We start from the raw sequence: 56,211 nt of genomic DNA on the forward strand, positions 1-56,211 counted from the left end.
ATTGCCGATCGCGTGCTGCCGCCGCTGGCTGCCATCTACCGGGACAAGGGCGTGGAACTGCGTGGTTGCGAGCGTACCCGTGCGCTGCTCGGCGCGGACGTGATCGAGGCCACGGAACAAGACTGGTACACCGAGTACACGGCGCCGATCCTGTCGATCCGCATCGTCGACGACCTGGACCAGGCCATCGAACACATCAACACATACGGCTCCAAGCACACCGACGCCATTGTTTCCGAGCATTTCAGCGATGCCCGGCGTTTCCTCAACGAAGTGGATTCCGCTTCGGTGATGGTCAACGCCTCGACGCGTTTTGCCGATGGTTTCGAGTATGGCCTGGGAGCGGAGATCGGCATTTCCACCGACAAGCTCCACGCACGCGGCCCGGTTGGCCTGGAAGGGCTGACCAGCGAGAAGTACGTGGTGTTCGGCGACGGTCATGTGCGCACTTGATGGCTAAACGCATCGGGCTGCTTGGCGGCACCTTCGACCCCGTGCACATCGGCCATTTGCGCAGTGCCCTGGAAGTGGCGGATGCCCTCGCGCTGGATGAGCTGCGTGTGATGCCCAACGCGCGGCCGCCGCATCGCGACACGCCGCAGGTGTCAGCACAGCAACGCCTGGAAATGGTGCGCCTGGCGGTAGGTGGCATAGCGCCGCTGGTGGTGGATGATCGCGAGCTCAAGCGCGATAAACCGTCCTACACTGTCGATACCCTGGAGCTGATACGCGCCGAGTTGGGCGCAGATGACCAGTTGTTTCTGCTTTTGGGCTGGGACGCATTTTGCGGCCTGCCCTCTTGGCATCGTTGGGAGGAACTCCTCCAGCATTGCCACATCCTGGTTTTGCAACGCCCGGATGCCGACAGCGAACCGCCGGATGCCTTGCGCAACCTGCTGGCCGCGCGGTCGGTAAGTGACCCCTTGGCCCTGACCGGGCCAAACGGGAATATTGCATTCGTCTGGCAGACCCCGCTTGCGGTGTCCGCCACCCAGATCCGTCAACTGCTGGCCAGCGGGAAGTCGGTACGTTTCCTGGTGCCTGACGCGGTCCTGGCCTACATCGATGCGCACGGGCTTTACCGTGCGTCGAACTGAAAAGGCGCGCTTGTCGCTACGCACAGTCGTGCAGCGAGCGCCCGAACATACGAGCAAAACGAGTTTTATATGACGAACAAAGACGTAAGCAAAGTTAAGCGCAAAGGCACGTTCAAAAGCGCCCCGCTGCCAGTTGAAGCGCACACCGGTCCTGAGCTGGTTGGCGAAGAGCTGGTAAAAGTCGCTGTGGCTGCCCTGGAAGACGTTAAGGCCCAGGACATCCAGGTGCTGGACGTGCGCGACAAGCAGAGCATCACCGACTTCATGATCATCGCCACCGGTACCTCCAACCGCCAGATCGGCGCGATGCTGGACAAGGTTCGCGAAGCTGTCAAAGCCCAAGGCGTGAAGCCGCTGGGTGAAGAAGGTAAGGGCGACAGCGACTGGGTGCTGCTGGACATGGACGACGTGATCGTTCACATGATGACCTCCAACGCCCGTCAGTTCTACGACTTGGAGCGTCTGTGGAAAGGCGCCGAGCAGAGCCGTGCCGCTGATGGCAAGCACCACAGCCCGGAAGTGGGCCACGCGCACTTCGACAAGCTCAACAAAGACCAGGAATAAGGAACGGCTGTGCGCCTGCGTCTGATCGCTGTCGGTTCACGCATGCCCAAGTGGGTAGAAGAAGGCTGGCACGAGTATGCCAAGCGTCTGCCCGCTGAGCTGTCGCTGGAATTGGTGGAAATACCGCTCAATACCCGGGGCAAGAATGCCGACGTGGCGCGCTTTATCCGTCAGGAAGGCGAAGCCATGTTGGCCAAGGTCGGCCCTAACGAGCGCATCGTCACCCTTGAGGTGCACGGCAAACCTTGGAGCACCGAGCAGCTGGCGGTGGAACTGGACCGCTGGCGCCTGGATTCGCGCACCGTCAACTTCATGGTCGGCGGCCCCGAAGGGCTGGCGCCGGAAGTCTGCGCGCGGGCGGACCAGCGCTGGTCATTGTCGGCGCTGACGCTGCCGCACCCGTTGGTAAGGATTCTGATCGGTGAACAGCTGTATCGCGCCTGGACAGTTCTGTCCGGGCACCCTTATCACAAATAATCTGCGCCCCTCCCGATGACCCAGCCGATCCGCATCAAGGACCACGAGAAAGACGCACGTCTGGTGCGCTCGCGGGTCATTTTTGGCGCTTTTCTGGTAGTGGGTTTGATTGCGGTGTTGATTGCGCGCCTGTATTTCCTGCAGGTGATCCAGTACGACTATCACTCCACATTGTCGGAAAATAACCGGGTGCATGTGCAGCCGATTCCGCCGACCCGTGGGCTGATTTTCGACCGCAATGGCGTGGTGGTAGCGGATAACCGGCCCAGCTTCAGCCTGAGCATGACTCGCGAGCGTTCCGGCGACTGGCAGCAGATCCTCGATGTGATCGTCGAGGTGCTGCAGATGACCCCGGAAGACCGGGTGATTTTCGAGAAACGCATGAAGCAGGGGCGTCGGCCGTTCGAGCCGGTGCCGATCCTGTTTGAGCTGACCGAAGAGCAAATTGCGCGCATTGCCGTGAACCAGTTCCGCCTGCCTGGTGTGGAAGTGGTGGCGCAATTAGTGCGGCATTACCCGCAAGGGCCGCACTTTGCCCACTCCGTCGGCTACATGGGGCGCATCAACGAGAAAGAGCTGAAAAGCCTCGATCCGGTGAATTACAGCGGCACTCACCACATTGGTAAAACCGGCATCGAGCGATTCTATGAGCCCGAGCTGCATGGCCAGGTGGGTTACGAGGAAGTCGAAACCAACGCGCGAGGTCGCGTGCTGCGAGTGCTCAAACGTACCGACCCGGTGCCGGGCAAAGACATCGTATTGAGCTTGGACATCAAGCTGCAGGAAGCGGCTGAAATGGCCCTCGGCGGTCGGCGTGGCGCGGTGGTGGCACTGGATCCGAAAACCGGCGAAGTGCTGGCGATGGTCAGTCAGCCGAGTTTCGACCCCAACCTGTTTGTCACCGGGATCAGTTTCAAGGCTTACGCCGAGTTGCGTGATTCCATCGACCGGCCACTGTTCAATCGCGTGCTGCGCGGGCTGTACCCGCCAGGTTCGACCATCAAACCGGCGGTGGCGATTGCCGGTTTGGATTCGGGGGTGATCACCGCGTCGAGCCGTGTGTTCGACCCGGGCTACTACATGCTGCCCAATTACGACCACAAATACCGTAACTGGAACCGCACCGGTGACGGCTATGTCGACCTGGACACCGCGATCATGCGTTCCAACGACACCTATTTTTATGACCTGGCCCACAAGCTGGGCATTGACCGGCTGTCAGCCTACATGGGCAAGTTCGGCCTCGGTCAGAAAGTCTCCCTGGACATGTTCGAAGAATCCCCAGGCTTGATGCCATCGCGGGAGTGGAAACGCGCGACCCGTCGCCAAGCGTGGTTCCCGGGTGAAACCCTGATCCTCGGCATCGGCCAGGGCTATATGCAGGCCACCCCGCTGCAACTGGCCCAGGCCACGGCGCTGGTGGCCAACAAAGGGATCTGGAACCGTCCGCACCTGGCCAAGACCGTCGAAGGCGAGCGGCCTGTGGATGAAAACCCGATCCCCGACATCGTGCTGCGCGACCCGTCCGACTGGGCCAAGGTCAACCACGGCATGCAGCAAGTGATGCACGGCGCCCGTGGTACCGCGCGCAAGGCAGCGGTTGGCGCGCAGTACCGTATCGCCGGCAAGAGCGGTACCGCCCAGGTGGTCGCGATCAAGCAGGGCGAGAAATATGACCGTTCCAAGGTTCAAGAGCGCCACCGTGACCACGCGCTTTTTGTCGGATTTGCCCCGGCCGATGACCCGAAAATCGTCGTGGCGGTGATGGTCGAAAACGGTGAATCCGGTTCCGGCGTTGCAGCGCCCGTCGTGCGTCAAGTGATGGACGCCTGGCTATTGGCCGATGACGGCAGGCTCAAGCCCGAATATGGCGGCCCCCCTTCAAGCAACGAGGTTCCGGCCCGTGAAGAGTAATTTTGACCGCATCCTCTCCAGCGAGGATGTGATGCGTCGCCGCGCGACGTTGTTGCAACGCATGCACATTGATGGCCCGTTGCTGATCCTGCTGCTGACTTTGGCGGCCGGCAGCCTGTTCGTGCTGTATTCGGCCAGTGGCAAGAACTGGGACCTGCTGATCAAGCAGGCCTCCTCGTTCGGCTTGGGCCTGTTGTCGATGGTGGTGATCGCCCAGCTGGAGCCACGATTCATGGCGCGTTGGGTCCCACTGGGGTATATCGCTGGCGTATTGCTGTTGGTGGTGGTGGACGTGATGGGCCACAACGCCATGGGCGCGACGCGCTGGATCAATATTCCAGGGGTGATTCGTTTCCAACCGTCGGAATTCATGAAGATCCTCATGCCGGCGACCATCGCTTGGTACTTGTCCAAGCGCACCTTGCCGCCGCAGCTCAAGCACGTGGGCATCAGCCTGATCCTGATTGGCGTGCCTTTTATCCTGATCGTGCGCCAGCCGGACTTGGGCACGTCGTTGCTGATCCTCGCAGGTGGTGCGTTCGTGCTGTTTATGGGCGGCTTGCGCTGGCGCTGGATCCTCAGCGTGCTGGCTGCGGCGATCCCGGTGGCTGTGGCGATGTGGTTCTTCTTTATGCACGACTACCAGAAGCAGCGGATTCTTACGTTTCTTGACCCGGAGAGCGACCCGTTGGGCACGGGCTGGAACATCATCCAGTCCAAGGCGGCCATCGGTTCTGGCGGCGTATTTGGTAAGGGCTGGTTACTGGGTACACAGTCGCACTTGGACTTTTTGCCTGAGAGCCACACTGACTTCATTATTGCGGTCATGGGCGAAGAGTTCGGCCTGGTGGGCATTTGCGCGCTGTTGCTGATTTATTTGCTGTTGATTGGTCGCGGGCTAGTGATCACCGCGCAGGCGCAGACACTGTTCGGCAAATTGCTCGCCGGCAGCCTGACCATGACTTTTTTTGTTTACGTTTTCGTCAACATCGGTATGGTCAGTGGCTTGTTGCCGGTGGTGGGGGTGCCGTTGCCGTTCATTAGCTACGGTGGAACTTCGCTGGTGACATTGCTGTCAGCGTTTGGGGTTTTGATGTCGATTCATACGCATCGCAAGTGGATCGCTCAGGTTTGAATAAGGTGAAGATGTCAATGCAAGTAATGCGCGGCTGGGCGACTCGGCATGCGTCCTGGATGAGCCTGATTGGGCTGCTGGGCGCGACGCAAGAGGCGCAGGCCGGTGACTACGATGGCTCACCCCAGGTCGCCGAATTTGTCGGTGAAATGACCCGCGACTATGGTTTCGCCGGTGAACAGCTGATGGGCGTGTTCCGCGAAGCCCAGCGCAAGCAGGCGATCCTCGACGCGATCTCGCGTCCCGCCGAGCGCGTTAAACAGTGGAAAGAATACCGCCCGATGTTCCTAACCGACGCCCGCGTGGCGCGCGGTGTGGACTTCTGGCGCCAGCATGAAGCCGTGTTGGACCGCGCCGAGCAGGAATACGGCGTGCCAGCCCAGGTCATCGTCGCGATCATCGGCATTGAAACCTTCTATGGACGTAATACCGGCAGTTACCGGGTGATCGACGCCTTGTCGACCCTGGGCTTCGATTACCCGCCGCGCGCGGAGTTCTTCCGTAAGGAGCTGCGCGAGTTTCTGCTGCTGGCCCGCGAAGAACAGGTCGACCCGCTGACCCTCAAAGGCTCCTACGCCGGTGCGATGGGCTTGCCGCAGTTCATGCCGAGCAGCTTTCGCGCCTACGCGGTGGATTTCGACGGCGACGGCCACATCAATATCTGGAGCAACCCGGACGATGCCATCGGCAGCGTGGCCAGCTACTTCAAGCGCCACGGTTGGGTCGGCGGTGAGCCGGTGGTGATTCGTGCCAATGTGACCGGTGATCGTGCCGATGAAGGCCTGACCCAGGGAATCGAGCCGGTCAAGACCGTCGGGGAGTTGCGAGCGCTGGGCTGGTCGGGTCAGAATGCGCCACGCGATGATATGCCGGTGACGGCGTTCCGCCTGGAAGGCGAAAACGGCCCGGAATACTGGATGGGCCTGAAGAATTTTTACGCAATCACGCGTTATAACCGCAGTGTGATGTACGCCATGGCCGTGCATCAGCTGTCTGACATGCTAGTACAAGCACGGGGCAACAAGTAATGCGGGCATCGCCGTTCAATAAACCGCTCAAGCTGGTGGCGTTTGCCGCGTTGTCCTTGTTGGTTGTCAGTTGTTCCTCCACCACCAGTCGCGCGCCTGCGCAGAAGGGCGGTGTGGTCCGTGCCCAGCCGGGCCTGGACATCAATCGCGCGCACAAAGACGGCGCGCCGTGGTGGGACGTCGACGTGTCGAAAATCCCGGATGCCACGCCCACCCTGCACACCGGGCCGTATAAGGCCAACCCGTACACCGTGCTGGGCAAGAACTACTTCCCGCTGCAGGATTCCAAGAGCTACGTGCAGTCGGGCACCGCGTCCTGGTACGGCACCAAATTCCATGGCCAGAACACCGCCAACGGCGAGGTGTATGACCTGTATGGCATGAGCGCGGCCCACAAGACCCTGCCACTGCCCAGCTACGTTCGTGTGACCAACCTGGACAACAATCGCACGGTGATCCTGCGGGTCAACGACCGTGGGCCGTTCTATTCGGACCGGATCATCGACTTGTCTTACGCGGCTGCGAAGAAACTCGGTTATGCCGAAATCGGCACCGCGCGGGTGAAAGTTGAAGGTATCGACCCGGCGCAGTATTGGGCTCAGCGCGGCAAACCCGCGCCGTTGATGCTCAACGAGCCGCAAACGCGGCAGCCGCAGGTAACTGCGTCAACCGGCAAGATCGAGCAGTGGACGCCGCCTCCAGCACAGCACGCGCCAGACACGGTGGTGGTGCCTCACGCGGCACCGGGTGCCTCTACTGTGGGCGGCCAGTACCTGCAAGTGGGTGCTTTCGCCAACCCGGATGCGGCAGAACTGTTAAGGTCCAAGCTCAGCGGCATGGTCAATGCGCCGGTTTTCATCAGCTCCATCGTGCGTAACCAGCAGACCTTGCACCGTGTGCGCATGGGGCCGATTGGGTCGCCAAGCGAAGTGGCGCAAGTGCAGAACAGCGTGCGCCTGGCCAACCTGGGGCAACCCAGCGTGGTCACCGCCGAATAATAAAGGTTGAAGGTTGAGGCTCGTACGCGAGCCTGAACCCTGGTTGTTGGCTCGTTGAAGAATAAAAACCCAGGGGCAAGGGGTGAGCGGGCAACCGAACACGCGACAGTCTGGCAGCGGGCTGTCTGAATAGTTTTGCCCGCGAGGGCAAGTTTCCATAAGCAATTTCGAGAGACGGATGAACATCACCACCTTAGCCAAACGCACGTGCCTGCTTCTTTCGCTGATCATCACCCCGGCCGCCTGGGCGGTTGAAATGGTGCCGGCTTCCCCGCAACTGGCCGCCAAGGCCTGGGTGCTCATGGATGCCGCCAGCGGCAATGTGCTGGTCGAAAACAACGGTGACCAGCGGCTGCCACCCGCCAGCCTGACCAAGCTGATGACGGCTTACATCGCGACCCTGGAAATCCGTCGCGGCCAGATCGGCGAGAACGACCCAGTCACCGTCAGCGAAAACGCCTGGCGCACCGGCGGTTCGCGGATGTTCATCAAGGTCGGCTCGCAAGTCACCGTGAGCGACTTGCTGCACGGCATCATCATTCAGTCCGGTAACGACGCCAGCGTGGCCCTGGCCGAGCACATCGCCGGCAGTGAAGACGCCTTCGCCGACATGATGAACAAGACTGCCGGCGACCTGGGCATGACCAACAGCCACTTCATGAACCCGACTGGCCTGCCGAACCCAGAGCACTACTCGTCGGCTCACGACATGGCAGTGCTGGCTCGCGCGATCATCCGTGTTGACCCGGTGCACTACGCGATCTACTCCCAGAAGGAATTCTTCTGGAACAACATCAAGCAACCAAACCGCAACCTGCTGCTGTGGCGCGACAAGACCGTCGACGGCCTGAAAACCGGCCACACCGACGAAGCCGGCTACTGCATGGTGTCGTCCGCTGTACGTGACGGCCAACGCCTGATCGCGGTGGTCTTCGGCACTAACAGCGAGCAGGCCCGTGCGGCCGAGACGCAAAAACTGCTGACCTACGGTTTCCGCTTCTTCGAAACCCAGACCTTCTACCAGAAGGGTGCCGAGCTGGCTCAAGCGCCGGTGTGGAAAGGCGCGACCCACCAAGTCAAGGCTGGCCTGGCTGAAGACCTGACCTTGACCATGCCTAAAGGCCAGCTGAAAAAGCTCGTTGCCAGCATGACCATGAACCCACAACTGGTTGCGCCAATTGCCAAGGGTGACGTCATCGGCAAAGTCGAAGTGAAGCTGGACGACAAAGTGGTGCACAGCGCCGACCTGATCGCTCTGGAAACCGTCGACGAAGGTGGCATCTTCCGCCGCGTGTGGGATAGCATCCGTCTATTCTTCTACGGCTTGTTCAACTGATTGTGTGCACCTGCAAAGCCCTGCGTTGATCCGACGCGGGGCTTTGCCCGTCGCCACGGCTTACCGCTTACGAGGCCGTTCTGCCATGACCGATAAAGAAGTAGAAGTAAAGGCGCCAAAGATCGAATTCCCGGTGACCGATTACCCTATCAAGGTGATCAGCGACACGGGTGTGGGCCGCAAAGACAGGATTATCGAGATCGTGCGTGTACACGCGACGATCAACGACAACCGAGTGGACGAGCGTTTGAGCACCAACGGTAAGTACACCACGATCCAGTTGCACATCGTTGCGACCGGTCAAGACCAGCTCTACGACATCAACAGTGAACTGCGGGCCACCGGCTTCGTGCACATGGTGTTGTGATGTCACAGGTCGTGGGCTTTCGCGAGCTCGGCCAGATGGCCTACGAGCCCGTTTGGCACGCCATGCAGCGGTTCACTAATGAACGCGGCAGCTCGGCGCCGGATGAGATTTGGCTGGTGGAACACCCACCGGTCTTTACTCAAGGCCAGGCCGGCAAGGCCGAGCATCTGCTGCTGCCTGGGGATATTCCGGTGGTGCAGGTCGACCGAGGGGGTCAAGTGACTTACCATGGACCGGGTCAGCTTGTAGCGTATCTATTGCTGGACGTGCGCAAGCTTGGGTTTGGCGTACGTGACTTGGTAAGCCGCATGGAGGCTTGCCTGATCGAGCTGTTGGCCAGTTACGGCGTGAGCGCCGCGGCCAAGCCCGATGCACCCGGTGTGTATGTGGGCGGCGCGAAAATCGCCTCCCTCGGTTTGCGGATTCGCCATGGCTGTTCCTTTCATGGCCTGGCCCTGAACGTGGACATGGACCTGGCGCCGTTCGGGCGCATCAACCCGTGCGGTTACGCAGGGTTGGCGATGACCCAGCTGAGTGAACACGCCGCACCGATTAAATTTGCCGAGGTAAGTGCCCGGCTGCGTGCGCAGCTCGTCAAACACCTCGACTATGCTGAGCAGACGACCCTTACGGGCGGAATCGACTGATTATGACTACTGATGCAGTGCAAACCATGATCCCGACGCTGGACATCACCGAGCGTCCGGCCCCGCGTGCCAAGGTGGAAGCCGGCGTCAAGCTGCGCGGCGCCGAGAAGGTTGCACGCATCCCGGTCAAGATCATCCCGACTACCGAACTGCCGAAAAAACCGGACTGGATTCGCGTGCGTATCCCGGTTTCGCCGGAAGTCGACCGTATCAAGGCCCTGCTGCGCAAACACAAGCTGCACAGCGTGTGCGAAGAAGCGTCATGCCCGAACCTGGGTGAGTGCTTCTCCGGCGGCACTGCCACCTTCATGATCATGGGGGACATCTGCACGCGTCGTTGCCCGTTCTGCGACGTTGGCCATGGCCGGCCGAAACCACTGGACGTTAACGAGCCGCAAAGCCTGGCCATCGCCATCGCCGACCTGAAACTCAAATACGTAGTGATTACTTCGGTAGACCGCGACGACCTGCGTGACGGCGGTGCCCAGCACTTTGCTGACTGCATCCGCGAAATCCGCAAGCTGTCGCCAAACGTGATGCTCGAAACCCTGGTGCCCGATTACCGTGGCCGCATGGACGTCGCGCTGGAAATCACCGCCGCCGAGCCACCGGATGTGTTCAACCACAACCTGGAAACCGTGCCTCGCCTGTACAAGGCCGCGCGCCCAGGTTCGGATTACCAGTGGTCGCTGACCCTGCTGCAACGATTCAAGCAGATGATGCCGCACATCCCGACCAAATCCGGCCTGATGCTGGGCTTGGGTGAAACTGACGAAGAAGTGATCGAAGTCATGAAGCGCATGCGCGAACACGACATCGATATGCTGACCCTGGGCCAGTACCTGCAGCCGTCGCGTAGCCATTTGCCGGTGCAGCGCTTCGTGCACCCGGACACCTTTGTCTGGTTTGCCGAGGAAGGTTACAAGATGGGCTTCAAGAACGTGGCGTCAGGCCCGTTGGTACGCTCCTCGTACCACGCCGATGAGCAGGCCAAGCTGGTCAAGGCCAGCCTGGTTTCGTAAAAAGGTCTGCGCAACGCTGCAGATCCAATGTGGGAGGGGGCTTGCCCCCGATTGCGGTATATCAGTCGCTACCTGTGCTGGCTGGTTCAACGCTCTCGGGAGGCAAGCCCCCTCCCACATTTCGTTCCGCGTTATAAATGGAGACTTATGGATGAGTATTGAACGTGCAACTGCCGTACCCGCCCTTCGTGCCGGAGGCGTAGTTGGCCTGATTGCCCCTGCCGGCCCGGCCGCCCTCGACGTTGAAAAAGCCGGGCAATGGATGCGCGCCCGTGGACACGAGTTACGGATCTTCTCGGGTGTATACGAACGCGACGGTTACCTCGCAGGCAGCGACGAGGTGCGTCTGCGCGACCTGCATGCTGCCTTTGCCGACCCCGAAATCGATGCCATCTTCTGCCTGCGCGGCGGCTACGGTACGCCACGCTTGCTGGATCGCCTGGACTTCGACCTGCTGCGCGCCAACCCCAAGCCATTTGTGGGTTACAGCGATATCACCGCGTTGCACCTGGCGATCAACCGTTACGCAGGCTTCGTGACCTTTCACGGGCCGATGCTTAATGCTGATTTGCTTGGCGACAAACAGCAACCTACTGAGTCATCGCTGTTCAGCCTGCTGCGCGGTCAACTGGAGGCTGGCAGCGTGCTGGCGCACCCGATGGCCTACCCATTGACCACGATCGAGCCTGGTACCGCCTGTGGGCGTTTGCTGGGTGGCAACCTGTCGATGATCGCGGCGGTGATGGGTACGGCTTATGAGATCGACGCCGAAGGCATCATTCTGTTTATTGAAGAGGTCAACGAGCCCATCTACCGCATCGACCGCCTGCTGACGCATCTGCGCCTGGCGGGCAAGCTTGCGCAGGTCGCCGGCGTGCTGGTGGGGGATGTGTCGGGTGTGGATAAGGCTGCGTTGGAACGGCTGCTCAAGCAGACCTTCGAACCGTTGCGCATTCCGGTGTTGTCCGGCTGGCGCAGCGGGCATTGCGATCCGAACCTGACGCTGCCGATGGGCGCGCTGGTGCGCTTGGACGCGGGGGAGCAGCGGCTGGTGTTGGAGCAGGATGTAGTGTTCAAGCCCTGACGTGGTGATAAAGCCGCCGTGCGGTTTTTTGTGGCGAGCGGGGCAAGCCCGCTCGCCACAATCGCAGGTCTATCGGTTCTGCAACGACTCCAACAGCTTCACCGTCGGATACCCATCCGCCGGCCAACCCAACGACTGTTGCGCCGCGCGAATCGCTTTGCGCGTATTGGCGCCAATAATCCCATCCGCGTTGCCCGCGTCATAGCCATTGGCGCTGAGTACCCTCTGCAAATCAATACGCTGGGAGCGACTCAGCGGCAGCTCATCTTTTGGCCAAGCGCCACGAATCACACCGCCGCCACCAAACCGCTCCGACAGCAGACCAACCGCCAGCGCGTAGGACGACGAGTTGTTGTACTTGAGGATTGCGCGGAAGTTGTCCAGCACCAGGAACGCCGGGCCGCGATAGCCCGCCGGCAGTAGCAGGGCAGCAGAGAGTTGATCGACGTTAGGTGGCATGCTCGCGCCAGACGGCAGTTGGATACCGAGTTTCAGCCACTCGCTAACGGTTTTGCGCACGCCGCCATCTGCCAGGGCGTAATCGAAGTTCACTGGCAGTTGCTTGACTTCAAAGCCCCAGGGCTGGCCTTTCTGCCAGCCGGAGCTTTGCAGGTAGTGTGCGGTGGAGGCCAGGGCGTCGGCCGGGCTGTTCCAGATGTCGCGTCGACCGTCGCCATCGAAGTCGACGGCGTGGGTGTTGTAAGTGGTCGGGATAAATTGGGTCTGGCCCATCGCACCGGCCCAGGAGCCTTTCATCTGGTCGGCTTGGATATCGCCATGCTGGATGATCTGCAGTGCCGCCAGCAGCTGCGCCTGTGCGAACGCCGGACGACGGCCTTCGTAGGCCAGAGTCGCCAGGGAGCGAATCACCGAGTTGTTGCCTTGGAACTGGCCAAAGTTGCTTTCCATGCCCCACACCGACACCAGTGCTTGGCGGTCAACGCCGTAGCGCTGTTCGATGCTTTGCAGGATGTCGGCATACTTGATCAGCAAGGCCTGGCCGTTGCGCACGCGCACTGGCGATAGGGCGCCGTCGAGGTATTCCCAAACTGGGCGGGAGAACTCCGGTTGGCTGCGGTCAGCGCGAATCACTGCCATATCGGGAGTCACACCGGCAAACGCGTTATCAAAGACAGCGGGTGTGATCCCGACCTTCAGAGCCTCCACGCGAAAGCCCGCCTGCCATTCGGCAAAGGTCTGGGGCGGTTGGATATCAAGGTTGTCTACCGCCAGCGGGGCGACCACAGCAGGCGCAACGGCTGGCACAGTCTGCAGCGTTGGCAGGGGTTGAGCGTCTGCGGCGGTGGGTTTCTCGGCGCAGGCGACAAGCAGAATGAGGCTGGAGGCAGCGATCAATTGGCGAAGGTGCCAACGACGGGAAAGGCTAGAGGGCATGCACAGGTCCAGGGATTACAAATCAGGTGCAGACCTTATCATGCCAGAGGGGCGCTTGCCTTCAGGCAGCCAGAAAGTAAGAAGCCTCCCAGCTATTAGACTGGAAGGCTTCGCGGCGGTAGCTGCCTTTGCCCTTGCCGGCGCGTTCTTGGCGGCTGCGGAACAGTGGCTGGGCGATGATGGATTTGGCCTTGTTGGGGCCATGCTTGGATGGCTTTTTGCTCATGTTCAGTACTCTCTAAAGATGGGGGCTCGCGGTGCGAATCATCTGCCGAAGTGACGCGGCTGTAAAGCCCGGCGCCGTGTAGGCGGTTTCACACTATCAAGTGGGCATGGTTAATGTGGGAGCTGGCTTGCCTGCGATATCGGTGTATCAGTGCCAGAAATGCAAGCGGACTCACCGCCATCGCAGGCAAGCCAACTCCGACAGGAAAACATCGGGTGTTTGGAGGGGGTTATTCAGCCGGCAATGACAGGCGCTGCCCAGACATCAAAAGTGACAAACGACTCAGGCTCATCCACGGTGAGCCCGCCGCCTGGCCTTTGATTTGCGCGTCGATGCGCTGCGCTTCCAGCAACAGCTGCGCCCAGCGTTGCGCTGAGTGGCGTTGCAGCGCTTTGCTCATCAGCGGTTTGCGTTTGTCCCACACCGGTGGCCGCGCCTGACTGAAGCACTTGTCCAGCGCAGTGCCCTGGCTGTATTGCAGGGAAATATTGGCCAGCACCCGCAGTTCCCGGGCCAGGGCCCACAGAATCACCGGTGGCTCCACGCCTTCGCCGCGCAGCCCTTCGAGCATACGCAGGGCGTGGGCGGGTTCGCCGTTAAGAATCGCATCCACCAGCCCGAACACGTCAAAGCGCGCGCTGTCGGCCACCGCGCCTTGCACGGTTTCGACGGTGATTTGCCCGTCTTCGGCCATCAGCTTGAGCTTTTCGATCTCTTGGGCGGCGGCCAGCAAGTTGCCTTCGACCCGGGCGGCAATAAGCTCCACAGCGTCTTGCGTCGCCGACAGCCCCGATTGGGACAGGCGCTGACGAATCCACTGCGGCAACTGGTTGCTGTCCACTGGCCAGATCTGGATGAACTGGGTCTGTGGGCCTTCTACCAGCGCCTTGCCCCACTTGGTTTTTTGCGCGCTGGCGTCAAGCTTGGGCAGGCTGATCAGCAACACCGTGTCTTCGGCGGGCCGCGAGCAGTATTCCATCAAGGCTGCCGCGCCCTTGTCCCCAGGCTTGCCCGAAGGCAGGCGCAGTTCCAACAGGCGTTTTTCGGCGAACAGCGACATGCTCGCGCCGGCTTGCAGCAGCGTGCCCCAGTCGAAACTGGCGTCGGCGCTGAATACCTGGCGTTCATCGAAGCCTTGCTGGCGTGCGGCGGTGCGAATCGCGTCTGCGGCTTCCTGGCATAGCAGCGGGTCATCACCGCTGACGATATAGACAGGCGCGAGGCCACCTTGCAGGTGTTTGGCGAGTTGGGCAGGGGCGAGTTTCATAGGCGGGCGGAACGGGGCGCCAGGGGCGCCCCGCCTGGCTTACTCGACAGGGACTTCAACAGGTGATTGTTTCGGCGTGTTGTCTTCGTACTCTTGCGCAGCTTTCAGGGCGTCGGCGTCAGCCTTGGCCTTGTTGTCGGCGGTGAGTTGCAGGGCTGCCAGTTTTTCCGGGGTCAGCTGTTGCAAACGAACCATGATGCGCTGGATCAGCTCACGACGCATTTCCTTGCGAACCTGGATAATTTCCGAGTCCGAACCCACCAGGTTGTTGCCATCGTGGCTGACGACCTTCTGCACTTCGATCTTGTCGCCCATCAGTGGCAGGTGGTCGCGGCCTTGTACTTCGAAGTTGAGCGCGGTGCTCAGCTCGATGTCCGACGCACGACCAGCACTCGCGTAGCTGAGGTTACGCTGTGTTTCTCGCTCGTCTACCAGGTTCAGTTTGTAGGTCGCGCCGGTGTAGACACGCACGCCGCTGTTTTCCAGGGTCTGGCGCAGCTGAGTCACGGTGTCGCCATAGGCATTGCGGGCGCTGAGGTCCAGTTCCTTGAGCGACAGTTCATTGGTGCCGGTGCCGCGCAGCTGGAAGCCGCAAGCGCTCAGCAGCACAGCGAGGCCCATCACCAGCAAATTGCGTTTGATCATTTTGTTGCTCCCCTTGAAACCGTGTGGGCCTTATCGAGGCCTTAAAGGTTTAGTTCGGCGCAGGGCTCAAGCCCTGCGCCCGATCCGATTAGCTAGCGACGATGTTGACCAGTTTGCCGGGCACCACGATCACTTTGCGGATCGTCAGGCCTTCGGTAAAGCGCAGCACGTTCTCGTTGACGCGGGCAGCCGCTTCAACGTCTTCGCGGCTGGCGCTGGCTGGCATATCAATCTGGCCGCGCAGTTTGCCGTTGACCTGGATGACCAGTTGCAGCGTGTCCTGTACCAGGGCGCTGTCATCCTGAACCGGCCAGCGGGCATCGATCACCGCGCCGTTGTGGCCCAAACGGCTCCACAGTTCGTGGCTGATGTGCGGCGTGATCGGGGCCAGCAGCAGAACTACCGCTTCCAGACCTTCCTGTACCAGCGCGCGGTCTTGTTCCGTAGTGTGCGGTGCTTTTTCCAGCACGTTCATCAGCGTCATCACTTGGGCGATGGCGGTGTTGAATTTGTGGTTCTGCCCCACGTCCTGGCTGGCTTGGCGAATGGCCAGGTGGGTGCTGCGGCGAATGGCTTTCTGTTCATCGCTCAAGGACGCCACGTCCAGTTTGCCCGGCAAGCCCTGGCTGACATGGGCGTGCGCCAGGCGCCAGACGCGCTTGAGGAAGCGGTGCGAACCTTCGACGCCGGAGTCGGACCATTCGGCGCTCATGTCGGGCGGCGAAGCGAACATCATGAACAGGCGGCAGGTGTCGGCGCCGAACTGGTCGATCATCGACTGCGGGTCGACGCCGTTGTTCTTCGACTTGGCCATCTTCTCAGTGCCGCCGATTTCCACCGGCAGGCCGTCGGCTTTCAACGTGGCGCTGATCACCTTGGCTTTGCTGTCGCGCTCAAGCTCGACGTCTGCCGGGTTGAACCAGGTGTAGGCGCCATTGGCTTCGCGGCGATAGTAGGTGTCGGCGATCACCATGCCCTGGGTCAGCAGGTTCTTGAACGGCTCATCAGAGCTGACCAAACCTTCGTCACGCATCAACTTGTGGAAGAAGCGCGCGTAGAGCAGGTGCAGAATGGCGTGTTCGATACCGCCGATGTACTGATCCACCGGCAACCAATGGTCGGCCGCGGATTTTTCTACCAGACCGCCTTCATAGTGCGGCGAGGCGTAGCGGGCGTAGTACCACGAGGACTCGACGAAGGTGTCCATGGTGTCGGTTTCACGCTTGGCCGGTGCGCCGCATTTCGGGCACGCGCACGCGTAGAACTCGGGCATGCGTGCCAACGGCGAACCTGCACCATCCGGCACCACGTCTTCCGGCAGTACTACCGGCAATTGATCTTCCGGCACCGGCACGTCACCGCAGGTTTGGCAGTGGATGATCGGGATCGGGCAGCCCCAGTAGCGCTGGCGGCTGATGCCCCAGTCGCGCAGGCGGAACTGGGTGCGCGAGGCGCCGAGGTTTTTCTTGATCAGTGCGACTTCGATGGCGTCGAAAGCACCCTGGAAATCCAGGCCGTCGAACTCGCCGGAGTTGATCAGCTCGCCGTGCTCACCGTAGGCGTCTTGCCATGGGGCCGGGTTGGTGTCACCCACGCTTGTACGCACCACGGACTTGATCGGCAGACTGTACTTGGTGGCGAATTCGAAATCGCGCTCGTCGTGGGCCGGCACAGCCATTACTGCGCCATCGCCGTAGTGCATTAGCACGTAGTTGGCGACCCAGACTGGCAACTTTTCACCGGTCAGCGGATGCTCGACGAACAGCCCGGTCGGCAGGCCTTTTTTCTCTTGGGTGGCGACGTCGGCTTCGGCCACGCTGCCGCCTTTGCATTCGGCGATGAAGGCTTGCAGCTCAGGGTTGTTCTGCGCAGCTTGGGTGGCCAGCGGGTGTTCAGCGGCCACGGCGACGTAGGTCGCGCCCATCAACGTGTCTGGGCGGGTGGTGAAGACTTTGAGTGCGCCCGCTGCGCCGATGGAGTCGACGTTGTAGGGGAATTGCACTTCCATGCCTTTGGATTTTCCGATCCAGTTGCGCTGCATGGTCTTGACCTGTTCAGGCCAGCCCGGCAGGTCGTCGAGGCTCGACAAGAGTTCATCGGCGTAGGCGGTGATCTTGAAGTAGTACATCGGGATTTCGCGCTTTTCGATCAGCGCGCCGGAACGCCAGCCGCGACCGTCGATGACCTGTTCGTTGGCCAGTACGGTCTGGTCGATCGGGTCCCAGTTCACGGTGCCGCTTTTTTTGTAGATCACCCCTTTTTCGAACAGGCGAGTGAACAGCCATTGTTCCCAACGGTAGTAATCCGGCTTGCAGGTGGTCACCTCGCGGGACCAGTCCACCGCCAAGCCCAGGCTGCGCAGCTGGGTCTTCATGTAGGCGATGTTTTCGTAGGTCCACTTGGCGGGCGCCACGTTGTTTTTCATCGCGGCGTTTTCCGCCGGCATGCCGAAGGCGTCCCAACCCATAGGCTGCAGGACGTTCTTGCCGAGCATGCGCTGGTAGCGCGAAATCACGTCACCGATGGTGTAGTTGCGCACGTGCCCCATGTGTAGCTTGCCGCTGGGGTAAGGGAACATCGATAGGCAGTAGTAAGTCTCCTTGCCTGGCTGTTCACTGACTTCAAAGGACTTTTGCTCGTCCCAGAAGGTTTGGGCGGCATTTTCTATTTCACGGGGCTGATAGTGTTCGTGCATGGCTACTTTTGAACTGAATAGGGGTGGCCTAATCCTCTTCGGTGCAACGTTCAGGTTGATCGACACCAAAAAGCGGCGCGTCCGTGCCCAAACCCTGCGGGAAGTGGAGTTACAGGAAGCGCCGTAGCATACATGACCCCACTCTATCGAGGGAAACCCTGATTGCGCAGGCGAGGCCGTCTGTCGCGGCGCCAGGCAGGCATAGCCATGAGGACTACGCTGTTTATTGGGGAGTGAGTCTTATCTTCAATGAGGTGAGGGGATGGTTGAATCGCAGCGAACTTTAACGAAACCGCAGTTGTACGAAGGACTGATCGACCGTTTGGGTCGGGCATTGGATGCCGCAAGGACCGCAGGCCGATTGTGTGATGAAAGGCCTCTGGAGCTGGAGTTGCGAGGCTTGAGCCAGGCAGAGCTTGAACTGATCAAGGTTTACCTGGAATTGAATCACCACCGTGCCTCTCAGGGGCAGGCTTCCCCGCCTGCCCAGTTGCCCTCGCGTTCAGCCAAGGTGGTCTGGCTGAAGGACGTGGCCGCCGGTCGCGGCTCCGAAAAAATTCGGGCCGTTCGGTGCAAGTGAAACACCGTGTTATTCAGTAGCCTTCTCGAAAGTGCTGGTAAAGATTGTCGCTAAACCCCGTTGCATCTAGGCTTCGGGCATCTTTGGAGATGCCCGATGCCTTTTCGTTATTTCATTAAACAATTGCTGTTGCCGCCCGGCATTTTTTTGCTGTTGCTTGCGGTTGCCTGGTGGTTTCGCAAAAGCCGCCCGCGCCTGGCGGGAGTCTGCTTTGCCCTGGGGTTGGGCGGGATGTGGTTGATCAGCCTGCCGGTGATGGTGCAATGGGGCGCGCATGCGCTGGAGACCGAGCCACCGTTGGCCCGTGAAGAGTGGGCAACACTGGCCCAGCGGGCAGACGCGATCGTGGTGCTGGGCTCCGGGCGTGAACGGGGTGACCCGGCGTGGGGCTCCGATCAGCCCACCGGCATTGGCCTTGAGCGCCAGCGTTATGCTGCGCGACTGGCCAAGGCGTCCGGGCTGCCGGTGTTGACCAGCGGCGGCCTGCATTACGGCACGCCGCCGAGTGAGGCCGAACTGATGGCGGTGTCGATGCAGGATGACTTCGGCGTGGCGGTGCGCTGGAAGGAAGAGCGCAGCCGTACCACTTGGGAAAACGCACAGATGAGCGCCGAGATACTGCTGCCTCAAGGCATCAAGCGGGTGGTGGTGGTGACCCAGGCCTGGCACATGCCGCGTGCGGTCTGGAGCTTTGAGAAGGCCGGCTTCAGCGTGGTGCCGGGGCCGGTGGGCTTTTTGGGCGTGGACAATGCCCGGCCATTGGGTGGCTGGATGCCCGAGTTTGTGTCGGTGTGGCGCAGCGGGCAGTTGATCAATGAGGCGGTGGGGCAGGTGGGGTATCGGGTGTTGTACCGATAAGTCGAAACACAGCAGATTAAGTGTGGGAGCTGGCTTGCCTGCGACGGTGTCGAGTCAGTTGGCCGGTTTTTGGCTGGCCCACCGCTATCGCAGGCAAGCCAGCCCCCACATTGTTTTGTGTTTAGCCTTTAGACCGTTTTGGACATCCGCCCCGCCAGCAGCGCCCAGCCGAACAACCCCAGGCACACAATGATCAACGGCCACGAACGCCATTGCAGGTACGGCGTGAGGTTGTGCATCGGCACCACCTCGCCGTACAGAATGCCGCGCTCGAACTGCGGGATCTGCGCAGTAATCTGCCCAAACGGGTTGATCAGGCCAGTCACACCATTGTTAGTGGCACGGATCATCCAGCGGCCGGCCTCCAGCGCACGCATTTGCGCCATTTGCAGGTGCTGCAGCGGGCCAATCGAGCGGCCAAACCAAGTGTCATTGCTGATGGTCAGCAACAAATCGCTTTGGGCCGACAGGCCAGCGGCGAATTCTGGGTACACCACTTCATAGCAAATGAACGGCGCAATCTGATAGCCCTTGGCCTGCAGCATCGCCTGGTCAGACGGGCCGCGGGCAAAGTCCGACATGGGCAGGTCGAAGAAGGCGATCAGCCCGCGCAGCATGTCTTGCAGCGGCACGTATTCGCCAAAGGGCACCAGCTTCTGCTTCAGATAAGTGCCTTCGCCCTCGCCGACCACGGTGATGCCGTTGAAGTAGCGCTTCTGGTGGTGCACTTCCTGGCGGATCGGCACGCCGGTAATCAGCGCCGTGTGCCGGTCGGCGGCAAACTTGCCCATCATCCCGAGGTAGCCTTCGACAGACTCCTTGAGCACTGGCACAGCCGTTTCCGGCCACACCAGCAGGTCGACGGGCTTGGAGCTGAAGCTCATGTCACGGTACAACGCCAACTGCGCATTAAGCTGCTCGGGGTCCCACTTCATGCTTTGTTCGACGTTGCCCTGGATCGCTGCCACCGTCAGTGGGTCGCCCGAAGGCGAGGTCCAAGCGTGGTGTTTGAGTGCCAAGCCGATGGCCCACGGCGCTACCAGCAGCACCAAGCCCGCGCCGATAAAACCGTTGCGCTTGCTCGCCAGCAGGCGCGGCAGGTTGCACAGCACCGCCGCGGTCAGCGCCAGGGCGAAGGAAATCAGCCACATCCCACCCAACGGCGCGAGGCCGGTGAGTGGGCCGTCGAGTTGGCTGTAACCGGAGTACAGCCAGGGGAAACCGGTGAGGAACCAGCCGCGAAACGCTTCCTGGCCGACCCATAGCGCAGCAAACGTCAGCGCGTCGGCCAGCGGTGCTTCATTACGGCGCAACCAGCGCGCCCATAGCCAGGCGGGCAGGGCGAAGAACCAGGCAATGGCAGCGGTAAACAGCAGCATCAAGAAGCCAGCCAGCAGCACCGAAGCGCCGCCGAAGTGGTGGATGCTGTAGTAGATCCAGCTGGTGCCGGCGCCAAACAGGCCGAAACCAAAACACCAGCCACGGCCCAAGGCTTGGCGTGGCGTCAGCTCGCGCAGGCCGATATAGAAAAATCCGACCGCAACCAGTGCAAACGGCCACAAATCGAACGGCGCCAGCGCCAGGGTGGTGATGGCGCCGGCCACCACGGCCAGCAAGTTACCGGGCCAGCCGGGGCGGGTTAGGCGCTGCATGTCATTCCTTAGCGGGCAATAGGTGTCAGGCGAATCAGGTGAATACGGCGGCTGTCGGCATTCAGAATGCGGAAGCGATAGGCGCCGATCTCGGTGGTCTCGTTACGTTTAGGCAGATGCCCGAACGCACTCATTACCAAGCCGCCAACGGTGTCGAATTCATCGTCGGAGAATTCGCTGTCGAAGAACTCGTTGAAGTTCTCGATCGGCGTGAGTGCCTTGACCAGGAAGTCACCGCTGGGCAGCGGCTTGATGTAGCTGTCTTCTTCGACGTCGTGCTCGTCTTCGATGTCGCCGACGATTTGCTCAAGCACGTCTTCGATGGTCACAAGACCGGCCACACCGCCGTATTCGTCGATCACAATGGCCATGTGATTGTGGTTGGCGCGGAACTCGCGCAGCAGCACATTCAGGCGCTTGGATTCAGGTACGAAGGTGGCCGGACGCAGCAGGTCCTTGATGTTGAAGTTGTCGCCGTTCTCCTTGAGGATCAACGGCAGCAAGTCCTTGGCCAGCAGGACACCCATGACGTCGTCATGGCTTTCACCGATCACCGGGTAGCGCGAGTGCGCCGAGTCGATCACGGCCGGGAGGAATTCCCGTGGGGTCTGGGTCGCCTTGATGCTGATCATCTGCGAACGCGGGACCATAATGTCCCGGACTTGCAGGTCAGCCACCTGGATGGCGCCTTCGACGATGGCCAGCGCTTCGCTGTCCAGCAACTTGTTCTGATGGGCCTCGCGCAGCAGCTCAAGCAGCTCCTGGCGGTTTTTCGGCTCGTGGGCAAAAGCCTGGGTCAGTTTACCCAGCCATGACTTCTGCCCGTTGCTCGATCGGTCTTCGCTCATAGCGATTACTCTAAATCCTTTGTTGTGTCAGTAAGGTGTAGTTTCAGTTTTCGTCGTCTGCATACGGGTCGCGGTGACCCAATTCTGCAAGCAACGTTTGTTCCAGTGTTTCCATTTCCAAGGCTTCGTCATCGTCTATATGGTCGTAACCCAAGAGATGCAAGCAGCCGTGGATGACTAGATGGGCCCAGTGGGCCTCAAGTTCCTTGCCTTGTTCCTTCGCCTCGCGCTCCACCACTTCGACACAGATCACCAGATCGCCCAGCAAGGGAATATCCAGTAACTCATCCGGTACGTCGGCGGGAAAGGACAGCACGTTGGTCGCGTAATCCTTTTGGCGCCAGGTGTGATTCAGTTCACGGCCTTCGGGCTCATCCACCAGACGGATGGTCAGCTCCGAGTCGGCGGTGCGCTGGCGCAGGGCCAGTGTGCACCATTGGCGGAACTGCGCTTCGCTGGGGGCGGGCGCTTCGGTAGCCAGTTGCAGGTCAAGCTCAAGCATCGCGGCGAGCGTCCTTGGCCGGTGCGTCATCCTTGTGTTCGAAGCGCTCGTAGGCCTCGACAATGCGCTGTACCAGCGGGTGGCGGACCACGTCCTTGGGCATGAAGTGCGTGAAGCTGATGCCCGGCACGTCCTTGAGCACCTCGATCACCTGCGCCAGCCCCGATTTGGTGCCCTTGGGCAGGTCGACCTGGGTGACGTCACCGGTGATCACGGCAGTGGAGCCGAAACCGATACGGGTGAGGAACATCTTCATCTGCTCGACCGTGGTGTTCTGGCTTTCGTCGAGGATGATGAAGCTGTTGTTCAGGGTACGGCCACGCATGTAGGCCAGCGGGGCGATCTCGATCACCTGTCGCTCGATCAGCTTGGCCACGTATTCAAAGCCGAGCATCTCGTACAGCGCGTCGTAGAGTGGGCGCAGGTACGGGTCAATTTTCTGGGCCAGGTCGCCGGGCAGGAAGCCGAGCTTCTCGCCGGCCTCGACCGCCGGGCGCACCAGCAGGATGCGGCGCACTTGCTCGCGCTCCAGGGCGTCCACCGCGCAGGCTACGGCCAGGTAGGTCTTGCCGGTGCCGGCAGGGCCGATACCGAAGTTGATATCGTTACCGAGGATTTCTTTGACGTAGCGCTGCTGATTCAAGCCGCGTGGGCGAATCATGCCTTTTTTGGTGCGCAGGGCCACGCTGGCTTCGGCCACTGGGTTGTTGGCCAAATCTTCTACGGCAGATTCCTGCAGGTACAGGTGCACGGTCTCCGGCGACAGTTCACTACCCTTGGTTTCGCGGTAGAGGCGGCGGAGCAGGTTTTCTGCAGACGTGGTGTGTTGAGGTTCACCAATAAGCTCGAACTGATTGCCGCGGTTGCGGATCTCGATGCTCAGGCGTTGTTCGATCAGGCGCAGGTGCTCGTCGAACTGTCCGCACAGGTTGGCGAAACGGCGAGCCTCAAAAGGCTCGAGGAGAAAACGATGGGGTTCTATGGGTGCGTTCAAGGTCGCTTTTAGCCGCCCTTTGGCTGTTGAGATGAAAGAGAGGATAACGCCAGTGGCGCGGGGACGAAAGCACTTATCTAGCCCAAGTGCAGCACGGTTCCCATGTGGGAGCGGGCTTGCTCGCGAAGGCGTTGGGTCAGCTAATACATGTATCAACTGATCCACCGCCTTCGCGAGCAAGCCCGCTCCCACATTTTGCTCTCAATCAGTCAGAAATATGGGTGGGTGACTGCACCAGCGAGCCGCGCAACGAGTGCGGTTGCGCCGCATCAATGTGCACGTCGGCGAATTGGCCGATCAGGGCTGGCGTGTCGCAACGGAAATTGACGATCCGGTTGTTCTCGGTACGGCCTTGGAGCTCGCCCGGGTCTTTTTTCGAGTAGTCGGTGACCAGAATGCGCTGGATCGAACCGACCATTTGTCGGCTGATCTCGAAGCCTTGCTGGTTCAGGCGGTGCTGCAACGCGTTCAAACGTTCTTTTTTCAGCGCCTCAGGCGTGTCATCTGCCAAGTCGGCAGCCGGAGTGCCCGGGCGCTGGCTGTAGACGAACGAGTAGGAGAAGTCGAAACCGACGTCTTCGATGAGCTTCATGGTTTGCTGGAAGTCTTTCTCGGTTTCACCAGGGAAGCCGACGATAAAGTCCGAGCTGATGCAGATACCCGGCACTGCCGCGCGCAATTTGCGCAGTTTGGATTTGTATTCCAGGGCGGTGTGGTTGCGCTTCATCGCCGACAGAATGCGGTCTGAGCCCGATTGCACCGGCAGGTGCAGGTGCTTGACCAGTTCCGGCACTTCGGCGTGCGCCTGGATCAGGCTGTCGGAGAACTCCAGCGGGTGCGAGGTGGTGTAGCGAATACGGTCGATGCCGTCGACGGCGGCGACCACGCGGATCAGCTCTGCCAGGTCGGCGAGTCGCCCGTCGTGGGTCTGGCCGCGATAGCCGTTGACGTTCTGGCCCAGTAGCGTCACTTCACGCACGCCGTTTTCGGCCAGGTGGATGATTTCCGACATCACATCGTCAAACGGCCGGCTGACTTCTTCACCGCGGGTGTAGGGCACCACGCAGAAGGTGCAGTACTTGCTGCAGCCTTCCATCACTGACACGTAGGCGCTTGGCCCGTCGATACGCGGTTCGGGCAAGTGGTCGAATTTTTCGATTTCCGGGAACGACACGTCCACTTGCGGCAGTTTGGTGATGCGCGCAGCGTCGATCATTTCCGGCAGACGGTGCAGGGTTTGCGGACCGAAGACCACATCGACATAGGGCGCGCGGTCGCGGATCGCCGCGCCTTCCTGGCTGGCCACGCAACCGCCGACGGCGATCACCATCTCCGGGTTGGCCAGTTTTAATTCACGCCAGCGGCCCAGCTGCGAGTACACACGGTCCTGGGCCCGCTCACGAATCGAGCAGGTATTGAGCAGGATTACGTCGGCATCTTCGGCGCGGGCAGTGACTTCCAGGGCCTGGTGTTCGCCCAGCAGATCGACCATGCGCGAGCTGTCGTACTCGTTCATCTGGCAACCGTGGGTTTCGATGTAAAGCTTCTTGGCCATGGGAATCGTCAACTGGTGGTAAAGAACCGCGCATTATAGGGGGCATGTCCATTGGTTCCTAGCGCTGTGCATCGGGTGCCATGCTATAGTTCGCGCCCTCTTTTATATCCCCGATGTGTTATCCGCCCACCATGACCAAACGTGAAGCTCCAATCTATAAGGTGATTTTCCTCAACCAGGGCCAGGTGTTCGAAATGTACGCCAAGCAGATCTATCAAAGTGATCTGTGGGGCTTCCTGGAAGTGGAAGAGTTCGTCTTTGGCGAGCGCACCCAGTTGGTCGTCGACCCGGGCGAGGAGAAACTCAAGGCGCAATTTGAAGGGGTAGTGCGCAGCTTTGTGCCGATGCATTCGATTGTGCGTATCGATGAAGTGGAGCGCCTGGGCACGCCGAAGATCAGCGAGGCGCGGGGCACCAGCAATGTGATGCCGTTTCCGATGCCGATGCCAGAGAAGTAGGGCGTTAGACCCAAGTGTGCCCATCGCAGGCAAGCCAGCTCCCGCATTCGACCCAGTTCCAGCCGTTGGAATGCCGTTCAGTGTGGGAGCCGGGCTTGCCCGCGATAGCGGTAGAAGGGTTTAGCAGAATTTAAGGCAGTGGCGAGAACGGCGAACGCCCATCCGCACTCTGCAATTCCTGCAGGTAATTGCGGAAGATCTGGCCCAGCACCTGTGTCGCCACTTCCAACTCATCGCGCTGCATGCGCTCGGCGACTTCGTCGGCGGTATCCAGCGCGTCTTCCGCACCGTTGACCGCGGCCATTTTCAGCACGATGTACGCCTGGACGTTATTGGCCGGCACGCCTTCGCCATGAAAAAACATTTTCCCCAGTTCGAATTGCGCCTGGGCATGGCCCTGTAACGAAGCTTTCTCAAAGTAGCTCAAGGCTTTATTGAGATCGCGGGCGGGGTTTTTGTCGTCGTGGTAGTACTCGCCCAACTCGTATTGCGCCTGCGCATCCCCCTCCTCAGCCTGCTTCTGGCACGCGCTCAGCGCTTCGGCCTGACTGTTCGGCTGGGTATTGAGGGTGCAACGACCCATCGCTGGGATTAACAACGAGTTGCCGCCTGCTTGTGCATGTGCCAGCAGCGGCTGAAGGAGCAACAGGCAGCCCAGAACCAGGGTGCGGCCGGTGCGTTTCATGGGAATCGACTTACCTCTGACGGGGCGCGCGGACCCTCGGGGGTCCAATAAGCGCGCATTATGAAATAAGCAGGCCTCTGCTTACAAAGTCTTTACTCGTTTTTCTGCTGCGTGGGTAAGTTATCTGCCCGATTGCAGGTGATTTCTCGTAAAACTCAGGAAATATCTGTAAGCAAAGTAGCAAATCTGACGCCGCCAAGTGCAACGTCAGACTTATGCCCCCTTATTTCAGGGCCGCGAAGGCGCGCTCGGCAGCATCCAAGGTCAGTTTCAACTCGGCATCGCCATGGGCGATCGAGGTGAAACCGGCTTCGAAAGCGCTCGGTGCCAGGTAAACGCCGCCTTCCAGCATCAAGTGGAAGAAGCGCTTGAACAGGTCGGCGTCGCTGCCCATCACGTCATCGAACGTGACTATATCGTCGGCGCCGCTGAAGTACAGCCCGAACATGCCGCCGGCCTGGGTGGTGACAAACGGAATGCCAGCAGCATCGGCACGCTGTTGCAGACCGTCCAGCAGGCGAGTGGTGTAGTCGGTCAACTCGGCGTGAAAGCCCGGGCGGCTGATCAGGCGCAGGGTGGTCAAGCCGGCAGCCATGGCCAGCGGGTTACCCGACAAGGTGCCCGCTTGGTACACCGGGCCCAGCGGCGCGATGTGTTGCATGATTTCGCGCTTGCCGCCGAAGCAGCCCACCGGCATGCCGCCACCGATGATCTTGCCGAAAGTGCTCAGGTCCGGCGTGACGCCGTAGTAAGCCTGGGCGCCGCCGAGGGCGACACGGAAACCGGTCATCACTTCGTCGAAAATCAGCACCACGCCGTGCTTGTCGCACTGTTCGCGCAAACCTTCAAGAAAGCCCGGTGCCGGTGGCACGCAGTTCATGTTGCCGGCGACCGGCTCGACGATGATGCACGCTACCTCTTGACCGACTTCGCTGAGCATCTGCTCGACGGCGGCGATGTCATTGAACGGCAGCGTCAGGGTGTGCTTGGCAAACGCTGCCGGTACACCGGCCGAGCTCGGCACGCCTTGGGTCAGCAGACCGGAACCGGCTTTCACCAGCAGGCTGTCGGAGTGGCCGTGGTAGCAGCCTTCGAATTTGATGATGCTGTCGCGGCCGGTGAAACCACGGGCCAGGCGTATGGCGCTCATGGTGGCTTCGGTGCCGGAGCTGACCATGCGCACCATTTCCATCGACGGCACGATCGAGCACACGAGGTCTGCCATCTCGGTTTCCATGGCGGTCGGGGCGCCGTAGGACAAACCGTGTTGCAACTGCTGGCGTACCGCGTCGAGCACGTCCGGGTGGCTGTGGCCGAGGATCATCGGGCCCCAGGAACCGACGTAGTCAACGTAGCGCTTGTCATCTTCGTCGGTGACGTAGGCGCCTTCGGCATGCTTGAAGAACAGCGGCGTGCCGCCCACGCTCTTGAACGCACGCACGGGGGAGTTCACACCACCGGGGATGTGTTTCTGGGCATTGGCAAACAGGGTTTCGGAACGGGACATGGTCGGGCTCTCTAAACTGAAATTTTAAGAAGATCGTTGAAGGCGCGGGCGCGGCGCGTGACTTCCTGGGTGCTTTCAGCACCGAACAGGCCGTGCACCACAGCGAGCAGGTCGGCGCCGTGGGCCACCAGCGGTTCGGCGTTCTCCAAGGTGACGCCGCCGATCACGCAGATCGGCAGTTGCAAGCGCGCGCGGGCCTGGGCCAGCATTTCCACGGTGGCCGCGGGTGCGCCGGGCTTGGTGTTGGAATTGAAGAAACGACCAAAGGCGACGTAGCTGGCGCCTTCTCTGGCGGCCTGTTCGGCCAGTTCGATCTGGCTGTGGCAGGTGGCTCCGATGATTGCCTTGGCGCCGAGCAATGCGCGGGCTGGGGTCAGTGGGCCGTCGGTCTGGCCCAGGTGTACGCCGACGCCCAGGCGCGCGGCCAATTCGGCGTCATCGTTGATAATAAGCTGGGTCTTGTAGCGCGAGCACAGCTCGCGCAGTTTTTCCGCTTCACGCAGGCGGCGGGCTTCGTCGCTGCTTTTATCGCGGTACTGCAGCAAGGTCACGCCGCCGTCCAATGCCGCTTCGACATAGGCGAGGAATTTGCCGGTCAACAGTTGGCTGTCGGTAATGGCGTATAGGCCACGTAGTTTCATCGGGCAGGCCTCTTTTGCTGTTTAAGAGCAGAAATCCAGCGGCAAACGGCGCGGCACGAATTGGCCCTGGCCGAGTTGTTCGGCATCACGCAGGGTGCGCCACGTGTAGTTGAGCGCGGATTGCACGGCGCTGACCAGGCCTTCGCCCTGGGCGATGCGCCCGGCCAGTGCACTGGCAAGTGTGCAGCCCGAGCCGTGATAGCTGCCGGGCAGGCGCTGGCAGGTAAAGGTCTGGCGCGTGCCGTCGCGGCTGTACAGGCGGTTGTGCACTTGATGCTCGTCGCCGTGGCCGCCAGTGATCAGCAGGTGCTTGATGAACGGCAGCAGCTTCTCGGCGCATTCGTCCGCAGTGCCTTCAGGCAACTCGGCGAGGATGCGCGCTTCAGGCAGGTTCGGTGTGGCGATCAACGACAACGGCAACAGCCGCTCGCGCATGGCATAGCCAACTTCGTCCTTGCCCAGGCTGCCACCGCCGCCAGCCCGCAGCACCGGGTCGCACACCACCGGCAGGTGCGGGTGCGCCTGCAGCAGTTCGACCACGGTGTCGACCATCGCGGTGGAGCCGAGCATGCCGAGCTTGACCGCCGCCACGTCGGAGTCGCTGAGCACGGCATTGGCCTGGGCCAGTACCCACTCGCGGTCGAGCACGCGGAAATCGCTGACATTGACGGTGTTCTGCACGGTCAAGGCGGTGACGGTCGGGGCCGCATGACAGCCTTGGGCGAGCAGGGCTTCGATATCTGCCTGCAAGCCGGCGCCACCACTGGGATCATGGCCGGAGAGACAGAGAACAACAGGGCGAGAGCTGTAGATATTCATGGTGCGCGAGCTTACCACCAAACGCTTTTTGCGTGGCCGTCTGGGGAAGGTTGAATGTCGTCAGTATTTACGCGCGATTGTGGCTTTTTGCTAGCCTTTATCTGTGTGCGATAAATCGCTGAAAGCCACGCCCTAGAGCCTTTCGAAAAATTTTATCAATGGTGTCTAATGGCCTCTAGCGGCTATGCTAGAGTGGATCCAAACAACTTAATGTATCGCCGGTTTACGTCTACTCAAAAGGAATGGGGGGCTTTTGACCTAACCGGACAGGCCACGCTGGGGCTCTATGCGCTATTTGCTGATGTTATTATTGTGCGGGCTGCCGATGCTCGCCGGCGCCGTTGAGTTCAATCAGAGCACTCGAAGCCTGCCGTTGGGCCGGGTCATGCAGGTGCTCGAAGATCCCACCGACGCCCTCACCATCGCCCAAGTCAGCTCTCCCGCCTACGCCGCCCAGTTCAAGACCCATGACAACGCCACCCTCAATGCTGGCTATTCGCGCTCGGTGTTCTGGCTCAAGGTCGACCTGCATTACACCGCCAGTGACCCCCGCGCCCCGCGCACCTGGTTCTTGGAGTTGGCTTATCCACCTCTTAATCGTCTGGACCTGTATCAGGGTGATGGCGCTGGTAACTACCGGCTGACCTCCCGTACCGGCAGTGCATTGCCTTTCTCCAGCCGGGAAGTGCGCCAGAGCAACTACCTGTTCAAGCTCAACTTTGTGCCCGATCAGCAGCAAACGGTCTATCTGCGCCTGCAGAGTGAAGGCTCGATCCAGGCTCCGTTGACCCTCTGGTCCCCTACTGCGTACATGGAGGAGCAACCGCTGCGCCTCTATGTGCTTGGTGCTATCTACGGGGTGTTGCTGGGGATGTTGGTCTACAACCTGTTCATTTACCTGAGCGTGCGCGACACCAGCTACCTCTATTACATCCTCTATATCGCCTCGTTCGGCCTCTACCAGCTGTCGGTCAATGGCGTGGCCGTAGAGTACTTCTGGCCCAACAACCCGTGGTGGTCGAATGCGGCGGTGCCGTTCCTGATCGGCTCCGCCGCGCTGTTCGGCAGCCTGTTCGCGCGCAGCTTCCTGCACACCGCGCAGCACAGCCGCTGGATCGACCGGATATTGCTCGCGTTGGCAGCCTGCGGCGCGGTGGTGATGGTGCTGGCACTGCTGACCAGCTACGCCGTGGCCTTGCGCCTGGCCACCGGCTTGGCGCTGGTGTTTACCGTGGCCATCTTTATTGCCGCCATCAAGGCTTGGTACTGCGGCCAGCGCATGGCGCGTTATTTCATCATCGCCTGGTCGGCGTTCCTGCTCGGTGGGGTGGTCAATACGCTGATGGTGCTGGGCTACCTGCCCAATATGTTCCTCACCATGTACGCCAGCCAGTTGGGTTCGGCGATTGAAGTGGCGCTGCTGTCCCTGGCCCTTGCGGACCGCATTAACGGCATGCGCGAGCAGCAGGCGCAGATCTTGTTCGACGCCAGCCAGAAACTCGAAGTGCTCAACCAGCAATTGGCCCGCAGTAACCGTCTCAAGGACGAATTCCTCGCCACCCTGACCCACGAATTGCGTACGCCGATGAACGGCGTGATCGGCTCCTTGGAACTGATGCAAACCGTGCCGCTGGACGATGACCTGGCGCAGTACCACCAAACTGCCGCCAGCTCGGCGCGAGACATGATGCGCATGGTCAACGGCATTCTCACCCTGACCGAATTGCAGGCCGGGCGCCTGAGCGCCCAGCCCAAGGTATTCAGCCTGCGCGGCGCCCTCGACCCCCTGCGCCAGCAGTTCAGCGCCAGCGCGCAGAGCAAAGGCTTGGAATTCTCCATCGACGTCGCGGATGAGCTGCCGGACCGCGTGATTGGCGACGCCGATAAGCTGATCCAATGCCTGGATTGCCTGCTCGACAACGCCTTCAAATTTACCCACGAAGGCGCCGTGCGTTTGCGTGTGGTGGGCGTTCCGCAAAGTGATGGCAGCGTGCGCCTGAGCTTTATCGTGACCGACAGCGGTATTGGTTTCGCCTTCCTCGACGAGGCCACGCTGTACCAGCGCTTCTTCCAGCTCGACGGCTCGACTACCCGTGAATACGGCGGCCTGGGTATCGGCCTGGCGATTTGCCGGCAGTTGATCGAACTGCTTGGCGGGCGGCTGACCCATCATTCCGAGCCGCGCAAGGGCAGTCGTTTCCAGTTGGAAGTGACCCTGAATCCGTTGCCGCCGGAGCCAACAGCGGCGGTCCAGAAGCCCCTTGCGCAACGGGCCTCGCACGAGTGCGCTGTGCTGTTGGTGGACGACAACAGTGTGGGGCATCTGGCGGTGCGCGGCATGCTGCTCAAACTCGGCTACCGGGTAAAAACGGTGGACAACGGCGCGTCTGCGTTGGCGCAATTGCAGAGTGAAACCTTCGATGCGGTGCTGATGGATGTGCCTGAAGGCGGTTTCTCGTTGTGCTGTCAGATTCGCGCGTTGCCGGGCTGCGGTGAGTTGCCGGTGATCGCCCTGAGTACGTCACTGAGTGTGTCGGATCGTGAGCGCTGCCATGGCATCGGCATCACCGATCGTCTGGCCAAGCCCGTGCGTTTTGACGCGTTGCAGGCGGTGCTGGAGCGGTGCCTGCTCTGTCCGATAGAGGGCGAAAGCGCCGGGCATTAGGCGTGTATGCCACTTTTTTAAGCCGGTTGGCGGTGCTTAACTGACGTTCAGGCCTCAACTGCACGTGGCCTTTTCCAGGAGGCCCGCCATGAACCTGCATCAGTTCGCTGAAACCCACGACGTCACCAACCAGCCACCGTCTTTGGACGGAACCAACCTTTACCGCATCGACTTGCCCTTGCAAGAGTGGTCGCGCCGCTTTGGTGCCGGCTCGGCCGAGGCGCGTATCGATGCCTATGGCGCGCTGGCCGGTGGGCCGTTGATGGAGGCCGGGTTCCTGGCGAACCAGAACAAACCGGTGTTCCACAGTCATGACCGTTATGGCCATCGCATCGACCTGGTGGAATTTCATCCGGCTTATCACGAACTGATGCGTACCGCCGTAGAACATGGCCTGCCATCGTTGCCGTGGGCGCATCCGCAAGCCGGCGCGCATGTGGCCCGTGCTGCCATGACCTACCTGCACAGCCAGGCCGAGGCTGGCACCGGCTGCCCGCTGACCATGACCTTCGCCTGCGTCCCGGCGCTGCGCCTGCAGCCCGACTTGGCGCAGACCTGGTTGCCGAAAATCCTCAGCACCGAATACGACCCGCGTAACGTCGGCATCGCCCATAAAGCCGGCGCCACCATCGGTATGGCCATGACCGAGAAACAGGGCGGCACTGACGTGCGCGCCAACACGACCCGCGCTTATCCGGTCGGTGCGGGTGGCCCCGGGCAAGCCTATGAACTGGTGGGGCACAAGTGGTTCTGCTCGGCGCCGATGTGTGATGCGTTCCTCACCCTGGCACAGACTGACAAAGGCCTAACGTGTTTCCTACTGCCGCGGCAGCGCCCGGACGACACGCGCAACGAGTTCTACATCCAACGCCTGAAAAACAAGCTCGGCAACTGTTCCAACGCGTCCAGCGAAGTGGAGTTTCGCGGCGCGTTGGCCTGGATGATCGGCGAAGAAGGCCGTGGCGTACCGACCATCATCGAGATGGTCGCTATGACCCGCTTTGACTGCATGGTCGGTTCCAGCGCCTTGATGCGCCAGGCGCTGAGCCAGGCCAGCCATCATTGCGCCCATCGCCTGGTCGGCGGGCGCGTCCTCAGCGAACAACCGCTGATGCAAAACGTACTGGCCGACCTGTCGTTGGAAAGTGAGGCTTCACTGGCCTTGAGCATGCGCATGGGCCGCGCACTGGATCACCTCGATAATGAACAGGAAGCCAAATTCGCCCGGCTGGTGACGGCGGTGGGCAAGTATTGGATCTGTAAACGCGCGCCGGCCATGATCAACGAAGCCGCTGAATGCATGGGCGGTGCCGGGTATGTCGAGGACAGCATCCTGCCGCGTCTTTACCGTGAGGCACCGGTGAATTCAACCTGGGAAGGCTCCGGTAACGTGCAGTGCCTGGACGTGCTGCGGGCGCTGTCGAAGGAGCCGGGCGTGCTGGAAGCGCTGTTTGTAGAGCTGGGCAATGGGCATGGCGACAAGCAGCTGGCGCGGCATATCGAGCAGCTCAAGTCGGCGTTTATGGACACCCAGGATATTCAGTACCGTGCGCGGCAACTGACCGAGGACATTGCCCTGGCGTTGCAGGCCAAGCTGTTGCTGGAGGCCGGGAATGCGGCGGTCAGTGATGGGTTTATTGCCAGCCGCTTGGGTGAGTTGTCCGGTCAGGTGTATGGCACCTTGCCTCGAGGGGTGGATGTGGAGGCGATCGTCGCCCGTTCCACGCCCAATATCTCTGAATAAACACGGTTCAAAATGTGGGAGCTGGCTTGCCTGCGATAGCGGTGTGCCAGCCCCCAGATGTATCAATGACCCACCGCCATCGCGGGCAAGCCCGGCTCCCACAGGGATTGCACTCCTCTTGAGATAGGTACTCCAATTCAAAGTTTGCGTCTGGCCGGGATACAGGCAAGATAAAGGCCTGCAAGTCAGAACACAGGATGCTTATCGTGACCGAAGCTTTTGTTGTCGTTCAAACCGCCGAAGAAGCCGTTGACCGGCTGGCGGCTCTGCATGAGCGTGCTACCGGAGCGCTCAATCAAGCCCTCAAGCAATACCTCAAGGACCGCGTCGAGCCCGACGCTGAACAGCGCGCAATGTTTCGCTACCCCGAATTGCGCCTGACCTACCTGGTTCAGGGCGAAGTCCCACAGACCACCCGGGCGTATGCCAAGGTCCAGTTGCCGGGCACCTACAGCGTTACCGTCACCCATCCCGCAGCGTTCCGTAAATATCTGCTGGAGCAACTGGTGCCGCTGATGCACGACTTCACCGTGACGGTGGAAGTCGGCGTGAGCCAACAGAACATTCCCTACCCGTATGTGGTGGAGCAGGGCGACGAACTGGCCGGCTCCGGCGTGACCGCCGCGACCCTGGCCCGCGTGTTCCCCAGCACCGACCTGTCGGCCGCCACCGACGGCATTGCCGATGGCCTCTACGACTGGGAAAACACTGACCCGCTGCCGCTGGCGCTGTTCGATGCCGCCCGCGTGGACTTCTCCCTGCGCCGCCTGGTGCACTACACCGGCAGCGACTGGCGCCATGTGCAGCCGTGGATCCTACTGACCAACTACCACCGCTATGTTGACCAGTTCATCCTGCATGGCCTGGAGCAATTGCGCAGCGACCCACGGTTTATCCGCATGGTGTTGCCGGGCAACGTGATTATCGACAAGAGCATGGACCACGGCGAGGCCTCGGCGATTGCTGCCGGTGTGGTCTGGCACCGTTACCAGATGCCGGCCTACCACTTGCAAGCCAGCGACGGCCACGGCGTAACGCTGGTGAACATCGGCGTCGGCCCGTCCAATGCGAAGAACATCACCGACCACTTGGCCGTGTTGCGCCCACACTGCTGGCTGATGATCGGCCACTGCGGCGGCCTGCGCCAATCCCAGACCATCGGCGACTACGTACTGGCTCACGCCTATATGCGCCGTGACGGGATTCTCGACCGTGTGGTGCCGCCGAACATCCCGATCCCGGCCCTGGCCGAAGTGCAGATGGCCTTGCAGCAAGCCGCGGCCAACGTCACTGGCGAAAAAGGCGAAGAGCTGAAAAAGCGCCTGCGCACCGGCACCGTGTTGACCTACGACGATCGCAACTGGGAGCTGCGCTGGGCCCAGGAGCGACCGCTGATCAACCTGTCCCGCGCCGTGGCCGTGGACATGGAAAGCGGCACCATCGCCGCCCAGGGTTATCGCTTGCGCGTGCCGTATGGCACGTTGCTGTGTGTCTCGGACAAACCACTGCACAGCGAGATCAAGCTGCCGGGGTCGGCCAACGCGTTCTATGAGCGCGCGGTCAGCCAGCACTTGAAGATCGGCATCGAGGCGGTGGACCTGTTGCGCACCGAACTCAACTCGCTGCACTCGCGCAAACTGCGCAGCTTCGACGAGCCACCGTTCCGCTAAGCGGTTGGGATGGTCATTTAGCGGTCAGGCCACTAGCATTGTCGGTCCTGACCGTTAGATGTTCCTTTGCCATGTCCCGTCCCACCCGTCCCGATTCGCGCCGCCCAGGCGTGAAACCTCCACATTCTGCCGCGCGTCGCGTTGCTAAGGCACCACCGGCCGAGCCGAAGTTGGTCCTGTTCAATAAACCTTTCGACGTGCTGACCCAGTTCAGTGACGAAGGCGGGCGCGCGACCCTCAAGGACTTTATCGACATCCCCGGCATTTACCCGGCCGGTCGCCTGGACCGTGACAGCGAAGGTCTGTTGCTGCTGACCAACGATGGCCAGTTGCAGGCGCGGATTGCCGACCCCAAGCACAAGCTGGCGAAAACCTACTGGGTGCAGGTGGAAGGCGAACCCACCGAAGAATTGCTGCAACGCCTGCGCGATGGGGTCGAACTCAACGATGGTAAAACCTTGCCCGCCGAGGCCCGGCGTTTGGATGAGCCCGCGTTGTGGCCGCGCAACCCGCCGGTGCGGTTTCGCAAAAACCTACCCACTTACTGGCTTGAACTGGTGATTCGAGAGGGGCGTAACCGCCAGGTACGACGCATGACCGCTGCCGTGGGCCTGCCAACCTTGCGTCTGGTGCGCGTGCGTATTGGCGATTGGACAATCGACGGCCTGGACCAAGGCCAATGGAAGGAAGTACCCGCGCGTTTATAAAGCGCCAGACTCGATGAGGCCGATCACCACGCTCTTGATGATGAACGCAGCCACGCCCAGGCCCAGCACGAAAAACAGGATGAACGAACCAAAGCGCCCGGCCTTGGATTTCTTCGCCAGGTCCCAGACGATAAAGCCCATGAAAATGATCAGGATAGTGACCAGGCCGGTCATCATCCATTCTTCGAACAGGGCGGGGTCGATGTTGTTCATGTGAGTTTTTCCGGCAGGGCAGGCGGGAAGTATACGGCAGCGTCACAGACGCAACATTGACCTGAGTCTGGCCGCGGTCAATGTGGGAGCTGGCTTGCCGGCGATAGCATCAACTGGGGCTGGCTGACACACCGAGTTGTCTGCATCGCAGTTAAGCCAGCCCCCGCAGTTGATCTTCAGTGCTCTTGAGATCAGGTACGCAGGTGGGTCAGTGGCAGCTCGGTGCTGTTCAATACCTGGTTCAGCACAAAGCTCGAGCGCACGCTGGTCACGCCTTCAATGCGGGTCAAATGCCCCAGCAGCAGTTTCTGATAGTGGTCCATGTCCGGCACCACCACTTTCAACTGATAGTCAGCATCCATCCCCGTCACCAAACTGCACTCCAGTACTTGCGGCAGGGTGCGGATGGCGGCCTCGAAGTTCTCGAAACGCTCGGGTGTGTGGCGGTCCATGCCGATCAGCACATAGGCCGTCAGGCTCAGGCCGAGCATCTTGCGATCCAGCAAGGCGACCTGGCGCGCGATGTAGCCGTCGTCTTCCAATTGCTTGACCCGGCGCGAGCAGGGCGACGGCGACAAGCCGATGCGCTCGGCCAACTCCTGGTTGGAGATTCTCGCGTCGCGCTGCAATTCCGCCAAAATACTCAGGTCGTATCGGTCAAGCTTGCTCATTGGGTTGGCCTTTGTCGTAACTATTGCGGCGAATTATCTATGAAGGGTTAAAAATTGCGCAAGCACTGTTTATTGACGCAATCTTCGCAATCATCTGTCGGCGCGCGGGGCCTATGATTACCCACAGAATCACCGCCTGGACAACAGTCCACTTACAGCGAGCCCAATCAGGCCCGCTGCGGCCGCCACCCTAGCAGGGTTGAGCCGGCCTCCAGGCTGCACACTGTCCACAAGACGGCGTGAGGTGAGCCAACGTCAAAAGCGTTGAGCCAGGACGAAATTCTCAAGGGGTGGCCGACGGGTCGCCCCTTTTCTTTTGCGTGCGCCTTTTACCTACGAAAATAACTCTTGTGACTGATAACCTATCTCAGAACCGGGCAGGGCTTTTCCAGTCTTATCTATGAGGCTGGACGTTCTAGGCCCTTATCCGCAGTGAGGAATAGCATGAAGCGCATCTGGCGTATGGCAGGTGTCGGTTTGCTGATGGTTGGCGTCGGCACCCACGTGATGGCCGACGACCCACGCCCTGAAGGGGGCGGTCAGCATGAAAGAGGTCCGGAAGGCGGGCGGCAAGGCAACGAACAGCCGCGACCGCAAAATAACCAACCTCGCCCGCAGAACAATCAAACGCGTCCGGAAAACAACCCGCCGCGTTCACAAAACCAGCACTTTGATCGCGCCGAGCAACAGCCGCACGGCGGCGGGCAGTGGCAAGGCCACCCACAAGGTACCGAGCAGACCCGACCAGCGCCTGCGCCCGCGAATAACCTGCCAATCCAAGGTCGCCCGGACACCGTGCGCCAGACCCAGGAACCGCGCCAGGGTTACTACCGTGACATTCCGCGCCGCAACGACGGCAACCCGCATTGGGAGGTGGGCGGCCCAGGTTCGCGCCCGGGTAACAACGGTGGCGGCTTCAACAATGGCCACCCCAATGACAACCGTTGGCCTGGCCGCCCGAATGGGCACGGCAACGGCTGGGGCCCCGGCCCGCAATACCGCCCGGGCTATATGGTTGACCGTTTCCCCGACCGTAATTACCGCGTGCCTTACCGTGGCCAGGATTATTTCTTCTCCGGCGGCTACTGGTATCGCCCGCAAGGCCCGCGCTATGAGGTGGTGACGCCGCCGTACGGCATCCGCGTGCACTACCTACCGGACTACGCGCGGGAAGTGTGGGTGGGCAGCGCGCTGTTCTTCCTCGCGGCCGGTTCGTATTACACCTATGAAAGCGCCACTCAGCAGTACGTGGTGGTGCAACCGCCTACAGACGTGCCGACGCCCCAGCCCGCACCGCAAGGCAACGGTTATGACGTAGTGGCTTACCCGGCCAACGGCCAGTCACCGGCTCAAGTGCAGCAGGACGGCTACGACTGTTATCGCTGGGCCGTGCAGCAAAGCGGTTTCGACCCGCAGGCAGCGACCTACGCCCCTGACCCGGCGGTGGTGCAAACTTACCGCCAGGCTCAGGGCAACTGCCTGACCAGTCGCGGCTATCAGGTGCAATACTAGGCTTTGTTGCCCGTGACCACTTCCCGCGGGTCGGCGTGCACCAGCACTTCGGCGCGCGGGTAGGCCTGGTGAATGGCATCGGCGGCCTGATCGCTGATGCCGTGGGCCACCGACAGCGACAACTCCCCCGGCAATTCCAGGTGCAACTGCACAAACCAGTGGCTGCCGGAAATTCGCGTGCGCAAATCATGCGCACCCAACACACCCGGCACACCCTGCGCCAGTTCCAGCATGTGCTGGCTTACGTCTGGCGGCAGCTCCTCATCCATCAACACCGCAAAGCTCTCTCGGGCGATCTGGATTGCGCTCCACAGGATGTAGGCGGCGATCCCCAGGCCGAACCACGCGTCCACCTGATGGAAACCCATGCCCGCGAACACCAGTGCCACCAGGATGCTGCCATTGAGCAGCAAATCCGAGCGGTAATGCAGCGAGTCCGCGCGCACCGCGTTAGAGCCGGTTTCGCGGATTACCCGGTGTTGCACCATGAGCAGCGCCACGGTCATCACCAGTGAAAACACAATCACACCGATGCTCAGCCAAGGCGCGCCGACGGGCTCCGGATGTTGCAAGCGCTGGTACGCCTGGTACGCGATCAACGCCGCACTGCCGGCGATAAACAGGGCCTGGGCCATGCCTGCCAGTGATTCCGCCTTGCCATGCCCATAGCGGTGATCATCATCGGCCGGGCGCAGCGCGTAATGCACCGCGAGCAAATTGAGCAGCGAGGTCACGCCGTCGAGCAGCGAGTCGGTCAGCCCGGCAAGCATGCTCACCGAGCCGCTGAGCCACCAGGCGATGGCTTTGGTAATAATCAGCGCAGAGGCCACGCCCACGGAGGCACGGGTGGCCAGGCGCAAGAGCCTGGCGTGTTCGGGACTGCTGGTCATAAGTGAGTCGAATCCTTAAGCGGCGGGTTGCAGGCCCAGGGCCGCGAGTTGTTGCACGCTGCCCTTGAACTGGATCATGCGCGGGTCGTCCAGGGGCAGGGTGCGACCGGTTTCTTGCTGGATGATGGTTTGCAGCTTGGCATTGTCGACCTTGCCGTCAGCGCCGATGGCTTCGCGCAGTTTCTCGGGAGCGACTTGGGCGGTCTTGCCCGGCTCGAAATAGATGGCGCCGGTGGCGAAGTCGACGCCAAACGCGATCAGGCCCGGGATCACATAGAACAGCAGGCCCACGGCGTCGAGCACGGCAATGGTCGGGTCGATCTTGCCATCGATCTGGCCACGACGGTCTGGATAGAAAATCGAACCGCAGGCCGTTAGTTGGCTCAGCAGGGTGACGGCGAGGACACCGCCGATGACACGGGAAGCGATACGCATGGAAATCTCCTGAACACGGTTGATACGGGACTATAAGACAATTCTGTTGAGCGTCGCCGCTCTAATGTGGGAGCTGCATTCACAGCCCAAGCCGGTGCAGGTGTTGAGACCAACACCGGCATCCGGCAGTTCGCCGTTATACTCGCCGCTCTGCTTTGGAGCCAGTATGAATTCGTTGCCAATCGATGATGTTTTACCCGCCCTGCGTGACACCTTGGCGATTCGCCATGAAGCCGTGCTGGAAGCGCCGCCTGGCGCCGGTAAAACCACCCGCGTGCCCTTGGCCCTGTTGAACGAGCCGTGGCTGGCTGGGCAGACCATCCTGATGCTCGAACCGCGACGCCTGGCCGCACGCGCCGCCGCCGAACGTCTGGCCAGTGAGTTGGGAGAAAAGGTTGGCGAAACCGTCGGTTATCGTATCCGCCTCGACAGCAAAGTTGGCCCCAATACGCGCATCGAAGTGGTCACCGAAGGCATTCTCACCCGCCGCTTGCAGGACGACCCGGCGCTGGACGGCGTGGGCCTGCTGATCTTCGACGAGTTCCACGAGCGCAGCCTCGACGCCGACCTGGCGTTGGCGCTGAGCCTGAACGGCCGCGACCTGTTCCGCGATGAACAACCGCTGAAAATCCTGCTGATGTCCGCCACCCTCGAAGGCGAGCGCCTGTCTGGCCTGCTGGATGACGCGCCGATCCTGCGCAGCGAAGGGCGCATGTTCCCGGTACAGATGCGCTGGGGGCGACCGTACCAGGCGGGGGAATTTATTGAGCCGCGCGTGGTGCAAACCATCCTCGACGCTGTGCACGACGAAACCGGCAGCATTCTGGTTTTTCTGCCGGGGCAGGCGGAGATTCGCCGCGTTAATCAGCAACTGGCTGACGCCTTGGGTGATCGCCCTGATGTGCTGCTGTGCCCGCTGCATGGTGAGCTGGACCTCAACGCCCAACGCGCGGCCATCGACCCGGCACCGGCCGGTAAACGCAAAGTGGTGCTGGCCACCAACATTGCCGAGACCAGCCTGACCATCAATGGTGTGCGCGTGGTGATCGACGCCGGGTTGGCGCGAGTGCCGCGTTTCGACCCCGGCAGCGGCATGACCCGCCTTGAGACTCAGCGCATCTCCCGCGCCAGCGCCACCCAGCGCGCCGGGCGGGCAGGGCGCCTCGAGCCAGGCGTGTGTTATCGGTTGTGGTCCGAGGACCAGCACGAAGGTTTGGCGGCCTATGGCAGTGCGGAAATTCTTGCCGCCGACCTCGCCGGCTTGGCCTTGCAACTGGCGCGCTGGGGCGTCACACCCACGCAGCTGGTGTGGCTGGACGTGCCGCCGACTGCCGCGTATGCCCAGGCCCAGGAGTTGCTGGTGCGCCTCGGCGCCTTGACTAACGACAAACTCACAGCCCATGGCCAGAAGATGGCCGAGCTGCCGGCGCATCCGCGTATTGCCCATTTGCTGTTGCGCGGGCAGGACTTGGGATTGGCGGCCACCGCCTGTGATGTCGCCGCGCTGTTGGGTGAACGCGATATCTTGCGCGGCGCCGGCGCCGATTTGCACAGTCGGTTGGCGCTGATGTCCGGTGAAGAACGCGCGCGGGGCACCCAAGGTGGCGTGCAGCGGGCCAAACAACTGGCGCGGCAATATCGTGGCTACTTGAGAGGTCAGGCGACTCAAACCGTGGCCGACCCGGACCACCCGCGCTGGCTCGGTGCCCTGCTGGCGCTGGCCTACCCGGACCGCGTCGCTCAACAGCGTCGCCCCGGCGGCGCCGAATATCGCCTGGCCAACGGCCGCGCGGCGCTGTTCGCCGAGGCCGACAGCCTGATGAAACAACCTTGGCTGGTCATTGCCGACCTCGGCAGCCGCCAGGGCCAGCGCGAAGAACGCATCTACCTCGCCGCCGACTTTGACCCGACGCTGTTCGACACGGTCCTCGCCGAGCAAGTACGCAACGTCGACCAGCTGGATTGGGATGAACGCGAAGGCGTACTGCGCGCCGAACGCCAGCGCAAAGTCGGCGAACTGGTGCTCAGCCGGGAACCGCTGACCGGTCTCGACGAGTCCGCGCGTAGCCAGGCGCTGGTGAACCTGGTGCGCCGCAAAGGCTTGGAGCTGCTGCCGTGGACACCTGAACTGCGCCAATGGCAGGCCCGCGTCATGCTGCTGCGCCAGCTGGATGCCGGCAAAACCAGCGAATGGCCCGACATCAGTGACAAGGCTTTGCTTGCCAGCCTGGAGCACTGGCTGATGCCGTATCTGGGCAAAGTCTCGCGCCTGAACCATTTCGCCAACCTGGATATCTCCAGTTTTCTGCACAACCTGTTGCCCTGGCCGCTGCCCCAGCGCCTGGACGAGCTGGCGCCGCAGCATGTGAAAGTGCCGTCGGGCTCGTCGGTGCGTTTGGACTACAGCGAACAGCCGCCGATTCTGGCGGTACGCTTGCAGGAATTGTTCGGGCTGGCGGACACGCCGCGCATTGCCGGTGGGCGTCAGGTGGTGAAGTTGCACCTGCTGTCCCCGGCGCGACGGCCGGTGCAGGTGACGCAGGACCTGGCGAACTTCTGGCGCAGCACGTATGCCGAGGTGAAGAAGGATTTGAAGGGGCGCTATCCGAAGCATTACTGGCCGGATGACCCGTTGGTGGCCGAACCAACCGCCCGGATCAAACCCCGCAAGTAGGTCGTGTGGAGATCAAATGTGGGTGCTGTGGTGTTGGTTATTGCGCAGGCGGCAGCAGGAAGCGCGCAATCACCGGCAGGTGATTAGAGATGCGCAACGTATCCGCCTGCCGCACTTTGGCTTCCACCCGCTTGATGCGTGGGCTGTAGAACAGATAATCCAACGTACGATCCGGACCCTCTACGCTCGGGTCATTTGGGAAGTTTGTCAGCCATTTTTCGCGATCAATCCCACTGGATTCACTGTTGCTCGGGATCATCGGGTATTTATCCCACAGTAGATGCAGCTCACTGTCCGGTGAATATTGGCCGCGTTTACTGGCGTCCAAGCGTAGAAATTGCCCCAGTGGCAGTAGGTTGAAATCCCCACCGATCAGCCATGGCGTGCCACGACCTTCGAACTTGTCGAGCAGCTTCACCGTGGCCCTGGCTTGTTCCTGCACCGCCGACCGCCCAGGCCTATCACCGTCCAGTCGGGTATTGAGCACCGCCAGTTGGCCGCCGTCGCTCAGTGGCAGGTAGGTCAGCAACAAGGCAGGCTTGGGTTGGAACTGGCGGCTGATGAAGTTGGCCGGCGACACCGGCAGTTGCAGGCGTTCGGCGTGTTCGATCTGGTAGCGGCTGAGGGTCACCAGTTTGCGGCCGACGCTACCGAAGATATGCAGGTCTGGCACAAAGTCGGCTTTCCAGTCGAACGCCTGGGCGCTGCAGGGGTAGAGGTCGACCAGGCGTTCCTGCAGCAGTGCGATTTGGTCCTGATAATGCGACGGTTTGGCGTTTTCGTCGAGTTCCTGCAACAGCAGGATGTCGGGCTGTTCGTCGCGGATCACTCTAGCTACTTCGTCCAGGCTTGAGGCCATGTCTTCCACGGTCGGGCGGTCGTCCGGGCCGCTGCCGTCGGCGGTGTCGTACCAGAACACGTAGTTCTTGCCAGCCAGATACTGCACGTTCCAGGTCATGACCTTGAGCGCCTGCCCCGGCAGCAACGTCGGCGCACGTGGCGCGACGCAGCTCACGGGGAGGGTTTCTTTGTCGGTGGGGCGCCACGTCAGGCTGTAGATCAGGGCCGTGAGCAGGGCCGCAATGATCAACAGGCTAAACAGGGTGATGCGCAATAAACGGGTCATCGGCTCGGCTTATAGCGTTTCAGGAGTGGCAGGAGCATATCACCGTGCGTCCGCATCGCCACCGATCAGCATGAATAAACGAAACAGCACCACGCTGGTAAACAGTTGCAGGAAGCTGTGGGCGCTGTCGATCAGTACGCCCAGCAGCGGCGCAGGATCAGGGTAGGCCGCCACGCTGGCGCCTTTGAGCAGCCACAGCGGCGTCATCACGCACAGCAGGCACACCAGGATTCGCCAGAAATGCCCACGGCTCAGGCGAAAGCTTTCTTTCATTGCCTCCAGCGCCGGCATGCCGCGCAGCACCAACAGGTACTCGGCAAACGCCAGCACCACCATCAGCCATAGGCCCGGCAGGAAATACAGCGACAGGCCCAGCAAAATCAGCAACGTGCTGATGGCCGTCAGCAGGGCGAAGCGGGGCCACAGGGTCAGGGCCATGGCCCACACATCCTTGGTGCGTGGCGACTCGCCACGGGTGCGCGCATCCAAAAACAGGATCAAGGCACCGGTGTACATCGGGTACACCAACAACCCCACGATGACGCTGTAACCGGGGAAGGCATCCGGGCCCAGCGTGTGGTTGAGCACTTGCTGCAGCAGGGCCTCGAGGATCACCAACGGCAGGCACAGCTGGACGATGGCGCCCAGGTTACGTTGGGTGAAACGCAAGGAGTCGCGTAATACGTCTAACGGATTCATCAGGTTCATCACAGGCCTAGAAGCAAGGCCCACACTTTAACCGATCATGACTAGCCGTAAGCAAACGTAAACCTTGCGTAAAGATCATTGAAACGTCTGGTAACAGCCCCATAACTAGTACGTAGCTCGCCGATCACAGGCGGGCCCATGATTTTTACCGGCAATCTAACGAGGTCGCCATGAACAGCGAAGAGCAAACCCTGATCGATGGACTGTTTTCACGGTTGCAACAAGCCGAAACGGACTCAGCCCCCCGCGACGCCCTGGCCGAAGCGCGGATCAAGGAGCACATGACTCGCCAACCGGCTGCCGGGTACTACATGACCCAGTCGATCCTGGTGCAAGAGCACGCGATCAAGAGCCTCGACGCGCAGAACAAGCAACAGGCGCAGCAGATCCAGCAGTTGCAGGATGAGTTGCAACAGGCCAAGTCGCAGGCCGCGCAGCCTGCGCAGAGTGGTGGTTTCCTGTCGAGCATCTTTGGCGGCGGCAGTTCTCGCGATTCGCAGCCCGCACAAAGCGCCCCGCCTTCATCGGGTGGCTGGCGTGAACCGGCGCGGCCTCAGTTTGGCCAGCCTGCGCCGCAGCAGCAGAATTACGGTGCGCCGCAGCAGAATTACCAGCAACCACCGGCAGCGCCCATAGGCAGCGGCTTCCTCGGTGGCGCGCTGAAAACCGCTGCCGGTGTGGCGGGTGGCGTAATGCTGGCCGAAGGCATCAGCAGCCTGTTCAACCACAACTCGCAACAGCCGCAAGTGGTGGAAGAAATCATTCGCGAAGAACCGGCGCCTGCCAGTGACAACAGCAACTGGGGCAACGACGACCAGAAGTTTGCCGGCAATGACAATTGGGGCAGCGACAACTCCGACAGCTTTGCTGGCAACGACTATGCCGACGATTCTTCCTCTTTTGGCGACGACGACTCCTTCGTCTGACCCGCACTCAACCGGGGCGCTTCGTCGCCCCGGGCTGATTTTTCGCTGAAACTTTCCCATGGCTGGCATACTGGCGCCTTTCCGGGCGCTGGCGCCTGGCTGTCATGAGGAAGTGCGGTGAAGAAAATTGCGGTGTTCGCCGATGTACAAAACCTCTACTACACCGTGCGCCAAGCCTACGGCTGCCACTTCAACTATGCGGCCCTGTGGGCTGACATCGGTTCGCGCGGCCAGATCGTCGAGGCGTATGCCTATGCCATCGACCGTGGCGACAGCAAGCAGCAGCAATTCCAGCAGATCCTGCGCAATCTGGGCTTTACGGTAAAACTCAAACCGTACATCCAGCGAGCCGACGGCTCGGCCAAAGGCGACTGGGACGTGGGCATCACCCTCGACATCATGGACGCCGCCGACCACGTCGACGAAGTGGTGCTGGCCTCCGGCGACGGTGATTTCGACATGCTGCTCGACCGCGTCATCCAAAAGCATGGCGTCGAAGCCGTGGCCTACGGCGTGCCAGGGCTGACGGCCAACTCGCTGATACGCGCCGCCAGCCGCTACGTGCCGATCGAAGGCGCGTTGCTACTCAAATAAGCGCAGCGGCTCAATAAATTGTTAGACGGAGTTGGAACAGGTTTGGAACGTATAGCGGTCATCGACTTTGAAACCACCGGCATCACCCCGAGCAGCCACTGCCGGGCCACGGAAATCGCGGTGGTCATCCTTGAGCGCGGCCAAATTGTGGACCGCTACCAGAGCCTGATGAATGCCGGCGTGCGTGTGCCGGGCTTTATCGAGCAACTCACCGGCATCAGCAACGCCATGCTGCGCAGCGCGCCACCGGCCGAGCGAGTGATGAACGAAGTGAATGAGTTCGTCGGCACCACGCCACTGCTGGCGCACAACGCCGCGTTCGACCAGAAGTTCTGGGACTTCGAACTGGGCCTGATCCGCCGCACCCGCCTGCAAAAATTCGCCTGCTCCCTGCTGCTGGCCCGTCGGCTGATGCCGTCGGCACCGAACCACAAACTCGGCACATTGAACTCATTCGCCCAACTGCCCCACACCGGCAAGGCTCACCGGGCGATGGCGGATGCGGAGATGGCGGCCAACCTCACGGCGCACTTGGCCGAGCAGTTGCGCGGTACGCATGGGTTGCGCGAACTGTCCCACGACCTGCTGTGCACCTTGCAGAAAGTGCCGCCGGCGAAGATCAATGAACACCTGAAGAAGCATCGCGGGTTCTAAACCGCCACCCTCCCAAGAACACCGACGTTTCAAATGTGGGAGGGGGCTTGCTCCCGATAGCGGTGTGTCAGCCAATCATCCAGTGACTGACACACTGTAATCGGGAGCAAGCCCCCTCCCACATGGGGTATGCGGTGTTCATCGAGGCTGCACACACTCCAACGCCCGACCCACCACCTCCTTCGCCATCCCCACCAAATGCATCACCGCTCGCTGTTGCGCATTCATCGCTTCAGCCGACCCGTGCGCCGTCTCCACCGCGCAATGCAGCAAGTCGGCCGCATGGGCGAGGGCGTCTTCGAAGCTAAGGTTGTCATTTAGAACAAAGTTGGGCGCGTCCGGGGCGGAAGCTTTGAGGTAGTAGTCGATGGCTCGGCGGTTGAGCAGGGCGTCTTCGCTGAGGAAGTCTGGTTTGGAGCGAGGTGGATCGGGGGTAACTTTGATCATCATGTAGCCTCTCCGTCAGTTAAGAAGCTGCAACCGTTCGCTTGCACACGAATTTAGGGTGGCAGCAGTACGCGGGTGTGCAAGACCGTGACGGAGTCCGGTAGATCCGAAGATCTCCCGCGTACAGCTGCCATAACGAATCACGCCTGAAATACAGACGTTGAGAGTTAAGGCTGATGCGTATTACCGTCGTCGGACTTGCACGTCCAGTCATCGAGCATTCGATGACTGACCGAGACTAGCGACCTGATCCGACGGAAACAAGGCCGTGGAATTCTCTAGGAAACGTCCCGCAAATGAAAGAGATCGGTCTTGCTGGCCATTGAAATATCAGCGTTTTGTGGGGGCTTTTACGCTCTTTCTGAGTGGTCAGTAGGCTGAGCCCTATTGCTCCGTCGGACCTTTCTGGTTTTTCTTTTCACCCATCCCTCGCCCTTGCTGCGATCTAACATTGCACCTGTTATTTACGTAAAGGACTACGTCATGCAGGAAAGCGACCTCCACACAGCAATTATGCGAAACCAGTCTGAACTCCAACGTAATGGCGTAGACCTCGGCTCAACTTCCAGCATGGCGTTTCATTTGGGCAACACAATGACAAGCTGCCCGGCAGTCATGCTTTTACCTCATTCGCCAGGCTGGACTCATGGCGCCAGCTATATGTTACTCAGGCCCATTCAGGCGGACTCCACTGTGCCTGACACCACTGTTGACGACCTCTGGAAATGTACACAGCAACACTACGGTTTGACGGCGGCAACGGCTCTTACTGGCGCGGCGGGCATACCGATCAGCAAAATCGCCGTGGGAACTTGGGTCCACGTTGGCTCCAGTAAAACGACGAACCTGGCCAGTCTCATTGGGATGCGCTTTTTCCCTCGTACACTGATCAGACAGCCAACAATGGCTAGGATGGCAAAAGCAACGTTTGGCACCGTCCGCGTAGTTGGCATTATTGGGCGGGGCATTCCCTTCGTTGCTGTGGGGTTAGCCGTTTTTGACTTAATCAGTATTGGTAAGTGTGCCTATGAGGCGAGAAGTGGAAGGTAGCCCTACCAGAGCCGAGATCACAGAAAAAGTGATCCAACTGTTCGTCGATATCATTGGTTTTATTGACCGAAGCCAAGTGACGGAAAATACGGATTTCATCCATGACTTCAAGATCATCGATGACGATTTGACCTGCTTCGTCATGCAGATCAAGTGGCAATTCAACCTGCAGGCGACTCAGGAGGATTGGGATCACATCACGACCATCAAGCAGATTGTCGATTTGATCGTTCAGCGCTTGAATATGCAGTTCCGGCCGCATCAAGGGTGAAGTCTTCGCCCTTGACCCGGCCTCACTCTAATAAGCAATCTTCGGTGTCACGCTGTCATGGCAATTGATGCGGCACAGTTTTCCCATTACTCACTCTGTCGAGTAAGAACATGTCTGATCGCAGTCGCGTACGGTAAATGCGCAGCGTTGCTCACCTCCTGCTTCAACTCCTGTATCCATTCCTCGTCTTCGGGAAATGCTTCGGCGATTTCAACAAAATACTCCAAGGTCTGGAGGTAGCCGCTAAGTTCAGCGCGCCGAATTTCATTCAGCGCGCCGTCCAGCCCGAGAATACGGATCGTCTCGCGTGCACGAAGATGATCGCGTACGCTCAAGCCTGCCCTTGGTTCCACCGTTCCTCCGGGGGTGAACACTAAAAAAGCATCGGGGTCTTCTATATCTGGTTTGATTAAAACTTCCGGTGGGTAGACTCCACATCGGTCCTTGGCCTTCCCGCAGGTACTGGCGCGCTCGCATGAGCCGAATAGATTGTTCCAGTCATAAGTACCTTGCGGATACCGATCCCGTTGGCGAAAGTGCTCAATATGACGGTTTCCTGGGCCAATCGGTCCTTCACAGTAGGCACACCGTGGACCTTGCATGAGCTCTAAAGATGCCCAAATACCGTCGCGTTCCTCTTGCGTTGGACATGTGCGAGTCCACCTATCTCGGCCGTGTCGGTAACGCCTTAGCCCTGAGGGAGGTTCATCTTGCCGACGTAGACGACGCATCTCAATACTTCCGGTTGCTGAGGTCGCGCGGAAGACGCTGCTTAATGGCCTGCAGCCGAATTTGCCGCTCACATTCGCGAATAACTGGATGGTCTGCGCCGAAATGAGATTCCAGCTTTGTTCTCAACGCGAGCCCGGCAGTCTGCTCGTGAAGATTTTGCTGAATCAGAGCCTGATAGTCAGAAACCCATGATGCCTCAGGCACATTAGGAACTGGGTCTACACCCATGATACGAGCGAGTAAGTCGGAACTGGCAACCCCTCGGGTCTGCCACTGTGGCTCGCTGACGCTGGTAATTCGACTAGAGGTTTCAGGATCAATTTCGGTACGCAAGATTCGGACGCTGTCCGAGGATACTGTGCTCAGCACCTGAGGACTGTGGGTAGTAACGATAAGCTGCATGGCCGGAAATGCTTCGGTCAGGTTGAGCAACACCACTTGCTGCCATTCCGGATGCAGATGCATGTCTACTTCGTCTATCAGCAACACGCCGGGAGTTCCCTGAGCTGCCTGTGCACCAAGGTGCCCGTTGAGCTTGGTCGCGCGGAACGCAATGTCGGCAACCATACCAATCATATTGCGAATGCCGTCGCTAAGCCACTCGACCGGTAACTCTCCAAACTGCTCATGGTGAGCGACCAATGCGTCACGAGTGAAAGAGTATTGAATGCCGCTCCAACCTGCTGGTTGGATACAAGCATTCACCGCGCGACTCACTGACTGGATGTAGTCGTCGAATTCCGTTTTGGCAATGCTGACCCCAGCTTCAAGAGCTTTGAGCTGGGCCTCCTTGGCATTCAGGCTCCAGTAGCGAAACCACTGCACAAACGATTTATAGCTAGAGGCCGGATCCAAGCAATCGGTATAGCCCACGGTTCTGGATGTGCGTTGAATGTTTTTTGCGTCTGTCAGTTTCTTCTGCTGCCACAGTCGCCCCGTACCGTAGTATGCGATTAGTGGCAGAACAACCTCAGTGCCCGGAGTGCGCGCAGCTTCTTGCATGCGCTTGCCGTAGCTCACCAGTTCCTTGGCATCCTTGATCGAGGTCTTGGTCTTGGTCGTGCTTGATAAATGACGGCGCCAAATGGTGGGCAACAAATCATCGGACAACTGATCCATCAAGCTTCCAGGAATGACCCCTGTCGCCTCGATCCGAGCTCCTTGGGGGGCGTATTCCATTTCGTTGGTTGTGGTTTGTCTGGCACGAAACTGGCGGATATCGCTAGGCTCAAGGTGTTTGCCTACCGCCTCGTCGAACGCTCCCACGTAGGGGCCGAAGGCGACGGCGATGGCGTCTAGGATGGACGTCTTACCCGTACCATTGGCCGCAACCAACACGGTCAACCTCGGATGGAAGTCTATATCGATTGTTTCGAAGCAGCGGAAATCACGTAGCCGCAACCGCGAAAGCCGAAGCGAATTTATTCCGGCACTCGCCATATTTTCCTGCGTGCCCATGAGATCTCCAGACCGGCGCCTAAAGCCCTAGTCTACCTGTTGACGCAACTCTCAGCGTAGCTACTAGAGAAAATCCTGAATAGACTTTTTGATTCGGAAAAGTGCCAGTCTTCCACCCGAGCTTCCAATGCCAAGGGGGAGCGCAACCAGGGACCTCTGCAGTGCGGCCACTGACGTCAGCGGAAGCAAGCCCCCTTGCACATTTGGAATGTGTTCACAAATCGAAATATGGGAGGGGCTTGCCCGCGATGGCGGTGTATCAGCCGCCATTTTTCCCATTGGGCTCCAACTGCCCCAACGGCACCCGCCGCTCTATCGCGCTGGACAAAATAATCGAGGTCTTGCTGAACCCGAACTTCGCCACCCGGTTGATCAGGTTCTCCAGCTCCGGCATCGAACCCACCGCCGCCTGCATGATCACGCACGGGTCGCCCGTCACCCGGTGGCATTCGGTCAGTTCGGGGATTTCAGCCAGGGCGTCGTACACCTTCTGGCTGCCATGGTTGGTCAGCCTCAATTCGATGACGCACTGAATCGGCAAGCCGATTTTGGACAGGTCCACCTTGGCCTGATACCCGGTGATTACGCCGCTGGCTTCCAGCTTGGCCACGCGTTCAGCCACGGCCGGCGCGGAGAGGTTTACCGTGCGGGCCAGTTCGGCGTAGGAAGCGCGCCCGTCTTTAAGCAGGGCGCTGAGGAGCATGCGGTCGTATTTGTCCATGATAAGGCTCTGGTCACGCGTGGCTTTCGAATCCACGGGTTATAGCCTTCATAACCATGCTTTGAAAAGTGTATGGGCGCTTTAAACAGGTTTTGTAACTTATGTTTAGCGTGCTGCCTTTCTAGAATAAGCCTCCAATTTCCTGCCGCAGAGCTACCCAATGCCTGGCCCACGTCGCTTTCCCTTACCGTTGATCGCCGCCTTTTTTGCGTTGTATGTGATCTGGGGTTCTACCTACCTGGTGATTCGGATCGGCGTGGAATACTGGCCGCCGCTGATGCTGGGCGGGATTCGATTTTTGGTGGCGGGTTTGGCGATGTATGGCTTTTTGCGCTGGCGCGGCGCGCCTGCGCCGACGTGGGTGCAGTGGAAGGCGGCCGCCAAGATCGGCGTTTTGCTGCTGACCTTCGGGAATGGCGCGGTGACGGTGGCCGAGCACACCGGGGTGGCCTCCGGTGTGGCCGCGCTGGCGGTGGCGACGGTGCCGTTGTTCACCTTGTTGTGCGGGTATTTCTGGGGTGCGCGCAATACGCGTCTGGAGTGGGCCGGGGTGGTGCTGGGGATTATCGGCATCGCCATGCTCAACATGGGCTCTAACCTGCAATCGAGCCCGACCGGTGCGATGTTGCTGCTGTTTGCCGCCGCCTCCTGGGCTTTTGGTTCGGTGTGGAGCCGGCACTTGCCGTTGCCGGCGGGCGCTATGGCCAGCGCGGCGGAAATGATGATTGCGGGTGTGTTGTTGCTGGTGGGCAGTGCGTTGACCGGTGAGCGACTGCATTCCATCCCGCCGGTTGAGGGCTGGCTGGCCTTGGCGTACCTGGCCGTGTTCGGCTCGATCATCGCCTTCAATGCCTACATGTACCTGCTCAAGCACGTACGCCCGGCGGCGGCGACCAGCTATGCCTACGTGAACCCGGCCGTCGCGGTGTTGTTGGGCATTGTGTTCGTCGGCGAGACCATCGGCATGGAAGAAGCCTTGGCGATGTTGGTGATCATCAGCGCCGTGCTGTTGATCAGCCTGCCCCAGTGGCGAAAGCCCAAGCCGGAAATAAGGTAAACTGCCGCGCATTACGCCTATGCGCTGAATTTTTCCTACGGTAAACACATGACTTTCGCCACCCTTGGCCTGATCGAACCCTTGCTGCGCGCCCTTGAGACGCTTGGCTACCAGACCCCGACGCCGGTGCAGGCGCAAGCCATTCCGGCGGTGCTGGCCGGTCGCGACCTGATGGCTGCGGCCCAGACCGGCACCGGCAAGACCGCCGGTTTCGCCCTGCCGCTCCTGCAATTGCTGACCATGGAAGGGCCGAAAGTCGCCGCCAACTCGGCGCGCGCGCTGATCCTGTGCCCGACCCGCGAGTTGGCCGAGCAGGTTCACGCCAGTGTCGCTGAGTACGCCCAACACCTGCCGCTGACCACCTATGCGGTGTACGGCGGCGTGAGCATCAACCCGCAGATGATGAAGCTGCGCAAGGGCGTCGACATTCTTGTGGCCACGCCTGGCCGCCTGATCGACCTGTTCCGCCAGAACGCGCTGAAACTCAACCAGTTGCAAACCCTGGTGCTGGATGAAGCCGACCGCATGCTCGATCTGGGCTTCTCGGAAGAGCTTGCCAACATTTATCGCATGCTGCCGAAAAAGCGCCAGACCTTGCTGTTCTCCGCGACCTTTTCCGATGAAATCCGCCTGCTCGCCGGGCAGATGCTTAACGACCCGTTGACCGTTGAAGTCAGCCCGCGCAACGTTGCCGCCAACACCGTGAAGCAATGGGTGGTGCCGGTGGACAAGAAGCGCAAGCCGGAGCTGTTTGTGCACCTGATGCGCAAAGGCCGCTGGAAGCAGGTGCTGGTGTTCGCCAAGACCCGTAACGGCGTCGATGCGCTGGTGGATAAGTTGCAGGGCCTGGGCATCAATGCCGACGGCATCCACGGTGACAAACCCCAAGCCACCCGCCAACGCGCGCTGGACCGTTTCAAGTCCAGCGACGTGCAGATTCTGGTGGCCACCGACGTGGCGGCGCGGGGGTTGGATATTGAAGACTTGCCGCTGGTGGTCAACTTTGACCTGCCGATCGTGGCCGAGGACTACATCCACCGTATCGGCCGTACCGGCCGCGCAGGCAACACCGGTGAGGCGATTTCCCTGGTGTGTGCCGATGAGGTGAACATGCTGTCGGCCATCGAGATGCTGACGCGTCAGACCTTGACCCGCAAGATGGAGGCGGATTTCGAGCCGGAGCACCGTGTGCCGGACACCGATGCCAGTGGGCAGGTGGTGAAGAAGCCGAAGAAACCGAAGAAACCTAAGGCGTCGGGCGGTGGCGGCGGTAAGCGCAATTTGGGTAAGTGGGTGGACAGCGGCGACGTGGCGCCTGCTGAACCTTCGATCAAGCCGGTGCGCAAGGTGCCAGTGTTTAATACCGGGCCGCGTAAGAAGAAGTAAGTTTCCCTTTGATCGACTGCAGGCTGGCGAACTGAGTGAGCGGTGCAATGCCGCTCGTTCGATGTGATATGACGTCTCGCTTCGGCAGGTTGCTAATTACTTAGGGGGTAATTTTTGAGTACGCAAAATTTTTTGTCATTCAATACCCAATAACTATTTGGAACTGAGCGCGGTTGATGGCCACTGAACTCGTGGGTTAGATAACTTACGATGAAAGATTCAGGGAGATTTTTATATGGCGATCATTCCTTTAGCGCTTGCTTTAAGTGGGGTAGTGATCTGGAAGAAAATTGACGCTGACAACAGCGATCAAAAAATAGAGGCTGATAAGGCCTGGAAGCGATTCGAGCCCCATTTGAATCACACGTTTGATACGTATAAGAGGCATGAAGCGAAAGGAGAGCTTGCGCAAGCGATCCGCGCGTTAAAACAGCATATTTCTTTGTTTAATGAGCGCGGGTCGGTAACGTCTGGAGATAAGAAATATTTAGACAGGATACTCGACAGTTTGATTTTTAAGTCCCAAGAAAACGCGAAGTTACTTAGCCGCGAGTTCAAGGCCAAAGCGCAGAGCCTGCAAGACGATCCTACAGAGCTTTCCGGTGTTCACTACGAGTACATACAAAAGCTCAAAATTTTACTGCCCGGAGACGATGCCTTCTTACTTAAAGAAGTAAAAAATTATGATCAGTTGTATCCCAGAATTTCTCTATAAGATTAAGGGTGTGCACCCATGAATAAAGTTCACTGAGAGATCATCAAGTGAATTGACTATCCCCGGCGCGTTCTTGTAGGCGATTGATGCAACCGCAACCATTCAAGAATGCCCTGGGCCGCCATTCGCCCACTGGCAAAACATCCAGTCAACAAATACCCACCGGTCGGCGCTTCCCAGTCCAGCATCTCCCCCGCACAGAACACGCCTGGCAATTGCTTGAGCATCAAGCGCTCATCCAGCGCCTCAAACGGCACACCACCCGCCGTGCTGATCGCCTCATCTATCGGCCGTGTCTTCACCAGCGTCAGGGGGAGCGCCTTGATATCCACAGCCAACTGCGCCGGATCATTAAAGTGTTCAGCTGGCGCCAACTCACGCAGTAACGCCGCTTTGACGCCATCCAACCCCAGCTGACTGTGCAAATGCTTGCTCATCGAGCGCGAGCCACGCGGTTTGGTCAGCGCCAGCTGCACCTTGTTTAGCGGCTTGCTCGGTAGCAGGTCGATATACACCGTGGCTGAGCCGTCCCGGTTGATGGCTTCGCGAGTCGGCGCCGATAACGCGTAGATCAAGCTGCCTTCGATACCGGTGGCGGTGATCACACATTCTCCGAGCCGAGGCTTGTCATCCGTCAGGCCGATGGCGACGTTTTTCAGCGGTGCGCCAGCGAATTTGCTGACCATCAATTCGCTCCAGGCCGACACTTCGAAGCCGCAATTGCTTGGTTGCAGCGGGGCGTAGGGCACGCCCTTATCTTCCAGCAACTTCAGCCAGGCTCCGTCGGAACCCAGACGCGACCAGCTGCCGCCGCCCAAGGCCAGCAACACGGCATCGCTGCGGACAGTTTGCTCGCCGTCCGGGCTGTGGATAAGTAAGTCACCGTTTGCATTCCAACCCTGCCAGCGATGCCGGGTGTGGATAACCACGCCTTGGTCGCGCAGACGCTTGAGCCAGGCGCGCAGCAATGGGGCGGCTTTCATGTCGGTAGGAAAAACACGGCCCGAGGTGCCGATAAAGGTTTGAATACCCAAACCGTGAATCCATTCGCACAAGGCTTCTGCACCAAACCCTCGCAGCAACGGCGCCATGTGCGGCGCGCGTTCGGCATAGCGCGACAGAAACGCCGGGTAAGCCTCGGAGTGGGTGATGTTCATGCCGCCCACGCCCGCCAGCAGGAATTTACGCCCCACCGACGGCATGCCGTCATACAGGTCCACCTGCACGCCCGCCTGGCTCAAGACTTCAGCGGCCATCAGCCCGGCAGGGCCGCCGCCGATGATGGTGACGTGTTGAGAAGGGGTTTGTTGAGGCATGGGCAAGGCTACGGTCGCTGAATAGGCCGAGCATTCTACCCGACAGCAGCATCGCTGCCTGATCAAAAAACGTACACTTTCCTACAGGCCATACGGCTACTCGCTCTCAGGCCCTTACGCTCAAGTTATCCACAGGCCGTTCCACAGGCATTGTGGGTAACGCGCACATTTCAATGACAGCCTGATGACGTCCACACCCGTTGTGCGCTGTGGTGCAGGATGCCGTGGCGGCGGGCCAGGGCGGGGCGGTCCTTGCTGTAGCCGCCGCCAATTACGCCCATCACTGGAATATCGCGGCCCAGGCAATGGCGCATCACGGCTTCATCACGGGCGGCGACGCCTGCGTCTGTCAGCTTGAGGTAACCGAGGGCGTCATCTTGATGCACATCCACTCCGGCGTCGTACAGCACCAGGTCGGGCTGGTAGAGCGGTAGCAGGTAGTTGAGCGCATCGTCCACGACTTTAAGGTAATCGGCATCGCCCATGCCCATGGGCAGAGGGATGTCCCAGTCGCTCTGGGCTTTGCGCGCGGGGAAGTTCTTTTCGCAGTGCAGCGACACGGTGATGGCGTCCGGCGTGTCGTGGAGAATGCGCGCGGTGCCGTCGCCCTGGTGCACGTCGCAATCGAAGATCAGCACGCGGTTGACCCGCCCGCTGGCCAACAGGTAATGGCTGATCACCGCCAGGTCATTGAAGATGCAAAAGCCTGCCGGGTAATCGTAATGGGCGTGATGGGTGCCGCCCGCCAGGTGGCAGGCCAGGCCGTGTTCCAGCGCCTGTTCGGCGGCGAGTATCGAGCCGCCGACCGCGCGAATCGTGCGCCGGGCCAGGGCTTCGTTCCAGGGCAGGCCGAGGCGCCGCTGGTCTTCACGG

Annotated in this window: 56 protein-coding genes (2 of these 56 cut by a window edge); 30 read left to right on the forward strand and 26 right to left on the reverse strand. The window is 60.4% G+C overall.

The genetic code is table 11. From position 1 onward, the window contains the following. The 13 genes from FW764_RS16690 to FW764_RS16750 form a co-directional block, all read left to right on the forward strand. A protein-coding gene (locus tag FW764_RS16690; protein WP_446434823.1) for a glutamate-5-semialdehyde dehydrogenase crosses the window boundary here: on the forward strand, window positions 1-453 show its final stretch. 813 nt of this gene lie to the left of the window's left edge; 453 of the gene's 1,266 nt are visible here — the last part of the coding sequence; the start codon falls outside the window, past its left edge; it ends in the stop codon at window positions 451-453. Beyond that, entirely contained in the window at window positions 453-1,097 is a 645-nt protein-coding gene (gene nadD, locus FW764_RS16695) for a nicotinate-nucleotide adenylyltransferase (protein WP_446434824.1), read from the forward strand. Before FW764_RS16690 ends, nadD begins: the two co-directional genes overlap by 1 nt. 69 nt (window positions 1,098-1,166) lie before the next feature. Next, the gene (gene rsfS, locus FW764_RS16700) at window positions 1,167-1,661 is read left to right on the forward strand and encodes a ribosome silencing factor (RefSeq protein ID WP_446434825.1); all 495 of its coding nucleotides are present in this window, start codon (window positions 1,167-1,169) and stop codon (window positions 1,659-1,661) included. Between the two features lie 9 nt (window positions 1,662-1,670). Next, a complete protein-coding gene (rlmH, locus tag FW764_RS16705; RefSeq protein WP_003176297.1) occupies window positions 1,671-2,138 on the forward strand; it encodes a 23S rRNA (pseudouridine(1915)-N(3))-methyltransferase RlmH in 468 nt (155 codons plus the stop codon). Between the two features lie 15 nt (window positions 2,139-2,153). After that, window positions 2,154-4,052 carry a penicillin-binding protein 2 gene (gene mrdA / locus FW764_RS16710; RefSeq protein WP_446434826.1) on the forward strand — a complete coding sequence of 633 codons (1,899 nt, stop codon included), beginning with the start codon at window positions 2,154-2,156 and terminating at the stop codon, window positions 4,050-4,052. A 31-nt stretch (window positions 4,053-4,083) separates the two neighbouring features. After that, window positions 4,084-5,187 (forward strand): rod shape-determining protein RodA, encoded by a 1,104-nt coding sequence (gene rodA / locus FW764_RS16715; RefSeq protein WP_446434974.1) that lies wholly within the window; start codon window positions 4,084-4,086, stop codon window positions 5,185-5,187. Between the two features lie 17 nt (window positions 5,188-5,204). Next, complete coding sequence (gene mltB, locus FW764_RS16720) at window positions 5,205-6,215, forward strand: lytic murein transglycosylase B (protein WP_446434827.1); 1,011 nt, start codon at window positions 5,205-5,207, stop codon at window positions 6,213-6,215. Beyond that, window positions 6,215-7,213 (forward strand): septal ring lytic transglycosylase RlpA family protein, encoded by a 999-nt coding sequence (locus tag FW764_RS16725; protein WP_446434828.1) that lies wholly within the window; start codon window positions 6,215-6,217, stop codon window positions 7,211-7,213. The genes mltB and FW764_RS16725 overlap by 1 nt, the downstream gene beginning before the upstream one ends. Before the next feature lie 178 nt (window positions 7,214-7,391). Next, window positions 7,392-8,549: a D-alanyl-D-alanine carboxypeptidase family protein gene (locus FW764_RS16730; RefSeq protein ID WP_446434829.1), complete on the forward strand. Its 1,158-nt coding sequence runs from the start codon at window positions 7,392-7,394 to the stop codon at window positions 8,547-8,549. Window positions 8,550-8,634: 85 nt separating this feature from the next. Continuing rightward, window positions 8,635-8,916 carry a DUF493 domain-containing protein gene (locus FW764_RS16735; protein WP_446434830.1) on the forward strand — a complete coding sequence of 94 codons (282 nt, stop codon included), beginning with the start codon at window positions 8,635-8,637 and terminating at the stop codon, window positions 8,914-8,916. Then, a complete protein-coding gene (gene lipB / locus FW764_RS16740; RefSeq protein ID WP_446434831.1) occupies window positions 8,916-9,563 on the forward strand; it encodes a lipoyl(octanoyl) transferase LipB in 648 nt (215 codons plus the stop codon). The genes FW764_RS16735 and lipB overlap by 1 nt, the downstream gene beginning before the upstream one ends. A gap of 2 nt (window positions 9,564-9,565) precedes the next feature. Beyond that, window positions 9,566-10,585, forward strand: a complete 1,020-nt coding sequence (gene lipA, locus FW764_RS16745) for a lipoyl synthase (RefSeq protein WP_446434832.1) — start codon at window positions 9,566-9,568, stop codon at window positions 10,583-10,585. Window positions 10,586-10,736: 151 nt separating this feature from the next. Next, entirely contained in the window at window positions 10,737-11,669 is a 933-nt protein-coding gene (locus FW764_RS16750; protein WP_446434833.1) for a S66 peptidase family protein, read from the forward strand. 69 nt (window positions 11,670-11,738) lie between these two features. Here the strand turns inward: FW764_RS16750 and FW764_RS16755 are convergent, their stop codons facing one another. The 5 genes from FW764_RS16755 to leuS form a co-directional block, all read right to left on the reverse strand. Then, entirely contained in the window at window positions 11,739-13,064 is a 1,326-nt protein-coding gene (locus FW764_RS16755) for a lytic murein transglycosylase (RefSeq protein WP_446434834.1), read from the reverse strand. A 61-nt stretch (window positions 13,065-13,125) separates the two neighbouring features. Beyond that, window positions 13,126-13,290 carry an alternative ribosome rescue factor ArfA gene (gene arfA, locus FW764_RS16760; RefSeq protein WP_003176285.1) on the reverse strand — a complete coding sequence of 55 codons (165 nt, stop codon included), beginning with the start codon at window positions 13,288-13,290 and terminating at the stop codon, window positions 13,126-13,128. 229 nt (window positions 13,291-13,519) lie between these two features. After that, entirely contained in the window at window positions 13,520-14,557 is a 1,038-nt protein-coding gene (gene holA, locus FW764_RS16765; protein ID WP_446434835.1) for a DNA polymerase III subunit delta, read from the reverse strand. A gap of 39 nt (window positions 14,558-14,596) precedes the next feature. Then, window positions 14,597-15,202, reverse strand: a complete 606-nt coding sequence (locus tag FW764_RS16770; RefSeq protein WP_446434836.1) for an LPS-assembly lipoprotein LptE — start codon at window positions 15,200-15,202, stop codon at window positions 14,597-14,599. An 88-nt stretch (window positions 15,203-15,290) separates the two neighbouring features. Further along, window positions 15,291-17,897: a leucine--tRNA ligase gene (gene leuS, locus FW764_RS16775; RefSeq protein ID WP_446434837.1), complete on the reverse strand. Its 2,607-nt coding sequence runs from the start codon at window positions 17,895-17,897 to the stop codon at window positions 15,291-15,293. Between the two features lie 262 nt (window positions 17,898-18,159). Between leuS and FW764_RS16780 the strand changes: the two genes are divergently transcribed. Together FW764_RS16780 and FW764_RS16785 are read left to right on the forward strand one after the other, a co-directional pair. Then, window positions 18,160-18,477, forward strand: a complete 318-nt coding sequence (locus FW764_RS16780) for a hypothetical protein (RefSeq protein WP_446434838.1) — start codon at window positions 18,160-18,162, stop codon at window positions 18,475-18,477. A 96-nt stretch (window positions 18,478-18,573) separates the two neighbouring features. Further along, window positions 18,574-19,335, forward strand: a complete 762-nt coding sequence (locus FW764_RS16785) for a YdcF family protein (protein WP_446434839.1) — start codon at window positions 18,574-18,576, stop codon at window positions 19,333-19,335. A 128-nt stretch (window positions 19,336-19,463) separates the two neighbouring features. Here FW764_RS16785 and lnt read toward each other — a convergent pair whose 3' ends face one another. The 5 genes from lnt to miaB form a co-directional block, all read right to left on the reverse strand. Further along, a complete protein-coding gene (gene lnt, locus FW764_RS16790; protein WP_242152860.1) occupies window positions 19,464-20,987 on the reverse strand; it encodes an apolipoprotein N-acyltransferase in 1,524 nt (507 codons plus the stop codon). An 8-nt stretch (window positions 20,988-20,995) separates the two neighbouring features. Continuing rightward, window positions 20,996-21,835 carry an HlyC/CorC family transporter gene (locus tag FW764_RS16795; RefSeq protein WP_015373027.1) on the reverse strand — a complete coding sequence of 280 codons (840 nt, stop codon included), beginning with the start codon at window positions 21,833-21,835 and terminating at the stop codon, window positions 20,996-20,998. 43 nt (window positions 21,836-21,878) lie between these two features. Further along, window positions 21,879-22,337, reverse strand: coding sequence for an rRNA maturation RNase YbeY (ybeY, locus tag FW764_RS16800; protein WP_094951263.1), 459 nt, complete (start codon window positions 22,335-22,337; stop codon window positions 21,879-21,881). Further along, window positions 22,330-23,331, reverse strand: a complete 1,002-nt coding sequence (locus FW764_RS16805; RefSeq protein ID WP_446434840.1) for a PhoH family protein — start codon at window positions 23,329-23,331, stop codon at window positions 22,330-22,332. The genes ybeY and FW764_RS16805 overlap by 8 nt, the downstream gene beginning before the upstream one ends. Before the next feature lie 205 nt (window positions 23,332-23,536). Continuing rightward, the gene (gene miaB / locus FW764_RS16810) at window positions 23,537-24,886 is read right to left on the reverse strand and encodes a tRNA (N6-isopentenyl adenosine(37)-C2)-methylthiotransferase MiaB (RefSeq protein ID WP_446434841.1); all 1,350 of its coding nucleotides are present in this window, start codon (window positions 24,884-24,886) and stop codon (window positions 23,537-23,539) included. Window positions 24,887-25,017: 131 nt separating this feature from the next. On the opposite strand from miaB, the gene FW764_RS16815 reads away from it, so the two are divergent. Further along, window positions 25,018-25,344 carry a DUF1820 family protein gene (locus FW764_RS16815; RefSeq protein ID WP_003194436.1) on the forward strand — a complete coding sequence of 109 codons (327 nt, stop codon included), beginning with the start codon at window positions 25,018-25,020 and terminating at the stop codon, window positions 25,342-25,344. 130 nt (window positions 25,345-25,474) lie between these two features. On the opposite strand, the gene FW764_RS16820 is transcribed toward FW764_RS16815, so the two are convergent. The 4 genes from FW764_RS16820 to FW764_RS16835 all read right to left on the reverse strand — a co-directional run bounded on the left by FW764_RS16820 (window position 25,475) and on the right by FW764_RS16835 (window position 28,996). Further along, on the reverse strand, window positions 25,475-26,029 hold the full coding sequence (locus tag FW764_RS16820) for a tetratricopeptide repeat protein (RefSeq protein WP_446434842.1): 555 nt from the start codon (window positions 26,027-26,029) through the stop codon (window positions 25,475-25,477). Between the two features lie 223 nt (window positions 26,030-26,252). After that, on the reverse strand, window positions 26,253-27,536 hold the full coding sequence (gene hemL / locus FW764_RS16825) for a glutamate-1-semialdehyde 2,1-aminomutase (protein WP_446434843.1): 1,284 nt from the start codon (window positions 27,534-27,536) through the stop codon (window positions 26,253-26,255). 11 nt (window positions 27,537-27,547) lie between these two features. Beyond that, window positions 27,548-28,177, reverse strand: a complete 630-nt coding sequence (gene thiE, locus FW764_RS16830) for a thiamine phosphate synthase (protein WP_446434844.1) — start codon at window positions 28,175-28,177, stop codon at window positions 27,548-27,550. 21 nt (window positions 28,178-28,198) lie between these two features. Further along, a complete protein-coding gene (locus FW764_RS16835) occupies window positions 28,199-28,996 on the reverse strand; it encodes a hydroxymethylpyrimidine/phosphomethylpyrimidine kinase (protein ID WP_446434845.1) in 798 nt (265 codons plus the stop codon). A 286-nt stretch (window positions 28,997-29,282) separates the two neighbouring features. On the opposite strand from FW764_RS16835, the gene FW764_RS16840 reads away from it, so the two are divergent. From FW764_RS16840 to FW764_RS16855, 4 genes are all read left to right on the forward strand, one after another. Continuing rightward, window positions 29,283-31,661, forward strand: coding sequence for a hybrid sensor histidine kinase/response regulator (locus FW764_RS16840; protein ID WP_446434846.1), 2,379 nt, complete (start codon window positions 29,283-29,285; stop codon window positions 31,659-31,661). Between the two features lie 88 nt (window positions 31,662-31,749). Next, window positions 31,750-33,405, forward strand: coding sequence for an acyl-CoA dehydrogenase family protein (locus tag FW764_RS16845; protein WP_446434847.1), 1,656 nt, complete (start codon window positions 31,750-31,752; stop codon window positions 33,403-33,405). A gap of 197 nt (window positions 33,406-33,602) precedes the next feature. Continuing rightward, window positions 33,603-35,075, forward strand: coding sequence for an AMP nucleosidase (gene amn / locus FW764_RS16850; RefSeq protein ID WP_446434848.1), 1,473 nt, complete (start codon window positions 33,603-33,605; stop codon window positions 35,073-35,075). Window positions 35,076-35,146: 71 nt separating this feature from the next. Next, the gene (locus FW764_RS16855) at window positions 35,147-35,782 is read left to right on the forward strand and encodes a pseudouridine synthase (protein ID WP_446434849.1); all 636 of its coding nucleotides are present in this window, start codon (window positions 35,147-35,149) and stop codon (window positions 35,780-35,782) included. Here the strand turns inward: FW764_RS16855 and FW764_RS16860 are convergent. Then, the gene (locus FW764_RS16860) at window positions 35,777-35,986 is read right to left on the reverse strand and encodes a DUF2788 domain-containing protein (protein ID WP_025999909.1); all 210 of its coding nucleotides are present in this window, start codon (window positions 35,984-35,986) and stop codon (window positions 35,777-35,779) included. The genes FW764_RS16855 and FW764_RS16860 overlap by 6 nt on opposite strands. 200 nt (window positions 35,987-36,186) lie before the next feature. After that, entirely contained in the window at window positions 36,187-36,666 is a 480-nt protein-coding gene (locus tag FW764_RS16865) for an Lrp/AsnC family transcriptional regulator (protein WP_003194418.1), read from the reverse strand. Window positions 36,667-37,110: 444 nt separating this feature from the next. Between FW764_RS16865 and FW764_RS16870 the strand changes: the two genes are divergently transcribed. Continuing rightward, on the forward strand, window positions 37,111-38,178 hold the full coding sequence (locus FW764_RS16870) for a DUF6515 family protein (RefSeq protein ID WP_446434850.1): 1,068 nt from the start codon (window positions 37,111-37,113) through the stop codon (window positions 38,176-38,178). On the opposite strand, the gene FW764_RS16875 is transcribed toward FW764_RS16870, so the two are convergent. Continuing rightward, a complete protein-coding gene (locus tag FW764_RS16875) occupies window positions 38,175-39,068 on the reverse strand; it encodes a cation diffusion facilitator family transporter (protein ID WP_446434851.1) in 894 nt (297 codons plus the stop codon). The genes FW764_RS16870 and FW764_RS16875 overlap by 4 nt on opposite strands. A 15-nt stretch (window positions 39,069-39,083) precedes the next feature. Continuing rightward, a complete protein-coding gene (locus FW764_RS16880) occupies window positions 39,084-39,503 on the reverse strand; it encodes a polyribonucleotide nucleotidyltransferase (RefSeq protein ID WP_446434852.1) in 420 nt (139 codons plus the stop codon). 166 nt (window positions 39,504-39,669) lie between these two features. Between FW764_RS16880 and hrpB the strand changes: the two genes are divergently transcribed. Next, window positions 39,670-42,177: an ATP-dependent helicase HrpB gene (gene hrpB, locus FW764_RS16885; protein ID WP_446434853.1), complete on the forward strand. Its 2,508-nt coding sequence runs from the start codon at window positions 39,670-39,672 to the stop codon at window positions 42,175-42,177. 37 nt (window positions 42,178-42,214) lie between these two features. Here hrpB and FW764_RS16890 read toward each other — a convergent pair whose 3' ends face one another. After that, window positions 42,215-43,303 carry an endonuclease/exonuclease/phosphatase family protein gene (locus FW764_RS16890; protein WP_446434854.1) on the reverse strand — a complete coding sequence of 363 codons (1,089 nt, stop codon included), beginning with the start codon at window positions 43,301-43,303 and terminating at the stop codon, window positions 42,215-42,217. A 39-nt stretch (window positions 43,304-43,342) separates the two neighbouring features. Beyond that, entirely contained in the window at window positions 43,343-44,002 is a 660-nt protein-coding gene (locus FW764_RS16895; RefSeq protein ID WP_446434855.1) for a YciC family protein, read from the reverse strand. 179 nt (window positions 44,003-44,181) lie between these two features. Between FW764_RS16895 and FW764_RS16900 the strand changes: the two genes are divergently transcribed. The 3 genes from FW764_RS16900 (at window position 44,182) to FW764_RS16910 (ending at window position 46,185) form a co-directional block, all read left to right on the forward strand. Further along, window positions 44,182-44,937 carry a DUF2076 domain-containing protein gene (locus FW764_RS16900; RefSeq protein ID WP_446434856.1) on the forward strand — a complete coding sequence of 252 codons (756 nt, stop codon included), beginning with the start codon at window positions 44,182-44,184 and terminating at the stop codon, window positions 44,935-44,937. 117 nt (window positions 44,938-45,054) lie between these two features. Then, window positions 45,055-45,531: a LabA-like NYN domain-containing protein gene (locus FW764_RS16905; protein WP_446434857.1), complete on the forward strand. Its 477-nt coding sequence runs from the start codon at window positions 45,055-45,057 to the stop codon at window positions 45,529-45,531. Window positions 45,532-45,573: 42 nt separating this feature from the next. Continuing rightward, complete coding sequence (locus tag FW764_RS16910; protein WP_446434858.1) at window positions 45,574-46,185, forward strand: 3'-5' exonuclease; 612 nt, start codon at window positions 45,574-45,576, stop codon at window positions 46,183-46,185. A gap of 138 nt (window positions 46,186-46,323) precedes the next feature. Here FW764_RS16910 and FW764_RS16915 read toward each other — a convergent pair whose 3' ends face one another. Continuing rightward, window positions 46,324-46,632 carry a DUF6124 family protein gene (locus FW764_RS16915; protein WP_446434975.1) on the reverse strand — a complete coding sequence of 103 codons (309 nt, stop codon included), beginning with the start codon at window positions 46,630-46,632 and terminating at the stop codon, window positions 46,324-46,326. Between the two features lie 483 nt (window positions 46,633-47,115). On the opposite strand from FW764_RS16915, the gene FW764_RS16920 reads away from it, so the two are divergent. Beyond that, window positions 47,116-47,682: a hypothetical protein gene (locus FW764_RS16920; protein WP_446434859.1), complete on the forward strand. Its 567-nt coding sequence runs from the start codon at window positions 47,116-47,118 to the stop codon at window positions 47,680-47,682. After that, window positions 47,672-47,953 (forward strand): acyl carrier protein, encoded by a 282-nt coding sequence (locus FW764_RS16925; protein ID WP_446434860.1) that lies wholly within the window; start codon window positions 47,672-47,674, stop codon window positions 47,951-47,953. Before FW764_RS16920 ends, FW764_RS16925 begins: the two co-directional genes overlap by 11 nt. Before the next feature lie 86 nt (window positions 47,954-48,039). Here the strand turns inward: FW764_RS16925 and ptuB are convergent, their stop codons facing one another. The 3 genes from ptuB to FW764_RS16940 all read right to left on the reverse strand — a co-directional run bounded on the left by ptuB (window position 48,040) and on the right by FW764_RS16940 (window position 50,864). Then, the gene (gene ptuB / locus FW764_RS16930; protein WP_446434861.1) at window positions 48,040-48,684 is read right to left on the reverse strand and encodes a retron Ec78 anti-phage system effector HNH endonuclease PtuB; all 645 of its coding nucleotides are present in this window, start codon (window positions 48,682-48,684) and stop codon (window positions 48,040-48,042) included. 1 nt (window position 48,685) lies between these two features. Next, entirely contained in the window at window positions 48,686-50,143 is a 1,458-nt protein-coding gene (locus FW764_RS16935; RefSeq protein WP_446434862.1) for an AAA family ATPase, read from the reverse strand. Between the two features lie 259 nt (window positions 50,144-50,402). Beyond that, on the reverse strand, window positions 50,403-50,864 hold the full coding sequence (locus tag FW764_RS16940; RefSeq protein ID WP_446434863.1) for an Lrp/AsnC family transcriptional regulator: 462 nt from the start codon (window positions 50,862-50,864) through the stop codon (window positions 50,403-50,405). A gap of 160 nt (window positions 50,865-51,024) precedes the next feature. Here FW764_RS16940 and yedA point away from each other — a divergent pair, with 160 nt between their 5' ends. From yedA to FW764_RS16955, 3 genes are all read left to right on the forward strand, one after another. Further along, on the forward strand, window positions 51,025-51,921 hold the full coding sequence (gene yedA / locus FW764_RS16945) for a drug/metabolite exporter YedA (protein ID WP_446434864.1): 897 nt from the start codon (window positions 51,025-51,027) through the stop codon (window positions 51,919-51,921). Between the two features lie 48 nt (window positions 51,922-51,969). Further along, entirely contained in the window at window positions 51,970-53,307 is a 1,338-nt protein-coding gene (locus tag FW764_RS16950) for a DEAD/DEAH box helicase (protein WP_078827370.1), read from the forward strand. 235 nt (window positions 53,308-53,542) lie between these two features. Further along, a complete protein-coding gene (locus FW764_RS16955; RefSeq protein ID WP_446434865.1) occupies window positions 53,543-54,022 on the forward strand; it encodes a hypothetical protein in 480 nt (159 codons plus the stop codon). Window positions 54,023-54,078: 56 nt separating this feature from the next. Here FW764_RS16955 and FW764_RS16960 read toward each other — a convergent pair whose 3' ends face one another. Next, on the reverse strand, window positions 54,079-55,338 hold the full coding sequence (locus tag FW764_RS16960) for a TIGR03862 family flavoprotein (protein WP_446434866.1): 1,260 nt from the start codon (window positions 55,336-55,338) through the stop codon (window positions 54,079-54,081). 170 nt (window positions 55,339-55,508) lie between these two features. Continuing rightward, on the reverse strand, window positions 55,509-56,211 hold the 3' portion of the coding sequence (locus FW764_RS16965; RefSeq protein WP_446434867.1) for a histone deacetylase family protein. Its footprint extends 218 nt past the window's final position; only the last 703 of its 921 coding nucleotides appear in the window; its start codon lies beyond the right edge, outside the window; it ends in the stop codon at window positions 55,509-55,511.

It is taken from the genome of Pseudomonas sp. 1152_12, assembly GCF_052850675.1.

Coding starts and splice junctions, on each gene's coding strand:
- FW764_RS16880 (WP_446434852.1), bottom strand. CDS start 39,503: ATGCGTATCGCTTCCCGTGTCATCGGCGGTGTCCTCGCCGTCACCCTG.
- FW764_RS16960 (WP_446434866.1), bottom strand. CDS start 55,338: ATGCCTCAACAAACCCCTTCTCAACACGTCACCATCATCGGCGGCGGC.
- FW764_RS16920 (WP_446434859.1), top strand. CDS start 47,116: ATGCAGGAAAGCGACCTCCACACAGCAATTATGCGAAACCAGTCTGAA.
- FW764_RS16865 (WP_003194418.1), bottom strand. CDS start 36,666: ATGAGCAAGCTTGACCGATACGACCTGAGTATTTTGGCGGAATTGCAG.
- mrdA (WP_446434826.1), top strand. CDS start 2,154: ATGACCCAGCCGATCCGCATCAAGGACCACGAGAAAGACGCACGTCTG.
- rodA (WP_446434974.1), top strand. CDS start 4,084: ATGCGTCGCCGCGCGACGTTGTTGCAACGCATGCACATTGATGGCCCG.
- FW764_RS16935 (WP_446434862.1), bottom strand. CDS start 50,143: ATGGGCACGCAGGAAAATATGGCGAGTGCCGGAATAAATTCGCTTCGG.
- FW764_RS16900 (WP_446434856.1), top strand. CDS start 44,182: ATGAACAGCGAAGAGCAAACCCTGATCGATGGACTGTTTTCACGGTTG.
- FW764_RS16780 (WP_446434838.1), top strand. CDS start 18,160: ATGGTTGAATCGCAGCGAACTTTAACGAAACCGCAGTTGTACGAAGGA.
- lnt (WP_242152860.1), bottom strand. CDS start 20,987: ATGCAGCGCCTAACCCGCCCCGGCTGGCCCGGTAACTTGCTGGCCGTG.
- FW764_RS16750 (WP_446434833.1), top strand. CDS start 10,737: ATGAGTATTGAACGTGCAACTGCCGTACCCGCCCTTCGTGCCGGAGGC.
- FW764_RS16835 (WP_446434845.1), bottom strand. CDS start 28,996: ATGAATATCTACAGCTCTCGCCCTGTTGTTCTCTGTCTCTCCGGCCAT.
- FW764_RS16840 (WP_446434846.1), top strand. CDS start 29,283: ATGCGCTATTTGCTGATGTTATTATTGTGCGGGCTGCCGATGCTCGCC.
- hrpB (WP_446434853.1), top strand. CDS start 39,670: ATGAATTCGTTGCCAATCGATGATGTTTTACCCGCCCTGCGTGACACC.
- ptuB (WP_446434861.1), bottom strand. CDS start 48,684: ATGCGTCGTCTACGTCGGCAAGATGAACCTCCCTCAGGGCTAAGGCGT.
- FW764_RS16955 (WP_446434865.1), top strand. CDS start 53,543: ATGGCGATCATTCCTTTAGCGCTTGCTTTAAGTGGGGTAGTGATCTGG.
- FW764_RS16815 (WP_003194436.1), top strand. CDS start 25,018: ATGACCAAACGTGAAGCTCCAATCTATAAGGTGATTTTCCTCAACCAG.
- FW764_RS16820 (WP_446434842.1), bottom strand. CDS start 26,029: ATGAAACGCACCGGCCGCACCCTGGTTCTGGGCTGCCTGTTGCTCCTT.
- FW764_RS16890 (WP_446434854.1), bottom strand. CDS start 43,303: ATGACCCGTTTATTGCGCATCACCCTGTTTAGCCTGTTGATCATTGCG.
- FW764_RS16730 (WP_446434829.1), top strand. CDS start 7,392: ATGAACATCACCACCTTAGCCAAACGCACGTGCCTGCTTCTTTCGCTG.
- ybeY (WP_094951263.1), bottom strand. CDS start 22,337: ATGCTTGAGCTTGACCTGCAACTGGCTACCGAAGCGCCCGCCCCCAGC.
- hemL (WP_446434843.1), bottom strand. CDS start 27,536: ATGTCCCGTTCCGAAACCCTGTTTGCCAATGCCCAGAAACACATCCCC.
- arfA (WP_003176285.1), bottom strand. CDS start 13,290: ATGAGCAAAAAGCCATCCAAGCATGGCCCCAACAAGGCCAAATCCATC.
- FW764_RS16855 (WP_446434849.1), top strand. CDS start 35,147: ATGTCCCGTCCCACCCGTCCCGATTCGCGCCGCCCAGGCGTGAAACCT.
- FW764_RS16950 (WP_078827370.1), top strand. CDS start 51,970: ATGACTTTCGCCACCCTTGGCCTGATCGAACCCTTGCTGCGCGCCCTT.
- miaB (WP_446434841.1), bottom strand. CDS start 24,886: ATGGCCAAGAAGCTTTACATCGAAACCCACGGTTGCCAGATGAACGAG.
- mltB (WP_446434827.1), top strand. CDS start 5,205: ATGCAAGTAATGCGCGGCTGGGCGACTCGGCATGCGTCCTGGATGAGC.
- FW764_RS16870 (WP_446434850.1), top strand. CDS start 37,111: ATGAAGCGCATCTGGCGTATGGCAGGTGTCGGTTTGCTGATGGTTGGC.
- FW764_RS16875 (WP_446434851.1), bottom strand. CDS start 39,068: ATGACCAGCAGTCCCGAACACGCCAGGCTCTTGCGCCTGGCCACCCGT.
- FW764_RS16725 (WP_446434828.1), top strand. CDS start 6,215: ATGCGGGCATCGCCGTTCAATAAACCGCTCAAGCTGGTGGCGTTTGCC.
- FW764_RS16785 (WP_446434839.1), top strand. CDS start 18,574: ATGCCTTTTCGTTATTTCATTAAACAATTGCTGTTGCCGCCCGGCATT.
- FW764_RS16915 (WP_446434975.1), bottom strand. CDS start 46,632: ATGATCAAAGTTACCCCCGATCCACCTCGCTCCAAACCAGACTTCCTC.
- holA (WP_446434835.1), bottom strand. CDS start 14,557: ATGAAACTCGCCCCTGCCCAACTCGCCAAACACCTGCAAGGTGGCCTC.
- FW764_RS16845 (WP_446434847.1), top strand. CDS start 31,750: ATGAACCTGCATCAGTTCGCTGAAACCCACGACGTCACCAACCAGCCA.
- FW764_RS16940 (WP_446434863.1), bottom strand. CDS start 50,864: ATGGACAAATACGACCGCATGCTCCTCAGCGCCCTGCTTAAAGACGGG.
- nadD (WP_446434824.1), top strand. CDS start 453: ATGGCTAAACGCATCGGGCTGCTTGGCGGCACCTTCGACCCCGTGCAC.
- FW764_RS16795 (WP_015373027.1), bottom strand. CDS start 21,835: ATGAGCGAAGACCGATCGAGCAACGGGCAGAAGTCATGGCTGGGTAAA.
- rsfS (WP_446434825.1), top strand. CDS start 1,167: ATGACGAACAAAGACGTAAGCAAAGTTAAGCGCAAAGGCACGTTCAAA.
- lipA (WP_446434832.1), top strand. CDS start 9,566: ATGACTACTGATGCAGTGCAAACCATGATCCCGACGCTGGACATCACC.
- FW764_RS16895 (WP_446434855.1), bottom strand. CDS start 44,002: ATGAATCCGTTAGACGTATTACGCGACTCCTTGCGTTTCACCCAACGT.
- thiE (WP_446434844.1), bottom strand. CDS start 28,177: ATGAAACTACGTGGCCTATACGCCATTACCGACAGCCAACTGTTGACC.
- yedA (WP_446434864.1), top strand. CDS start 51,025: ATGCCTGGCCCACGTCGCTTTCCCTTACCGTTGATCGCCGCCTTTTTT.
- amn (WP_446434848.1), top strand. CDS start 33,603: ATGCTTATCGTGACCGAAGCTTTTGTTGTCGTTCAAACCGCCGAAGAA.
- leuS (WP_446434837.1), bottom strand. CDS start 17,897: ATGCACGAACACTATCAGCCCCGTGAAATAGAAAATGCCGCCCAAACC.
- FW764_RS16755 (WP_446434834.1), bottom strand. CDS start 13,064: ATGCCCTCTAGCCTTTCCCGTCGTTGGCACCTTCGCCAATTGATCGCT.
- lipB (WP_446434831.1), top strand. CDS start 8,916: ATGTCACAGGTCGTGGGCTTTCGCGAGCTCGGCCAGATGGCCTACGAG.
- FW764_RS16735 (WP_446434830.1), top strand. CDS start 8,635: ATGACCGATAAAGAAGTAGAAGTAAAGGCGCCAAAGATCGAATTCCCG.
- FW764_RS16770 (WP_446434836.1), bottom strand. CDS start 15,202: ATGATCAAACGCAATTTGCTGGTGATGGGCCTCGCTGTGCTGCTGAGC.